This is a genomic window from Paenibacillus praedii, assembly GCF_049725345.1.
Classification (GTDB): Bacteria; Bacillota; Bacilli; order Paenibacillales; family Paenibacillaceae; genus Pristimantibacillus.
In genome coordinates this window covers 171,561-214,794 of record NZ_JBMWAM010000007.1, presented here as the reverse complement: position 1 = coordinate 214,794, position 43,234 = coordinate 171,561, and the positions used below count along the sequence as shown (strand labels likewise).

Here is a 43,234-nt window from a genome sequence, read left to right as displayed (position 1 = left end):
TCTATGCAGATGCACCTAATGAGAAATGGTTAACCGATGTAACGGAATTCAAGTACGGTAATGGGCAGAAGGCGTATTTAAGCGCCATTCTTGACCTTCATGACAACACGATTATCTCTCATGTACTTGGGCGATCCAATAACAATCCGCTGGTATTCCAGACGTTAAAATTAGCTTTGCAAGAAGCTCCAGGAAGCAAGCCTATGCTTCATAGCGACCGTGGTTACCAGTACACTTCTTTAGCCTTTAAAAAGATGTTGGACGAGAACCAAATGACCCAAAGCATGTCCCGTGTTGGACGATGCATCGATAATGGTCCAATGGAGTCCTTTTGGGGTACTTTGAAATGTGAGAAATATTATTTACACACCTATGATACCTTTGAGGAGCTCAAAAAGGATATTGACAACTACATCCACTTTTACAATTACGAACGATTGCAAAGTAAACTAAACAGCCTCAGTCCAATGGAATTCAGGACTAAGGCCGCATAACTGTTTTTTATTTTTTGTACTGTCTACTTGACGGGGTGCAGTTCATAACCCGCGGCAGTCTTTGCTATTTGATTTCAATTGTATTGGCTACTGCGTTTTCACCCTTGACCTGTACAAGCTGGCCAGTCTTCAGCAGCGAAAAGTCGCCGATAATCGTTGCGTTAGTAGATACATTATAAATAAAGACGACGGTTTGACCGTTTTCAACTCGAGAGATCGAGATCGTGGAAAGCTTCGCCTGCGCATTGAAGGCTAGCGAGCTTACGACTCCCAGCTCATTGAAGGCCGTTACGACAGAAGCCGATTTCGTTACATCGATAAAGACAACTTTATTCTGATAAGTGCGTACAAGCACCTCATCCCCAGCGCGAAGCGCGCTTACAGGAGACTTCTTATCATCGCGGAAAATGAATACGTTCGGATCAAGCGTAAGCGAAAGCTCCGTATTATCCGCTTTTACAACCGTTATTTTACCATCTGCTGATGCTTTCAGCTTACCAGTAATCGCCTGCGCGTCGTGATCCGGCATTTCCACATCGGTACGATCCAGAAGCGCCGCAAGCTCTGCGCGCGTTACAGGCTGATTAGGACGGAATGTTTTACCGCGTTTGTCCTCGTAGCCCGTAATGATACCTTTTTGAAGCGCAAGGGCTACATAACCGACAGCACCTGCAGGAATTTCTTTCGCATCCTTAAAGTCCAGCTTCGTATTATTAAGTGCCTTTGCTTCATCCTCAAGCTTCAAAGCTTTGATCAGTAGAATCGTAGACCATAGTCTTGTTGCATTCTCCTCCGGCTTTACTTCTGTATCCGTCTCGGAGAATAAGTCATTTTCCAGCGCGACCGCTACGTAACCGACAGCCCAAGGATATTTGCGCTCGATTTTGTCAGCATCTCTAAAATGCAGATCCGTACTCATCTCTGCCGCAGATTCAGCTTGCGCACGAAGTCCCATCAATCTTACTGCTGCTGTCAGTGTCTCGATTCGGCTAATTTTCTTGTTCGGCTGAAAGGTTCCGTCCTCATAGCCTGTAAATACGCCCTTGGAAGACAAACGCATAATGTATTCCATGGCCCACTTCAGGTCGTTCTCATCCTTAAACTTCCAGGTTACTTTATATTTATCATCGTCATCATCATCGTCCCAATCATCTCTGTCATTCCGATCCTGATATTTGCCTTTATCGCGATCGTCTCCGTGTCCTTTACCTTTGCCACCGTCTGCAAATGCCGCCGAGGTTGCTCCGCCTGCAAGCATTAGAAGCGCAAGCGAGGATATTGCAGTCTTTTTCCACATCGTTTGTTTCGTCAAGAAAGCCACTCTCCTTTTTTCGATTGCGGGATATGCCGCATGTTTTAACTCTCGCCCATATCGTTCGGGAGAGGCTATTCGATTTAAGAGGGTGGCCTTCAAAAAAAAATTATTTTATTTTTCTTTCTCTGCTTCGCGTTTGGCTTTCAGCCATTTTGGAGCGCCCTTGTTTTTGCCTTCCCGCTTCTGCTGCGCCTTCGAGGCAGCTTTCGTCTGCGCGGGCTTCGGCTTGGACTTAGTCGGCTGGGAAGCTTGGTTTGCTTGTGAAATTTTGGCGGCGCCGGCTGCAGACGCCTTCTCCAGCTGCTTTGCTTCGTTTATTGCGTTACCTCGCTTATTCTCTTCCGACGATTGTTTTACGCCAGCTCCTTCCTCACGTGTACGCCCGTCCGCCTTCTCTTCTCTCCGTAAGGCAAAAGGTCGAGTCGCTTCCCTTAGCTGTTCTGCTGTCAGCAGCTTGCCTCTAAACATCGTTCGTTCGGTAAGCTCGACTCCCAGCTGTTTGCGGAATTTCTCCATGATGAACAGCTCCTGCGGCGTCACGATGGATACGACCGTCCCATGACGCCCCATTCTTCCCGTACGTCCGGCCCTATGCACGTAATGATCCGAATCTGCAGCCGGATCAAGCTGAATAACAAGCGGCAGTCCTTCGATATCAAGACCTCTGGCGGCAACATCCGTTGCAAGAAGCAGCTGGCAGCGTCCATCACGGAAGCGGGCTAGCGTAGCTGCACGGCGCTGCTTGTCGGCATCGCCATATAGCGCTTCGACGGTAAAGCCTTCATAGCTTAACTTCGATTCCCAATTTGCGATATTATCCGTGTCATTTAGGAACAGCAAAGCAGAGGAAGGATTAAGCAAACGAATGAGCCGTCTTGCCGTATCCGTCTTATCACGCTTGTCGCTGACGATATAATAATTATCGATGGTCTCCGATACCCGGTGCTCAGGCGTAATTTGAATGCGTACAGGAGCTTTCATCCACCGCCCTTCGAATCTAGCCATCTGATCAGGATACGTGGCAGAGAAGAAAGCGATTTGCCGCTCACTCCCCATTGCATACAGAATAACCTCAACCTCTTTCGTAGAGCCCAGTTGAAATACTTGATCCGCCTCATCAATCACAACATTCGTAACATCATTCAATCTAAGCTTGCGCAGCTTCAACAGCTCATGAATTCTTCCTGGCGTCCCAATCACCAGCTGTGGTCGAAGCTTCAGCTTCTCTACCTGACGCTTTAGCGCCGCACCGCCGATTAGCTGCTGTACACGAATGTTAAGCGGCTCCCCATAGCTCTCTGCCACTCGCACGATTTGCATTGCGAGCTCTTGCGTCGGAGCCAAAATTACGGCCTGCACCGCATTTGAATAAGCGTTCAGTTTCTGGAGCAGCGGCAGCAAATAAGCTAATGTCTTGCCTGTGCCAGTCTGCGATCTTGCTGAGACATCACTGCCTCCGAGAAGAATTGGGATCGTCTCTGCCTGTACATCCGTCGGCTCGACAATTCCATTTGAGACCAGCTTATTTGCCAACGGCTCATTAATACCAATTTCATTCCAAGTGTACTTACTCATTCTTTATTCCTCTCTTGTATCCGCTATTTATTTTCGATTAAACAGCCCGCCAAGCAATCGATCGGCTGTACGCGGTAATAGCTGATAGAGCTTTATGCCTATAGATGCTGTCTTTGGCAAATCAAGCTCATCCTTCTTTCTTTCCATCACACGAATGACGGATTTCACAACATATTCCGGCTTCATCATGAACCAGCTCACATTTTTAACATAAGAGCCAGACGGGTCGGCAAGTGCAAAGAAAGGCGTATCAATAGGCCCGGGATTAACTGCGGAAACGTGAATTCCATGCTCCCTAAGCTCCATGCGCAGTGAATTGGTGAAACCGAGCACAGCGTGCTTCGTGGCCGTGTAAGCGGTGGATTTGGCAGAGCCTATCTTGCCCGCCATCGATGCAATATTGACAATATGTCCGCTGCCTTGCTTCAGCATGTGCGGGACAACCGCCTTCGTGCAGCGTACGATTCCCATGTAGTTCGTGTCCATCATCTCTTCAAAGTCTTCCACCGGCATAGCGGCAAAATGCTCAAACTTCCCGTAGCCGGCATTGTTCAGCAATATATCTATTTTGCCATATTCGGTAATAACAGCTTCCACCGTTTGCTTAACCTGTTCATGATCCGTAACGTCCATCTGATAGATCGAGCAGTTCCCCTTAATCGCAGATGCGATTTCCTTCAGCCTGTCGCTATTTCTCCCTGTCAGCACAGGGATCGCACCCTTTTGAGCTAAAGCTACAGCCGTTAAGGCCCCGATACCGCTTGATGCTCCAGAGATAAAAATAACTTTGCCCTTTAACATCCATCATCACCCATCTACAAGTTTACTTGATTGCTCTGACAGACGCAAAAAAAGCTCCCGAAGGAGCCATTTCTGTGCTAGGATGCGATTAATACTTGAATGTCGAGCTCTCCGATGCCGTCCATAATGAGCGGGATCGTTAACGCCTTCTGTGCAGTGAAGCCTGCAGATTGAGCAGACTGAACCACTTTCGGCGGCGTAATATCCACTCTGACGCCCTGATTGAACAGCATAGTACTGGCATTCCCGCTAATCATATTGCCAAGCTCAGAAATACCGCTTCGAACAATTTCATCAATTTCAGAAATAGGATAACCGCCCATCATTGCTGAAACCATTTTCAGAGCTACCTGTTCACTTAGTCCGAATACAATATCACCGTTCATTTGTCCATTGAGACCAATTTGAATCCAAATGTAATTCTCTACAAATTTGATATCTTTGAGACCTAGTTCTCCAGTCGCAGGACGTATTTGAATGAGCTGTTCAATTACGATTTTCGCGGATTCAAGAAACGGGTTAATATATTCTGCCTTCATAAAGAGGTTACGCTCCTTTTTCGTCACAAATCGCGCTTTGTCTTATTTGTTCTTCATTATACTTAATTTAGTAGGACAAGTATACTATAAAGAAAATATATGATTCTAAAGAACTATGTCTCTCATTTAACAAAAACTAGAAATCATTGCATTTTGCTTGCAAGTAGAGGATGGCATGCTTGGAAAGTAACAAGTGTTGAATGCTGGAAACGCAAATACGCGCTTCCAGCAAAGTGATTGTTCGATTGCTTACCCTGGCAGTCAAGGATATTCCTTTCGAGCTTTCATTATACCGCAGTATTTGTAAGGCTTCTGCGATAACGAAGCCGGATTAGCCGAAGGCGCTCGTAAAGCACATCCACAGGCTTGCTTAGCTGAGAGGCCTCCGTGGAACCATATACTTGCTGAAGCACTGGCTTCAAGTATTTATCTCCTACTAAAGATAACGCATCAAGCACTTGCTGCTGCTCCTCCTGCGGTACTTCGAACAGCTCTCTTGTAATTAGCGACTCAAAATCATAGCCCTCTTGCTCCAGCTGTTCGATCCGATCCAACAGCTCACGCCTCGACATTTCCAATTCAGTCTGCAGTTGCTCTAACGTTCCTCCCACCTGCACCGCTTCCAAAATCTTCTTCTTAGCCAACTGTCGGTCCATCTGAAGCTTGTATTTTGCCTCCTTCTGCTTGAACAGCCACTGTGTATAAGCTGTCGAATCCAGCTGCTCCGTCACCCATTGAAGAGGAAATGAAGTCGATCGGCTGACTTGTTCAGTCATTTCCAACACTTCCGCTCCATACGAGGCATGCTTGGTGTTGCCCCAGCCTGGAATTTGCGTTAGTTCGTCCGCCGTCTGCGGGACGAAGGCGCTGATCATCCACAGCATCCGGTTCGTTGCGATCAGATAAGCGGACCTCTTCTCAGCGATCGCTTTGGTACGCCGCCACTCTCGGAGCAGCTGGAACAGCTCTTGATTTGCATGCAGCTCACCGTAGCATTGCAGCATAGTTAAGAAGCTTCCCGCAGATGTCTGGCGATCATCCAACATCCCATCGATGATCGGTGTATATCCTTCACCCATCATCCTGGAAATACCGAGTCGGAATGCTGTTATCATCTCTTCCCATGATGTGCCCTCAAACCAGGTTTGCGGATTCCCTTCTGCTTCCTCGCCTTCCATCCATAATACAGCCCAGATGCCTTGACGCTCGCAAATGGATAGCTGGGCGCTTGTATAAGATTGTCCCTCTCCTTGCTTCTCGAACGTGTTCAGAAAAACGATTTGCATATTAGCCTCAATCCTCCAATAATTGTAGTATTCGCGAATGAAATTGAACGGCAAGGCGGCATTTGGCTTAAGGGCCAGCATGCCTGAAAACAAAAAAAGCACCTCCTCTGCCAGGGCAGAAGAGGTGCTTCCTCATACGTTCAATGATTCGATTAACTGCATGTTATCATAATGATTTCTTTATTACAAGCATTTTGTTATTGTATAATGATTGTAATTAAAGAAGTGGAGGCTATACAACATGCTGCTGCCTGATTTTGATTTTATGTCCGATACAACCGAACAAACGTCAACTCGATTCGTCACTTTCATCGCACCCAGCTTGAAACGGTTTGACCTCGCTGTCACAACTACAAATCGCTTCTATGGCAAGAAGCTGGTCACCGACCTGCAATCCGGAAAAACGGCGATCATCGGCCCGGATGACCTGGAGGAGGAAGGCTACCTCGAGTATACGTATAAGCTTACGGAGGAAGAAGCAGCTGAATTAGTCCAGTTTTTGTATTTTGTTGTCGGAACCGTGCATTTTACCGATTGATAAGGGCAAAATGAAAGGGTACTATACTACCATTTCAGGAGGAGCTTGCTGATGGATCGATTTATTGGAGAGGATCGAAAGCCTTATACAGATGTTTCAACTGTGGAATCGCAGCGCAATGACCTCATCCCGGAAGAGTTTCCGGAGGGGCCTTACGGCTCCGATCTGCGGACGGAATCACTGGGAAAAAGCAAGCCGTGGAGAATCGATCAGCGGCCATCCAATCGCTTCGACTATGAAAATCATCAACTGCATGCCGAAGGCTCACGGGACTATCCTGGAGATGACGACTACGAGGACAGCATTCCTGAGGTACAAGACGAGCCTTAAAACAGTGAAGCCCTTGGCAGCACGTCTGACGCGTGATGTGCCAAGGGCTATTTTTGTTCATTCATTCGTATCCTTATTTCACTTTGCCGCATTCGCGTCCACACATCGGGGCCTATGATGCCATTCAGGACTGCTATCAGATTGGGATGAGTAACTGCGCGAGTATATGCCGCGTCATAAAAATGCACGTCTTGAAACCCATTAAGAACAAGCTTTTTCAACTGCTCGGGCGGCAAAAAATCACCCAGCCAGGCATGGTTTTGATCCGCTTGCGCCTGGGCGGCCCGCTGTATGATTCGCTCCACTGCTGCTCTCATGGCATGCACCTCGTCAGAATTAAATACACCGCGAACGAGCAAATAACCATTCTCTTTGTAAAAATTCACGTCTGCATTGTTAATCATGCCCAATCTCCTTATCATATAATAAGAATGATTAATCGCGCGAAGCTATATATTCGCGACAATATAGAGGGACAGCTTAGCCTTGCCGAAGTAGAGCAATATATTAATATTTCCGAGCCGCACTTGTCTAGTTTATTCGCTCAAAGTATTCATGAATCTTTCTCGATGCTTGTCCGCCACGAACGGATTCGAGCAGCCGAGTAATGGCTGTCCCAAACCGTAGATCCTATCAAGGAAATCGCTGAGCGCTGCGGCTTATCATCCATCCATTACTTCACTCGGACATTTACCAAGGTGAAAGGAATTCCGCCTGCTGCATTCCGAGAAACAGCACACAAAAATCGCAGCAAGAATAATCCGCCGACTCGTCATCAAAGCTCATGAATCGTTAGCTCGCTTCTTACCATAAACCGGGCATTGACGCCTGCTTGGCCAATACCCTTGGAAATATAAAATGCACCGTACTCATTCGTATACAGGCCTTTGTATATTCCTCTCTCCGACAGAGGACCCTTTGACTTGAACAAAAAAAAGAAAGGCACGTTCAACTGCTTCCCATGCAGATGGCCGGCCATTAAATAATGATAAGGACGTTTGATCCGAAGGAGCACGTTTGGATCATGAGTGATGACAACGATCGGCTTCTCTTCGTCCACATACTTAAAAGCGGGACGAATTCTGCTATGCCCGGTGCAATCGTCATCAATACCTACCAGTTGGAAATCTGCAAGCTGAACAGATTCGTTACGAAGGACGCGGATATGATATACCTTAAAGATATCCAGCAAACGCTGCAGCCGAGGGAGCTCATAATCATGATTTCCCAGGACCGCATAGACGGGAATGCCGCAACCTGCAATTAGTTTGAAATACTGCGCTGCGCGCGGCAAAAAGCTTGCCTTATAGGTATAGTCTCCGGTCAGAAATATGTAATCCGGCTTGTAATCAATAATCACTTGCCTAATTTTTCGCGGGCTGATACGCAGCATATCAAAATGGAGATCGCTAATTTGCAATATACGCTTATTGAGGCCGATGGGATGATGTACACGTTCAATTTTCAGCCACATGGTAGGTAGAAAAAAGAACATGTAAATGAGAAAGATGAAGACGACTATAACAAGGAAACTCACAAACACACACCTTTCATCAATCTTTTTGCATTTACTCTATGATTCAGTATATTCAACAGAATAGCAATTCACAACCGAAGCGACTCTATTCAGACACCGTAAAAGGGCGTCCCTTTGGTCAGTTCAGACCTTTTGGAACACCCCTTTGTTGGTAACTATAGACTTGTCGAAAACATAAATCATACTAAAGTATTGTATGTCTTACCCTTATGATATGTATTCCATTTATATACTTTCATGAATTGAAGTTTTTGGTTATAATGAAAAGAATACTGCACATATGTGATATCGGAGGAACTCGTAATGATCGGAGAACGCATTCAGATGCTGCGCAAGAGAAAGGGGCTTTCGCTTACTGAACTATCCCAAAGGGCTGGTGTCGCGAAATCTTACCTTAGTTCCATTGAGAGAGGGCTCCAACAAAACCCGTCCATTCAATTCCTCGAAAAAATAGGAGAGGTATTAAATGTTGCTGTTGAAGATTTTCTAAATTACGATGAGTCTGATCGGACACCTGACCAGTTTGATCGCGAATGGGCTGAATTGGTTAGAGAAGCAATGGCCTCGGGCGTTAGCAAGGATCAATTCAAAGAATTTCTCGAATTCAACAAATGGAAAATAAAGCGCGATTAGCGCTTTTTAAATTTACACAGCTGTTTCCTGCATCTCATCGTTATCGCTTTCTTTAAGAATAAGAAGAACTTTACGTATATCTTCTTTGCTTAATCCTAATGTTCGCGCGCTCATGATTAATGCTACCCAGTCCATATCCAAATCTTGATTGTTCTCTGATCCCACCAGTACCATTATCCTAGTCCCCTTTCAAATTGGGACGGTTGCACCACTGACTCCATGCGTTTAAGGTGCCCAGATAATAAACGCATTTCAACGTCTCCCTATGCTCGTCACTGACTATCTCCTATGCATTATAACCTAGCGTATTTACGTAAGCTGTCGATTCGTGTCTTACATAAATGATTATTTATTATATTTTTTTGTCGATTTAATAAATTATTTTAAATTTAATTAGAATATGGGAAAAATTTTCTCAAGCGCTAGTATTTTCATTGTGATTTGTACAGCAATTCAATATCTGCCGTTTGATTTCTTCGATTAAGCTAACAACATCTATGTTTTCGACCGTTTCGCCTTTTTGACGAATGATGTTTGCAATCTCGTGCAGCATTTGTGCGGTAAGTTTGTCGGAAATGTTCATTTGACCCGAGCCTCGTATGTACCAGCCTCTGCTTCAGCCTCTTCTTCATATCCATTCGGATTATTCATTTGCCAACGCCAAGCATCTTCGCACATTTCTTCAATCCCTCTGAGAGCTACCCAATTGAGGTCAGTTCTCGCCTTAGAAGGATTGGCATAACAAATTCCCACATCTCCCGTCCTCCGCTCGGAAATCGTATAAGGAACGTTCATACCCGACGCCTGTTGAAAAGCAGAAACTATTTCCAATACAGTGTATCCCCTTCCAGTACCAAGGTTGTATGCTTCTACTCCCGTTGTCGAAAGTATTCTTTCAAGTGCGCTTAAATGTCCCATTGCCAGGTCAACGACATGGATATAGTCCCGCACCCCCGTCCCGTCCAGCGTAGAATAGTCATTGCCAAATATGCTGAGTTTCTCCAGCTTCCCCACTGCCACCTGTGTTATATAAGGCATCAGATTGTTCGGAATACCGTTAGGGTCCTCCCCGATCCGGCCGCTCTTGTGAGCGCCAACTGGGTTGAAATAACGCAGTAATGCAATACTCCAACGATTATCCGACAGATAAATGTCACGTAAAATTTCCTCAATCATAAGTTTCGTTCGACCATAGGGATTGGTGGCCTGCAATGAAAAATCCTCGGAAATCGGAACAGAATCCGGCATACCGTATACTGTTGCCGACGAACTGAATACCAAGTTCCGCAACCCGTATTTCTCCATCGTTTTGCACAGCAGGAATGTTCCACTAATATTATTGAAATAGTAATGCAGCGGCATTTTCGTAGACTGTCCAACTGATTTGAGTCCGGCAAAATGGATTACCGCATCGATCTGGTGCTCGGTAAATACCCTTTCTAGCCCTTCACGATCCAGAAGATCCACCTCATAAAACGCAAAGGCTCTTCCTGTAATTTCTTGAATCCGCTTCAGTGCATTCGGTTTACTGTTTGAAAAATTGTCGATAACAATCACCTCATAGCCTGCATTCAACAGCTCCACGCAGGTATGACTGCCTATATATCCGGCGCCGCCGGTTACGAGTATGGCCATTTAATTACCCTCCAGAAATAATTGGTTTTAATAAATGTAGTGTATACACTCTACGCCTAGGAAACTCCGTATAGATCCAGCCAATCATGTATACTATCCCTGATATCAAACCCCTGACTTGCTATTTTGTTAAGGATGGTGTTTTGATCGGGCTTCTTCATAAATAAGGCCATGTTTATTTGCTGAGACCAGGCTTCAAGACTTTCATCAAGACTAATAAAGCTCATTAAACCCACACCCATATCCGTAACTTTAGGAACAGTGTCCGCAGCCACACAAGGAGTACCTGAGCATTGCGCTTCTACGGTGACGATGCCAAAGCCTTCAAATACGGAAGGGAAAACAAACACATCAAAAGACTTCATGAGTTTAGGGATATCCACTCTTACTCCCAAAAATCGAATCCGATTAAATATTCCCATTCTTCTCGCTTCAGCTTCAATACTGCTCCTTAACGCACCATCCCCTACCAAAACTGCAATGACGTCCTTTTCTTCATCAATCATTTGCTTCAAAACCTTCAAGAGAAACGTATGGTTTTTGGATGGGGAGAACGTTCCGACATGCCCAATAATTTTCGATTCTGACGCTATGTTTAGTTCTTGTTTTATATCTAGTTGAACACTCGCTTCAATGTTAACGAACCGGCCGATTTCGATTCCATTTTTCATCACAAAGGTTTTCCCGCTATCGGTCAGCGATGAACCAAATAGAAACCGCGCAGCTTCCACACTGCAAGCGCAATAATCGGTAGCGGCATAGTGAATAACGGTTTGCAAAACTTTAAACATCATACTTGCCTTCAAGCCATTTCCTCTCCCCCAGTTATTGCTATGAGAATGGCAGATTCTCTTCTTTATTCCGGCCATTTTTCCGGCTAAAGCAGCAAACCCGCTTTGATAATCAGTGTGCGAATGAACAGCCACATAGTTTGTTTGGCTCATAATTTTTTTCAATTCATTCAAATACGCTATCGGACCTTGTTGACCAAAACTGTGAATTCGATATATCCTGCCGCCCAACGAAATGATTTCATCATCGTAATCGCATGATTCCATTCGATGTGAAACAAAATCAAACTGTACCTTCGATCGGTCTATATTTCTGTAGACATTCATAAGTAGTGTTTCCGCACCGCCACGGTTCATGGCGCTTACGACATGCAGTACTCTATGTATCATATGAGATCACCTTTACAAGATAATATTGATAAGCTCACTTGCTTGATCAGGGTATCAAACCCTTCCTCACATTCCACTTTTGACGACTTGCGTCTAAGGTTGAATTCAACCCACAGCATGACCGAGTGCCTCCATTGATAGCGGTAAGGAGATATCACCGAAGAATGTTATTCGTTATATAGAACAAAATGGTCAAAAAAAATCCTTCTTCTAGATTTTTTAAACTTATCATTTAAATAAGGAGTGCGCTGTCTACTTATTTTATATAATAGTTCTCAATAAAGAACATGTCAACAAATATTGCTCATTTCATGACATTTATGATGAATTCTTTTAATGGCAAAGCAAATTGTGACCGTATTGAACGCCACGATCTGAATGGACGCTTAAACCTTCTGAGTCTCCTGTCGGCCAAATAGCTTGTTTGCCAGGATTAAGCATTCATATCATGATCCTTGTTTTTCCCTCGCGATATTATACTTTGATGAGAATACTATCTTTTTAAAATCTGACATAAGAGTAAATATAATACTTTTTAGATATTGGAATTCATTGCTCTTATAAAAGACTACAACATAAATGAAATTTGGAATTAATAAGCAAAAAAGTCCTCTTACTAATAACGAGGTGAAAGTATCACCAACAACAAAGTAATTACAACAAATTGTCGTTATGCAGCAAGTGGAAATAGTTAATAACAAATAATATCCATAGTTCTTAAAATATGACCGAACTGGACGATTGAAAACATGTTTATACACAATACATGGTTGAGTCCAACAAACAGTTGCAATCGTACTTAACGCAGTTCCCATAAATATTCCTGATAATCCAAAATATTTCAAAAAAACTAATGATGCGATCAAATTTAATAAACCTTCAATTAATGGTATGTACTGATCCTGAGTAAATAATCCAGCTTTATTCTTAAATGTTCCAATTGCAGTACGCATTCCGAGTAAATAGAAATTTATTAGTATGAACACAAAAGTTAGTTTATCTAATAAGTATCCATCTCCCAGCCACCAACTAATAAAGGGTTCTAATAAATTAAATAAAAATATAATACTAAATGAATAAATCCAAAAATTAACGAAGTAAGATATTTTAAAAATTGAGTAGGATTTATCATTGCTTTCTGTGGCAATTAAATTTCCTACGCTGGATCCAATCCCACCCAAAATAGAATTAACTAATGCAGATAATTGCTGTGTGATCATTGTATAGTTTGAATAAAGCCCTACTGTTGCTACACCAATAAACGATGATATTAGGATATTATCTGTACTGAATACTAAAAAGCCACCTATATTATGAAGAAACATAGCCTTAACATTTTTAATAATATTATTTTTTGTATCTTTATCTATTGCATATTTTTGCTTCGTTTTAATATAAGGATATCTTTTATTAACAATTCGACCATTAACCATATTCTGAATCAAATATACTAAAAGCTCTAATATCAAGTAAAATACATAGTTCTCAGTCGTGATTAGCACGATAATTCTTGTAATCATTGTGATAACTTGAAATAAGAGATCAACCCTGGTCAATACATAACCTCTTTGATCAGCGGTTATAAGTGACCATTTATGAGCGTTTAAATAGGAGAGGATGCTCTTTGCTACAAATATAGAATATATAATTTCAATATGTGGTACTGGAACTTCATCTTTCATCAGATGATCTAGAAGAGGGTAGAGACAAACACTTATAATTAATGTAATTATTGCTAATATGCCATATGCTTTCTTATACAATTGGATTAAAGCAATTACTTTTTCTTTGTTATCTTCTGCCAAAGGCTTGTATAAGTTGTATACAATGCTTATTGCGATTCCACCTTCAACTAAAACTAACATTGATAAGACATTCGTCAATAAACCATTGATACCAAGATATGATGCCCCCAGACTGTCCAAAAATATTTTTCTGGCTATAAAACCAAGTAATACAATAATTATTTGGGAGATTATACTTATTGATATATTATTGATAGAATGTTTTGTTCTCATCATTCATCCACTTCAATCCCTGCTTATTTGTTATATGGAAATCTATCATCAACAAGAATAAAATCAAATATTAAATACTTTTGGCGTTGTTTCTTCACAATTAATTGTTGTTAAAGTTTTAATTAAACGATTTCGCTCAAATGGATTATCAATCATATATTTAATTTTCTCATACAATCCTTCATCGTTTTCTACAATGAATCCGTTATACCCATCCTTAATCTGCTCATTTGCACCTGTGAAATTTGTTGTTACAATAGGTTTAGATAGGCACTTAGCCTCTGCTAAAGTAAGGCAATATCCTTCGTGCCTGGACGTTTGAACATATATATCCGCGTTAGCTATAATTGGGTAAGGGTTTGGTGTTGATCCTAATAAAATAAAGTCATTGACTAAATTATACTGATGGATCAACCGTTCATATTCTTTCCTAGCACTACCTTCCCCAACACAATACCATCTCACTTGATATCCTTCTTGGAGCAGTTTATAAAGAACGTAAATTGCAATGTCTTGACCCTTCTCTTTGGAGAGCCTACCTACGGTTACGATTTTCATTCCTTTAAAGCCATCATATAGATTAATCGGTTCTTTAGACATATTGTGTATTATTTTAGACGATACGATATTATTAAACACATCCGTTTTATTTTTAATAGTCGGTATTTTTGCTATCAGATGATTTTTTGCTTCTTTTGAAACGACAAATATCTTATCAAATCTTTTATATAGTTTTTCATATAATTTTTGATTCATCATATGTTTATAAACATCAAAGTGTACCCATGATATTTTTTGGGTTGCGGTTACTTTATTTGCAATATAATAATCAATTATATCTGTTGGACCTTGATAGGATACTGCGACATCATAGGTATTTATATGATGAGGAACGCTTTTGAGAACATGTTGATAATAAACGAACCGATTATCTAGATACTTAGATATTAAATACGAACAAACAAACGATGGTATATTTATATATTGTTTCTTATTCATGTAGTTCTTTAATGTGCGCTTTGGTGATTCCATGATAATAGGCTTTACATCTTCAAACCAAGTAGTTTCCTCAATTCTTACCCATTCCGGAATGGAATCTAAAAAACCACCTTTTTTCTCCAGAAGAAGAATAGTTACGTCATATTTATCTTTTGGGATAATAGAAAGCAGGGACAGGAGCGATTTTTCAACGCCACCAATATTCATACTACTCAGCATGAATAATATTTTCGTCTTCCTCATTTATAATCCCCCTACCTGGTGTCGTATTCAGCAGCTTTCAAGACCTTATAAAGTTTATCCATCTCACTTTTTGTATCTGTGACAAGTTCTTTTTCCAGACAAGATCTTATTTTATTCCTTAAATTCTCATCATCTAACAATTCTTTGATTGCAATATATATCTGTTGGGTATCAAAGCCTACAATTAAACCCGTCTGTCTATGGGAAACCTGCTCCTTTGCTCCTGTAAAGTTAGTGCTAACTATGGGATTAGTAAAGCATCTTGCTTCTGAAAGTGTGATACAATATCCTTCATGGCGGGAGGGTTGAACATAAATATCACACTGCTTCATATGGGGATATGGATTTGCATTAGCTCCCATAAGTATGTAGTCATTTTCAAGACCATAATATTTAACAAGTTTTTCATATTCGCTCCTCGCGTTTCCTTCCCCTATGCAATACCACCTGATATTATATCCTTCTTCTTTAAGTCTTGCTAATACTGGAATGGTTAAATCCTGACCTTTTTCTTGACTTAACCTCCCAACAGTCAATATCCTTATTCCCTCAAAATTGTCTTCAAAACCAGCTCCCTCATCAGACATTTGAGTAATTAAATCAGGTGATAGGATATTAAGAAACTTCTCTGTCCGATCCTTTATATCAGGTATTCTTTGAATTAATTTATTTCTACCTTCTTCAGATACAACAAAAATTTTATCGAACTTTTTAAAAATCCTTGAGGCAAATTCACTATTGAATCCTATTTTCGAAACATCGAAATGTATCCATTGAATTTTCTTCTTAGCTTTAATTTTGTGCACAACAAAAAAACTTATGAATTCCATAGGCCCTGCATAAGCCACTGCTAAGTCATATTCTTCGTTTATAACAGGGAATTTTTTTATAATAAATTTAAAGAATAAACTTCTATCACTCTTAATTTTTGATAATAAATACACAAAGAGCAGATTAACTGCATTAATGATTTTCTTGTTTCTAACAAAATCTAAAGCTAAAACTTGTGGCGGTTTATTCAGCATATGTTTGATATCTTTATATCCCTTTAAGTATTCAACCCGCACTTCACTAGGGATATAGTCTAAAAATCCACCTTTTTCCTCGAGCATCAAAATGGTGATTTCATACCTCTCTTTAGGAATTTCCGATATCATGTTTAGCAAAGCTTTCTCAGTTCCGCCTACATTCATGTTAATTAACATAAATAATAATTTCTTCTTATTATTCATTGAGCTTACTCACTTTCTGCTATCCAATTAGTTGGTAAAACTTATCAAGCTCCTCGACATTGCCCTTTTTCTCAACCCGCAAGTAATTGATAATGGTTTCTCTTAGGCTTTTATTATTTATCATCATCATAATCCCGTCATACACAGCATCCCCGTTCATGTCTACCACCAGTCCGTTTCTTCCGTCTATCATTTGATTAAATACAGCATCAAATTTTGTAGTGATGACCGGAACATTCAACATACGCGCTTCTGCGATGGCAAGCCCAAAGCCTTCATATCTGGATGTCTGTACATAAATATCAGAATGTTTAATATAGGGATATGGATTTGATTTAACCCCTAATAAAATGAAATAATCTGATAAGCCATATTCTTTAATGAATTTTTCGATTTCTTCTTTTTGAGGACCTTTTCCTAATACATACCATTTAAACTTTATTCCTGTATCCTTCAGCTTTCTACATGCGGCTAGTGCCATATCGTACCCCTTTTCACGATTCAATCTCCCAATTGTTAAAATTCGGATGCCATCAAATTGATCGTCAAAACTTTCTCCAATATCAGCCATCTTTAAAATAAGTTCCGAATTATTAATATCATAAATAACTCTCATTTTATCTGTATATTCGGGAAATGTTTCAATAAAGATCTCTTTGGACGAATCAGAAACCGCTACGATTTGGTTATATTGGTCATAAAACTTCTTTTGAAATTCCCTATCTTTATTTTCTAGCCTGAAGCTTGTATTGACCCAAGCAATTTTTTTCATTGCTTTTACTTTTTCAGCTACATAAAAAGTCGGAACTCCTTGAGCGTAACTGATCGCTATATCGTATGTCTTGTAATTACTCTCTATAGCCTGAGAAACACTTTGCCAAAATATTCTCGCTTTCTGTGGATCACTATACTTTTTCATACGTATACTTATGGAATATTTGGCCCTGGAGCGCAGCCAATTAAAATCAAGTTTCTTCAATGAATAGACTATTGCTTCTTTTATGTTTAACTTTGAAAACTTTATATACTTTAGAGGAGGTAAAACATGAACCTCCTTCGGTACAAACTCTTCTAGTTCCCCCCCATGTCCAAATAACATTAAGTCTACTGAAAATTTAGAGTAGTCTATCATGGATAACAACGTCACTAAACTTTTCTCAGCCCCTGCAACATCTAATGAATCTATTACAAATATTAGATTTTTTTTCATCTTCACACTGTAACCTCACTTATCGGTTTATTAGCGATTTCTCGACCCAATTTACATATTGATAAATCACACTTCACTTCAATACATAGATTTTTATTCAGATTTCCTTTTTTATAATTATTACAAATATACCCCATTTTATCTTTACATCCATGGTTTTTCATTATAAACAGGAACAATAATACTGATTGCCGGTTTCATATTTTCATCTCGTCCTTATAATGATATTTTTGTTTCACCATTGTGGATGAGACGTCCTGTGTGTATGGAAAGTATACGATCTCAACACCTGCTTGATTAAACTGCTTCTCTCTTATCACGGTGTGTCTGTTGATCAACTTTATCTACACATTTAAGCGATTGTACAATTGCCATTCTTTCCGTTTCGGGAATAACCGGCCATTTATTTTTTTATTTCATCACAAGCTCTTCTGTACTAACGCCTACAATTAAAAAACCACATTGCTCTTTCGCATTCTTTAAGATGTTAAGGACCGATTCGGATATTTTTCAACCATATAAATAGGAACCACGACACTGGCTTTTGGTATCATTGTCCTACCAGCCTAACTAATTAATTTATAGAGCTTTTCTAATTCATTACCATTGTCATAATCCTTTATTGCACAGTTGTTGGACAAACTCTTTCTTAATTCATGATCCGAATATAACCGTTCTAATCCATCCACAATTCCTTCAACCGATAGGTCTGTAATATATCCGTCCACTCCATTAGTTACTTGACTCTTTGCTGTTGAATAATTCGTTATGATCACCGGCTTTGCCAAAATCTGCGCTTCTACCACAGTAACAGCCTTTCCCTCATACCGGGATGGTTGAACATATAGATCGGCTTCCTTCATATAAGGATAGGGATTCTTTTGCTTTCCTAATAAAATAAAGTCATTCTCCAACCTGTATTCTTTTATTAAATTTTTAATCATCGTTTCATCTCCGCCGTAGCCGACTACATACCAAGCCACATCTTTATAACCCCTGTCTTTTAATATCCTTAATGCTCTGACCGCATTATCGATTCCCTTGGCATGAGATAGCCTTGCCACTGAAAGCAGCTTAAATCGATTATCATTTCTCATCGGATTATCCATTTTCTCATCAGCCATTGCTCTAACAAAGTGATGGGAGGTTAAATTTTCAACTACAATAACTTTACGTTCTAAAAGCGGATATTTTTTTATAAATGCAAACTTGCATTCTTCGGATACAGCTACAATATGGTCGAATTCATTCCACATTTGTACATCCAGCTTCAGATCTGTATCTACTACCGAAAAATCAGTGTGAATCCAAGCAATCTTGGTTTTTGCTTTCACTTTATATGCAACAAAGTAATGCGGCCATAAATAACTGATCGCCACATCGTACTGTTTGTCTAATCCGGGCAGGAATGGCAATGAGTATTTCCACATGTACTGCATCTGTTTATAGCCGGATTCGCTAGAAGTATGAAAATACGCCTTATACTTCGCTAATAACCTTGCAATCCCAATCGAGAACTCACCGTTTTTTAACGTTTGTCTGATTGGTAATCTAAAGGTTTTATACACTTTTGATTCTGCTAACAACCGGGGTCCATCGGGGAGCAAATGCATTAAATCACCAGTATGGCTATATAACATGAGGTCCACTTGATAATTATCGTAATCGAAGTGTTCCAACATATTGATCAAGCTTCGTTCCACTCCGCCAATTTCCATATCAAATGAGGAAATTAAAATATTATTCATATAATTCCTATAACCTCCGTTTTTCAGCTAATGATTAACAGGTATTACAAATTAATAATTAAAGTTCATTATAAAGAACATAATTCTAAAAAAATAGATCACTCAAATCTATTTTAGTTCTATATATAGAACATGTCAATGCTTAAGCTTAGCAAGTCGAACCCAGATCATTCATTTTTTACGAGATACCTCATATGTTTCATAGTATATTTTCCTTTTTCAAAACTTGTTTTTTCATTTTTCTCCAAACCCATAAAATTGGACGCAAAGGGAAATAAAGAAAATGAAAACGTTTAGGCAACGTTAATGTAGCCGCATCCTCCGGATAGGGATAAAGAAAACTCATAATAAATAACATTTTTTGTTGATGTGACATTAATGAAAATAAATGACGTTTATGATATATTGCCACATCCTCCGGAATAGGCTCATTATGCAAATTCACCATTTGATGAATGTAAAAAATCGCATCTTTTGCCAGGCGCATTGGGCGCATTTTTACTGCTATCGATTTCATTTCTTCCGTCAAAGGTGTTTGAAAGAGCTGTGAGGTTAAAATAAGTGCCTGTGCTCCAATATGAAGGAGTTGATATTTCTTAAGAAGGTGACGAAGACTTGAAATATTAAGATTTTGCTTGGAAATTTGATCTATATCCGCTAGCCAGCGAAGTCGTGACCAGCCATGACGAGCACCATGTGAGACGAGAAACAGGAATAAATCCTCTCTCCCTAAATAAGAGACAGGATTACTTGTGATCTTGCTAATCCTTCTCCTTTCCCACAATTCATTAAATCCGGGTTCCTTCCCAGGACCCGGATTTAATCTCCAATGCACCTCGATTTTAATCCCTTTTTTGAGGTGGAAAAAGGTAATATGATGATGCCTCCATTTCCAGTCATTCAATATGGCTTGTATGTACTCATCTTTTACATACCCTAATTTTATTAACAGTTCCTCCACAACGTCCAAATCCTGAATTGGAATCAGTATGTCTAAGTCTCCAGAGGTACGAAGTGAAATGTCTCCATAAAGATCAGAACCAAGAACCGGTCCTTTTAGCACCAAAGAACGGATGTTAGACTTAGAGAACAGTGTGCATAGGTGCTCCATTTCTGCGCTAAATTTTAGCATTTGAAAAGTGTTTTTTTGATAATCATGATGTAGTGATTGAATAATGTTCTGGGGTATCCAGCTTTCATCTATTTCCTGAAGTTTTCTATATAGAACGGGGTAAATCCGATGATGCCTTGCTAGCTTCAGAAATAAACTCCAATCCATGTCTTTTACATATTCACTGTTGTTTGAAGGTAAGCCTTCTCCATTTTTAGTGCTCATTAATGAAAGTAACAAGGTTAATTCTTTAGGAAAGTGCGACACATCTATTTGGAAATCCTTATCCACTTTAATCCACTCCACTTTCCTTAATCTCTTATATAATTTGCAAATTTTCCAACTACTGAAAATCGTTCCATACCTTCCTCTCCCGTAATATAGAACGAACCGCTGCGAAGCCAAGCATGAGCGATCATTTTTCCTGATTCGTCCTTGGCTGTTCCCAGATATAGCGTACTTTCGATCTGACGCCTTTCAAGCATTTTCAAAGCAGCAATAGCTCTTACAAGGCATTTACTTTCCCAAAACGTATGCCGGCTTATAATTTGAATCGCATGATGTACATTCATTAATTCGGCTTTCTTCCCAGCATACGGGGCATTTGTCGTTTCCTCCATTTGAGCACCTAAAGAAGGCGCAACCTTAGAAAATGGTGCTAAAACAAGAACGCGTGCCCATCCTAAATAAAAAAAAGCCTCTAGAAATAACAGCACGGTTTTCAATTCTAACGAGCATAACTTTCTCACCTTATTTATCATTTCCATTTTCTTCTCCGGATTCAATTAATATATTCTTCTTTTAGCCATGTGGCCAGACGACAGACTGTTGTTCCAACAGATGACCCAGCAAGCTTCTCTTTTCATTCACAAGTTGTTTAAATATCCCTGTCTGAACAATTGTTCCTTGATCAATGACAATGACTTGGTCGGCATTCCGTATCGTGGAGAGCCTATGGGCAATGACAATAATCGTCATCTTGCCTTTAAGCTGATCCAGCGCTTCCTGAATTTTTGATTCATTTTCGTTGTCCAGTGCACTGGTTGCTTCATCCAATACTAGAATAGAAGGTTTCCTCAAAATAGCCCGGGCCAGCACCAGCCTTTGGCGTTCTCCTCCTGACAATCGGATCCCACGATCACCGATTAAGGTATCGAGACCTTCCGGAAGCCTGCTAACGAATGCGGTAGATGCGGAAAACTCAAGCGCCTCCCAAATTTCATCATCACTTGCATCCGTTTTAACTAATAACAAATTTTCCCTTATGCTTGTATTGAAGAGAAAAGGATCCTGTGGAACATAGCTGATGGAGTGCCTAAATGCCAATAAATTTTCCTTTGTCAATGGAACGCCATCGATCAGAACCTGCCCTTCTTCCGGTAGAATAAGCCCCATTAATATATCAATCAGAGTACTTTTCCCTGCTCCCGAGCGTCCTACAATGGCGGTCATGCGATTCGAAGAGATTTGTAGATTAATGTCTCGGAGAGCATATTGAGATTCTTGTCGGTTGTAGCGAAAAGAAACATTGCTGCATTCGAGTACTTTCTCTATTACTAAAGGCTTGATGTTTTTATAGGATGGATCGCTAATATTAAATTCCATAGCTTCCTTGCTTTCATTGTGAAGGAGCATTAAAGATTTAAAAGCAGGAATCGCAGAGGCTACGCTCTCCATATTAGATTGAATACCGTTAAATTTAGGCCACAACCGGGAGAAAATTACGATAATCAAAATCAACTGCTCGAACTGGGCATGAAATATTCTAACCGACACGAAAATGAAAATAGCGATAAATATACCGGCTGCAATCTGATACACAAATTGAGAGGAGGTTTTTACCTTGATTTGCTGGAGCTGTTCCTGCTGTATTTTTTGTTCCAGAGAAATGATCCAATTCATACGGGATTGTTCCAAGGTATTGCTTTTAATCTCTTTAATTCCGTTCAATTGATCCGTTATACCTGCAAGATATGATTTGGCCAAATCCATTGACTGCTGTCCTAAAGATTTTGATTTATGAACAAACTTTTTGGAAAGCAAAGCGATGGCCAACGCGCAAGCCAGCACGAATACCGCTAACTTCGCAGATAACCAAAACGCAAGACCGATCTGAATCAAGGTGAAAATAATAGAGGTAACCATCAGTAATATGGTGTTCATTCCTCCACTGACGCGAGCGATTTCCGCTGTCAACGTATTGATAAAGTCGGACTTTCTTCTTCTTATATGAAAGTCCCAGTTAGCAAGTAATAAAGTGCCAAATGTATCTACTCTCAAATGGTGCATAAATGATTGATGTATACTAGCGTTACGAATTGTAACAGTCCGTTTTAAGAGACCTTGGCCAAGCACAATCAGAACATATAAACCTAAAATAGAGGTCAATCCCCATAATGGCGGGATCTCCCGGATAAATTTAAACATTCCGGAGAGAGGGATTGCGGCCTCGTTCATATCGAAAATGCCGCTCATGCTAAGCATTGGAAGTAATAAGAGAATTCCGATCCCCTCTAACAGACTGATACATATCATTCCTAAGAGATTCATATAGAGGATATTCCCAGTATTGGAGTATAACCGCTTTGTAAAGTATAAAATAGCTTTCAAGTTATATCCCCCTATGTACTTTCTAATCCATCGCCATTTGCAATTCCTTCTTTATTAATGGAAATCAGGCCTTCCTTCGATAATTGTTCCAAAAATAAAAACACGTGCTCCTCACATATCGATTTTTCTACATCGTATTCGGCCATCAGTTGATGAATCAGCTGTTCAACCGTTATGGGCGTGTGAATACTTTCCCATATAAAACCACCAATTGAACCTAAATTGTAATATTTACCATTATGTATACTTAACATAACCTTTTCCTCACCCATATCGCTTACAATGTTGCCGCTTCCTTGAACAACCCAGTGATTCGATGAAATCATTTCATTAGTAATCATGATTATCAACATCCTTATTTATAGTAGTTAATATTAACGATACCAGATCTGGTGTGGTAAAATCAGAAACGGGCCTTTGCAAACGGAAAACATTCATTTGATTTGCAAGCATTGCCGTCATTTCAAAATGCCATGCAGTTAGGTCCATGCGATTCACTAGGAAGTTTCGAAAAGTGTGCTGATATAATACAGGCAAGCTTTCAAGTCTGGAAATTTTCTGTATGTAAATCTTATCCTTTTCCGTTTTGACTAATTCGAATACTCCTGCGAGCGGTAACGGGCTGGAGAGAAAATTTGAAGTAACCAAAACAGAAAATTTGGTTTCTCTTTGAACTAAAGGCCGGTACTGGGTTGAATCCATTCCAAGGTGATCCATACTTTCTTGCCAAAGCTTTTGTTGAGGATAAGATGGTATCACATACGGAATCTGTTGATCTCCAGAAAGCGAGACGGCGATTACATCGTCGCTTAATAAAGGAAAGCCTCTTCCTAGAAGAGCCGAGGCAAGCGTCGATTTTCCAGCACCTGACTCGCCAACAAAAGCATAGGCCTTTCCATCAATGGCAACTGCGCTGCCGTGTAACGGAAGCATTTTTCTTTGCAGCAATAATGCTCCCATGCAAGACCCGAGTATATATAGCCGAATTTCATCCATATCAGACTCAATCGCGGGTGAAATGATGATTTTCTTTCCTTCTTGTATACAAAAGGTTGCAACATTTGGAACTTGGAAAATGATCGTATTTCCTTTAACTGTATAGGTCCCATTCTTAGCTTCTAATTGTGTCCACAAGTCGGATAAATCAGAAACCTCTATTACAATATCCGGAGCTCCATTAAATCCACTTATTTGAAGTAATTCCGGTAAACTAATCTCACTTTCCACTTTGAATCCGAAAGCTTGATAAATCTTTTTTTTCGCGGTACTTATCATATTCCCCACTCCAAGCTCATCGTCTCTAAATTTTAAAAAACTAGCCCTCATACTGAAAATGTATAAGGGCCTTTACACAGGAAACATAAATGGTAAGTATTTTGATATCTGGAACCTAGCTAGGTCCCATAAGTTGTTCAGTACCATTTTCGTCAATGAAATCAGTTACTTGATCCGGAAATCCTGCCATAGTCATTTTCACATCAAGTACTTCCAATTCTGGTTTTTCCCATGTTTTGCTCATCTTATCACCTCCCTTCAAGCATAACTTTTTATAAACCGGTTAAGAATTAAGCTGCGCATTAAAATATTATAATCCGCATCAAAAGGAGTTTCCGGTCGAGTGTCCCCTTGAATTTTGGTGATAGATTCCTTGATTACAGGTATGTTTAAAAACCTGGAAATTTCGGAATCATCGCTGATTTGCTGGAGCTCAGCAATAAATGAATTCCATGCCGGAACCATCCGGTGAATACCGTCAGCTCCCTGAACACCACGTATCTTTTGATTTAACCTTACGTTATCCGGGAGTAAATTTTCGGTTGATCTTCGGATCAGTGCCCGATCCATTCCATTTTGGACATATTGCTCTTCTGGGACGGATAAACAAAACTTGATCACCCGTAAGTCATTGGTCGGGTCACGATTCCATAAAGAGTAACGCAGAGATGCTTTCGTTCCGTATGTGCCATTCAAATTCCAAACGAAGGTTTGCTCGAAATGCTTTTTTCTAGCTAGGTAGATATTTTTAGGAGTTGAAAAACCAGTTGTATCGATTCCATGTTTTTGCAGCTTCATGTAAACATCCGTTTTCTGAGCAAACTCAGGATTGATGAGCTTTGGGAAAAGGTAGTGACTCTGTGGAGTCTTGATTCGAGTTAGGAAAGGATAGGCTTTTTGTGTGACGGTCTTCATAAATATTGATTTTCTTACCCCATTGTTGTTACTGTACATAATCATTTCCTGATAAAGTCGAATCCATTTCATCTTTTTTAATAACATCGCGTAGTGAGACAACGCCGATCCCCAAGAGATCGTATTATTTCCTCTTGCTCCGGTCAAAAGCACGCCTACTCCCTGCTGGTGTGCTTTCTCATTTATCCCTTTAATCCAGAATGAATTGAGGAATATTTTATAAGGCATCTCCAGCATATCCAGCCAATCATCAACTTCTGTCAGCGGGCTTTTTCCCTTAAAATCTAAATAATCATCGGATATATTTCCAACATGCTTGACAGTGGATTGGATATAATCCCTCTCGTTAGCTATTTTACTTTTGGGTGTCCAGTCAATATAATCATCTACTGGAATATAGCTGTAAGTATATAATCTCTTATTTTCCATATGCAATTGTCTTGCTGCCAAGCTGACAACGGAGCCTGAATCCAGTCCCCCACTCAAAAACGCGCCGACAGGCCGGTGGGTACGAAGCCGTGCATTAACTGCGTTTTGAAACACATCCAGGAATGCCTCTTCATACTCTTTATTTGACTTTAGTTTTAAGCGTTCTTCCTTGGTTATCGTACAGTATCTTGAGAACACAATTTTGCCATCGAATACTGAAATAGAATGCGAAGGGGGCACTTGTTCTATTTCGTTAAATACTGTAGAAGTACCATCTACCGTTTCAATTACTCCTGGGTTTGCCAAATACTCGGCAATCCACTGTTCGTTTAGACGTTTGGCTACGTATGGTAAGCTTAATAATGGCTGGATGATTGTACAGAAGGCAAACCGATTCTGATTTTTATAAAAATATAGCGTACGGCTTCCAGAAAAATCTCTCGCACCAAATAACATCCGTTTCTTCTCATCCCATATCATGAACGCAAAATCGCCGACTAAATATTTCGGGGCCTCTTCACCCCATTTATCATAAGCCAGCAAGATCAGCTTGCTGTCCGGCATCCGTTGTCTGAGGCCATGCTCAACATGAAGTCTATCAAACAATTCTTTGCGGTTGTCGATGATCGCGTCAGCGGTAATGGCCAACCTTCTTTCAGAATCATAATAAGGATTCCGTTCATCAACTGATTCCGGTGTAATCCATTGTGCATGGTTGCTAAGAAAAATTTGATCATGATGCCATGTCTGGACATCATCGACAGAGAACTTATACAAGGGTTCCATTAAACTCATGCTGTCTTCCAGATTAATCGGCTCTGCATTAAGATGATAGATTCCAGCTAAGGCACTCATGATTCCCTCCCAATTGATACTGTCCAACAATGGCTATTTTGTTCTATTTAAAAGACATTTAAAAAAATCTAAAATTCGTAATATATTACGTCATACATCGATGATTACTCTAAATTCAATTGTTTCTTCATCAACCGTAGTTCTTTATAAAGAACAAAATTAGAATACCATTACGCTTAATTGTTGTCAATTAATTTTGTTCGAATGCTTTCTCCTTTCAGCTTTCAAGTTTCTTATCTCTCCAATTATATATAAAACTTGCTATAAAAACTATTTTTTGACAAGTTGTGAGCAAGGAGAATAAATAGCGTTTGTGATATTCATTAACCTCATCAGAAATTGGTGATGTGTGTAAATTTACTGATCTATAAACATAAAACATCGCATCTTCTGCTAACCAATATGCTTTTCTGTCTGATAGGAGCGGCTTCATTTCTTCACGAAGCGGAAAAGACAGTAATCTAGCCGCTAGCAGCAACGCCTGCCCTCCAGTATGTAAACACATATGCTTTTTCAATAACCGCGCAAGCTTAACCCAATCGATGGATTGGTTGGCAATTTGTTTTATATCCAGCAGCCAACGAAGCCTTGACCAACCACGACGCGATCCATGAGAGACGAGAAACAGAAACAAATCTTCTCGGCTAAGATAATAAATGGGACGATTAATTAATGAGCTCTTCCTCTTTCTCTCCCATAGCTCATTGAAGCTGGGCTCTTTAGAAGGCACTGGAATCAGTCTCCAATACAACTCGACCTTAATACCCTTACCTGGATGAAGGAAGGTAGTATGATATTGTCTCCATTTCCAATCATTTAGGCTCGAGACCGTATAATCGTTCTTCTCGTACCCCAGAGTTAGAAGCAGCTTCTCGGCTTGCTCCAGCTGCTGAAACGTAATTAGAAGATCTAAATCATAGGAGGTGCGAAGCGATACATCGCCGTACAAGTCGGCTGCTATGACCGGACCTTTCAAGAACAACGAACGAATCCCATTATCGGAGAACGCTTTGGCCAGCTGCTCCATTTCACCGCTCAACCCAAGCATCTGCAGCGTATTGCGGTAATAATCCCGATTGAACATATGAGTTACAAAAGTCGGTATAACTTCAGTTTTCAACTCCTGAAGCCTGCGATGAAGCAAAGGGAATACACGATGATGTCTAGCCAGTTTTATAAACCGATCCCAATCTGTTCCTTTAATCAACTCCTGCAAATCAAGCATGATATCCATGCTGTCATCCTTCGCGAGTAACACGAGTATGAGCTTCAGCTCATCTAACATTTCTTCCTCATTATGAAATTTTCCGTAATTACCCATGAAATTCTCCTTCAACCTATTCAACCAATAACGAACAAAATTATATTTTTGTTCTATAATAAGAACACCTCTACAGACTATCACCTTATATAATTTATGTCAATTCCTATTACGAAAGTTAACGCTTTCTTTAGATAAAATGATTTCGTTCTGCTAGAATGAAAGAGATCAAAGATTGGACTTCACTCAGTAAGGGGAGATTATAATTGCTGCAGAACATTATCGTATACGGTGCCGGCGGCCATGCGAAAGCTGTAATTGACACCTTAGAAAAAGACGCCCGCTATTCAATCATTGGCTTGCTTGATGACTATAAGCCGGCAGGTTCTCATTATTACGGCTATGAGATTTTAGGAGATGAAACCTGGCTTGCTGCTCATAAGGCAAAGGTTAGCGGTGGTATCGTAGCAGTCGGGGACAACTGGAAGAGATCGCAAATTACGGCTAGTATTCGCGCTATATATCCCGAATTCCGTTTTGTTACCGCCATTCACCCGTCAGCCTCTCTTGCCAGAGGCGCTGATATCGGCGCAGGTACCGTCATTATGGCTGGTGCGGTCGTTAACAGCGATGCAGCAATCGGCGAGCATTGTGTTCTATATACTCATGCTTCCGTCGACCACGACTGTTCCGTTGGCAGCTATGTTACCTTCGCTCCAAAAGCAGCCACTGGCGGCAATGTGAAAATTGACGATTATTCCGTCATCTCCATGGGCGCGGCTGTCATTCATGGCATAACGATTGGCGAGCATACGGTAATTGGCGCCGGATCGACTGTCTTATCCCATATTCCTTCTTATGCAATCGCTTATGGGACACCTACCAAAGTCATCAGAAATCGACAAATAGGAGAAAGCTATCTTTAATGTCTTATTAGGCCGATTGAGCACTTTCGTTCGCAAGTTCATCAAATAAACTATTCATGCAGTCGATAACCCGGACCTGATCGAGTGCCGTCATGCTTGAGCCTGACGGCAAGCAAATTCCGCTCTTGAAAAAACGCTCGCATACAGGTTCCCCATCCGTGTGGGAGTAGAATCGATTATTTTCAAATAAAGGCTGCATATGAAGCGGCTTCCAGAGCGGTCTCGCTTCAATATTAGCAGCTGTTAATGCATCAAGCAGCATTGAGATCGCGACACCTGTCTCCTGCTCATCAATCGTCATTGCCGTAAGCCAGCGATTAGACCGCGTTCCATCTAGTTCCGGCATAAAGCCAATGCCTCTCCGGTTTAAAAAAGCTTGTTCATAATTTTCGAATATCGCTCTTCTTGCTGCAACCCTATCCTCCAAAACCTCTAATTGCGCTCTGCCGACGCCAGCTAACAGATTACTCATGCGATAGTTGTATCCTATGCTGCTATGCTGATAATGCGGTGCAAAATCTCTTGCTTGCGTAGCAAGAAAACGAGCTTTTTGCAACAGTTCCGCATCGTCCGATATGAGCATGCCGCCTCCCGATGTCGTAATGATTTTGTTCCCGTTAAACGAATAAATACCGAACTTGCCGAAGGAGCCGCTTTGCTTGCCTTTATAAGTAGAGCCCAGCGATTCCGCTGCATCCTCGATTACAGGAACCTCATATTGCTCGCACAGTTCAATAATTTCGTCCATCTTCGCTACTTGCCCGTAGAGATGAACGACAATAACCGCTTTTGGCAGCTTCCCTTGACGATTCGAATCCTCAAAAGCCCGCTGGAGCGCCTCAGGCGACATATTCCACGTATCCGGCTCGGAATCAATGAAGATGGGCTCCGCCCCGCAATAACGGATCGGATTAGCGCTCGCTACAAAGGTGAAGCTTGAGCAAAACACGGTATCCCCTGCCCCTACGCCAAGCAATTGCAGGGATAGGTGTATAGCTGCTGTCCCTGAACTAACCGCAACCGCGTCGGCTGCGCCCGTATAGGCTGCCATTTGTTTCTCGAACGCATCTATATTCGGTCCCAGCGGAGCAATCCAATTAGATTCAAACGCATCATCAATATAGTTGCGCTCCTTTCCACTCATATGAGGAGGGGATAAATAAATTCGTTTCAATTCAATTGCTGACACGTCGCCACACATCCTTTTTCATCTCGTTATTTTAAAAAATAAGAAGCCATCTCCCAAACACTGCCCCTGCTCGAAAAATGGCTTTATCCTTCACTAGGGGTAGTCGTTCCTTGAAACACCGGCATCGTCACATGATTGACATTCGATATGCCCTCGGATCGAATGACCTTCTTCACTGTAAACAATATAATTTTGAAATCTAACGCCAAGCTTTGATTATTCACATACCACACATCGCGCTCAAATCTCTCTTCCCACGAGACCGCGTTGCGGCCGTGAATTTGAGCCCAGCCGGTGATGCCTGGGCGTACAAGATGCCGCTTCGCTTGCTCTTCGTTATACAGCGGCAAATATTCCATAAGCAAAGGGCGTGGCCCCACTAGGCTGAGCTCCCCTTTGATGACATTAATCAGCTGTAGAAGCTCATCCAGGCTAAGTTTGCGCATAAGAATACCGAAAGCCGTCAATCTCATGTGATCAGGCAGCAATAGCCCCATGCTGTCCTTCTCCGATGTCATCGTTCTAAATTTATATACATAAAAAGGAATGCCATGCAGGCCTGGACGCTGCTGCTTAAATACGATCGGCGAGCCGAGCTTAATCCGAACCAATATCGCGGTTAACGCAATAATAGGCGACAATGCAATGAACAAAATACTAGAAATAATCAAATCAAACAATCGTTTCATCATTAGAAGGTACTCCTGTAATTCAATTTATAAAATCGTTAGTTGGATGATAGCAGTTGCCTCATTTTCGAGATCATTTTTGGACCGACGACACGACTTACGACTCTCTTTTGTTCTACTCTTAGACGAACATGTGTAGGAAGCCAGGATGGGCAAAGCGATAGATGGTATGACTGTTATTGGTTATGAAATTACCTCCGTTAATATAGTCATACGGGCTAAAATACGTTCGCGGATAAAAGGCTTAGAAATTTTTCATCTTCAAATCCAGAAAAAGCTTCATGATGAAGGAATGAATGGAGCGGCTTGATCACCTCGACATACGTATCCAAATAAATGCCGCCATGCTTATAAAGCGCATATAAACGAACATAGTCACTTACGAACGCATATTTCCGGGACTTATAAGCTTCCTTCACATAGCGATTGGAGGAAATATCAAAGTTGTCCTCATTCCACTCCATCACTTGCTAGTCCCCTAATTGCTTTTGCCAGCTTCGTATGCATATGACGATTTTCCGTGGCTTCTCTCCCCGCCCGAACCAGCAATAATGCAGAATGCGAGGAATTTTTTCAGTTGTGCTCACTTTGCTACCTCCTTTACGATGGCCATATTAAATATTTGCTCGAATATCGAATATCCAATGTGATGACACTTTCAAAATAAAAAAATAGCAGATAAAAAACTAAAATAGCAAAATAAACGAATTTCTGATCCTTCTCACGAAACACTTTCACAATCCAGCCAATCAATATGAATTGATACAGATTAAAATAAATCGTCATTCTAGCAAAAATCCAGTTTTGAGTCGAGATGATCATCATTACAATACCGATGACGGAAATGTTTATTAATATATCGCTTTTCGGAAATAAAACTCTAAGCTTTTCCCTACCGAAAAAGGCGACAATAAGCGGGAGGGCATAAACAAATACTCGAATAATACTCGCTCCACCCTCTTCAAATTGCTGATAATGGGCGTACTGAGTGCCTTGAATGGCCGAGAATAACAGATCAGAAAATTGGTTGAAGCCTACAACAATCAAAATGGCAACTAATAATAAAGAGAACGTAGCGCCTGTCCATGCCTTTCGCCGAACGATGAAATAAAGAGGAAGCATGACGAGCGCGCTTTGGTGAAAGATAGCCGCGAAAAGGACAATCGGCATATATATTTTCCACTTGCCTTCAAGCAGAGCCTTTGTAGCCGCAAAAACAATGGCTGCTGCAAGAAACTGTCTAAGTCCATTCATCGAAACGATGAACGCTCCTGATGTAATGTAAACATACATGCTTAATTCGAACATTCTTGAATACTTATACATCACGATTGCAATAATCATATTCGTCGCCAAAGCAGTCGTGATGAGCAGAATCTGTGGATCCTCCGTGATTTGCTTGAGCAGCATTTGCAAAATGCTAAAGCCCATATCCTTTTCTTGGGCAATGATATCCCACTCAAAGTTATTAACCTCATAACCATGCATATAAAAGAAGGTGTCCCCGATATTATTTCGCAATCCCGATACCAGGATGAGCGAAGTCGCCGCCGCAGCGGCCAAAATTTTGTTTGGCTGAATGGGTGATGGTCCGACTGACGCAGGCACCGAAAAATATCTGGCAACGAGAGCAAACATAAAAACGACCGCTAAGTTAAGCCACAGGATAGTCATTTGTCGTTCCTTTCGGGACGTATGCATTCCTCGTCTTCATCGTAATGTATCCATAAAGGAGCAGCCCTGGAATGAATGCCGAAATAATCAATGCCTTGGAAGGCACTTCCTGCAGCCATTGCTTGTTCCTGGACAATAGGCTACTCGATACATAATGAATCGCCTGCCGGTATTTGAACACGCTGCTTCCGGTCGGCAGCTGCATAAGCGATTTGCGGTAAAAGGCAAAGCCTTGCGGATTTTTCCGATACTGCATCAGCATATTTCGCGAAGAGCCATCCGGCAAATATTCAACGTGACATAGTACTTTATTCAGAAGTAGCAGCTTATATTGCTGATTTAGCAAATGATACTTGTAATCTAGGCCAACATATTTCTCTCCTTCAAAGAGCGGATAAGGATAAAGCTTGCTCAACGATGTGCGATAAACCAGCTTCTTATCGCCGGTAACCCCATGCTTATGATACAAATCAAATAAGGTCGAGCTTGCTAGCTGCTCCGGAAACTTTGACCCTACGATACTTCCATCGGAATACGCGTCTAGCCCGGCAAAGCCGCAAACCTTATCACTGCCGTGCTGGCTCCAGAAGGCTACAATATGCTCTACCGCATCGTCAGGCATATAATCATCGGAATCGATGCATACGTTGAGCTCCGTTTCCATTTCCTCATACGCAGTGTTATGAGCGCTATGCATCCCTTGATTTTGTTGACGGATGTACCTGATAGGTACGCGCTGCTCGCTTATCCAGCCAGCAACCAGCTCCTCGGTTCCATCGCTCGAGCCATCATCGATGATCAGCCACTGAAAATCCTTGCACGTCTGTCGCTGCAGGCTGTCATATACTTGATACAGGCAATAAGCCCGATTATACGTGGGCGTAAACACGGTTAAAGTCTTCATTGTTCACCTCGAATTGGGATAAATAAAATTCCGTCGCCAACTGCGCTGTTTGCCGTATGTCATAACCTTTGCGTGCTAATGCGCCGGAAGGGATTATTCGCGATGGCTTCCTTGCCCCTTCAATGATTTGATTTACGCCGCTTTCTTGATCCTTTAGCGAGAAGAAATGAACTAAGCCGATACCCATATCTACTTCTGTCGTAATATGATCGGATATGATGCTTGGCAATCCCGCTGCTTGCGCTTCTATAAGCGTGACCGGAAGCCCCTCATGATGAGACGGAAATACAAACACGTCAACAGCCTGAAGGAGTTGAGCAATATCGCTCCTTATACCAAGGAACCTCACTTTATCCGCTAATTGAAGCTCATTGACCTTCTGTTCAATAGCGGGCCGGAGCGGGCCGTCGCCAACAAGCAATAGCATACTGTCGGCTACCCTGTGCTGCAGTTGATTAAACATGTCGATGAGCAGGGTATGATTTTTTTGCGGAGCGAACCGTCCTACATGACCGATAACAAGCATATCTTCCGAAACGCCAAGGTCTGTACGCATCTTCGAACGGATGTTTGGGGAAAAAGCAAATTGCTCACAAGAGATACCGTTTTGCATAATAAGCGCTGACTTCTCCCTGCCGGCGAATAACCACCGGGCCGCCGCGTTTGAGCAAGCCACGTAATGCGTTGCCGAGGTGTGTATACACGTCCCGGCATACCATTTATAAAGGCGAGCGGCGATTCCGCCTTCGCTTCTGGTATTGTGGCTATGCGCTATTCGAATGGGAATACTTGCCTTGCGAGCCGCTCGCAGCACGAAGCCACTCATTTTATCCATGTGCGAATGAATCACCTGATAAGAGGCATGATCCTGAAAAAACTGATTCAACGCTTGCATATAGCCTTTGTGTCCGACCGCAGTAATGTGCGGAATTCGATGAATTTTGCCGCCAAGACCTTTAATCTCCTCATCGAACACGCCTTCCTTGCAGGTGAGAAAATCGAACTGAACCTTAGAACGGTCAATATGGCGGTATAAATTCATAAGGAACGTCTCAGCGCCGCCGCGATTCATATTCACGACAGCATGTAATATTCTTATAGGACTACCCACTGCAATCTCTCCATTTCGTCTTGCCGCTGCTTCATCAATGGCTTATAAATGTCATTTAACTCTTGCACAACTTGAGTTAATGAATATTTTTTGATAATATCCGCGCTCACAGCACCCATTCGATGTCTTAGCTCTCCATTACGACTAAGCGCTAGAAGCATGCTAGCAAATTCCGTTACTTGATCAGGAGCAAGCAAATATCCATTCTTTCCCTCAACTACCAGCTCCGTATGCCCCCTATTACGTGTCGCCACGATTGGCAGACCGCAGGCCATCGCCTCCATAATGTTGACAGGCAGCCCTTCGCGCAGGCTGGATGCAACGGCGACATCGCACATCGGCAGCAGTCGGTCGATATCCTTCCGATAACCGAGAAAATTCACCATGGCAGAAATACCAAGCTGCTCCGCCAGCTCACGGCATTCAGCCAAAAGAGGGCCTTGACCGGCGAGCAGCAGCCTCGCGTGCGGGACTTGGTCCTTCATTTCAGCTAGCGCGTGAAGGAGCAGTTTATGATTTTTGTTTTTGTTAAATTCGGCCGCGTAGAACATAAGAAAATCATCAGTCCGATAGTCAAGTTCCTGACGTAATCGCCATTTTTCAATTTGTGGAATAGGATTATAATGATTTAGATTCACGCCTACTCCATGCACATGCGCAATACGTTTTGCTTTAAAGCCTCTCGCAACTGCAAGATTATAATCTTCTTCATTAATCGTAACCAAACAGTCGGTCAAGCCCGAAAGCCTCTTCTCGATGGGATAATAAAGAAGCCAATTCACAACCGAGGCTCCTTTGCAAAAGTGAAAGCCATGCGCCGTATAGACTACTTTTGTTCCGTTTTTTCTGGCTCCCTGGGCTGCAAAACGCGCGATCACCCCTCCCACTGGCGTATGGCAATGAATAATTTGGTAGTTTTGGTCTTCGATTATTTCTTTCAGCTCACGGTAGGCCTTCACGTTGTTTAAGCGCAAGGGTGACCGCTCAATCGGTAAATTAAATTTCCTGTCAACGAAAGGAAGGTCCATATCGCCCTTCGCGGCGACATGAACCTCCCAGCCCTGCTGCTGAAACCATTCCATCACTGGCAGATGGAACGCCTTGAAGTGGTAATCAACGGTCGCGCAAAATAATATTTTATTTGGCATGTATACCACCTTATATCATTTTTATTTGCGTGCTCCTTCTCTCTCCAGCATCTGCGACAGGTAATCCAGCAGCTCGTAGCGCAAGTCATTACGCTGCAGGGCAAATTCAATTGTCGTCTGGATAAAGCCCATTTTCTCGCCTACATCATACCGTTTCCCTTCAAACTCATACGCATAGACCGCCTCGGACAAATTTAAAGCCGCGATCGCATCCGTAAGCTGAATTTCTCCGCCAGCACCAGGCGATATGCTTCCCAGTATGTCGAATATGGCTGGACTCAAAATATAACGTCCCATGATTGCCATGTTTGACGGTGCTTCCTCTTGCGGCGGCTTTTCTACCAGATGCTTAACTTGATGGAATGATGGCTCCATCAAAGTTCCATCTACAATGCCGTAGCGAGAGACCGTCTCCTCCTCTACTCGCTGAACACCGATAACGGAGGTACGGTACTGTTCGTATTTCTCCATCATTTGTTTAATACAAGGCTTCTCCGCCGAAATAATATCATCACCTAGCAGCACGGCGAAAGGCTCATTGCCTATAAACTTCCGAGCACACCAGATCGCGTGACCCAGACCCCTTGGCTCCTTTTGCCGAATATAATGAATATCCACCATATCAGATGATTTGCGAACCTCGCTCAATAGCTCGAATTTATGTTTGGCCATCAATATTTGCTCGAGCTCGACCGAATTATCGAAGTGATCCTCGATGGCCCGTTTGTGCTTGCCGGTAACGATAATGATGTCCTCAATACCAGATTCAATCGCTTCCTCCACTATGTATTGAATGGTTGGCTTATCTACGATGGGAAGCATTTCCTTCGGCATCGCTTTTGTTGCAGGCAAAAATCGTGTCCCTAGTCCTGCTGCCGGAATAATTGCTTTTCTTACCTTCATCGATTTTAATCTCTCCTTCTATTTATCCCGTTACCGACACATAGTCCGGCAAAACAACAACATGATTTGCAAGATCAAGCAGACGAACCCGCAATTCCGCTTTGTTCATGCCACTAAAATCCCGGATAATCTCTTCAATTTCCTCATAATAAATTTCCGAGGATTTACCGATGTAGATTTTCGGATAAACCTGCTGCTCGTTGATTTCATTTTCCTTCAGCATTTCTTCAAACAGCTTCTCTCCTGGGCGGATGCCGGTATATTGAATACCGATTTCCTCTACTGAATAACCGGACATCCGGATAACATTTTGCGCCAGATCGCTAATCTTCACGGGTTCTCCCATATCCAGGACGAAGATTTCGCCGCCCCTTGCAAGCGCACCTGCTTGAATGACCAGCCTCGATGCTTCTGGTATCGTCATAAAATACCGAACCATATCGGGATGTGTAACCGTAACGGGGCCGCCCTTCTCGATCTGCTTCTTGAACAGCGGAATAACGCTGCCCCGGCTGCCAAGCACATTGCCGAATCGAACGGCGACAAATTTTGTGGAGCTGTTGCAATCCATATGCTGAATAACCATTTCTGCAATACGCTTCGTAGCTCCCATAACACTTGTCGGATTGACCGCTTTATCCGTTGAGATCATAACGAAGGTTTCAACACGGCATGCACTAGCTGCCTTCGCTGCATTCAGCGTCCCAAGCACATTATTTTTGAAGGCCTCCTCCGGATTTCTCTCCATTAAAGGCACATGCTTATGAGCAGCTGCATGGTACACAACCTGCGGACGATGCGTTTGCATAACAGACAGCATTTTGGCTGCGTCCTGCAGGTCAGCAATCTCCGTAATAAATTGAATCTTGGTATGTCCATAAAGCTCCTTTAGCTCCAGCTCGATGGAATATATGCTGTTCTCACCGTGACCGAGCAAAATAAGCTTTTCCGGTAAAAATTTCGAAATTTGCCGGCATACCTCCGAACCGATCGAGCCGCCTGCTCCCGTAACCATGACAACCTTCTGTGTCACATAGCCCGAAATACTGTCAATATCAAGCTCTACTGGCTCCCGGCCAAGTAAATCCTCCACCTGCACGTCGCGAAAATGATTAACGGATATTTTCCCTGTAGCCAGATCCTCCAGCATCGGAATGATTTGCGTCTTCGCCTTCGTCTTCGCGCACTCGGTAAAGATTGTATTCAACTGCTTCTTATTAAGGGAAGGAATGGCGATAACAATGTTATCGATTTTATGCTCTCGAGCAATCCTCTCTAAGCTCGAGATACCGCCGATTACCGGAATGCCCATAATATCTAAATTGTGTTTGTTGCTGTCATCGTCAACGAATGCGACAGGCAGCAGCTCCGTGTCGCTGTTGTTTAGAAGCTGCCTGACCAGCATCGTACCAGCAGAGCCGGCGCCAAGAATTAACGTGCGCTTGCGCAGACCGCTATTTTTGCTGTAACGTCCTCGAAATATGCGCCAGCAAAGTCTGGAGCCGCCAATTAGCAGCATATGAATCATCCAGGTTACGGCGAGCAACCGAAAATAAACATCCTGAACGAAAATTTGCTGAATGACCCCAGCTGACATAATCGACAAGGAAACCGCCTTCGATATGATCAGCAGTTCTCCAACACTCGCATATTCCCATGCCTTCTTATAGAGCTTGTAATAGAAGGAGAAGAAATGATGACTTACTAGTAAAGTAATCGAGCTAATCACGATAGGAATAGTGAACACATCAAGAGAAGCATCCAATAAAAACCTGCTAAAAAAAATAGCCGTTAATACAATAAACGAATCAATTAAAATCAATAATGATAACCGTTGCCGAAATGTCAAAGTCGGTTCACCCTCTCCAGAAATTACATCAAAAAAATGCGAGCACTCCAGTGACACTTCATTAGAGTGTTTAACTAGAAGGTCTTCATCAAAACCTTTTAGTTGAAAACTCTAATGCTAAGACCAGGGCATTTAACCCCCCCTCACACCGCACCCTTGACGACTGGCGTCTAAGGCTTCCTTCCGCCCACAGCACGGTCGAGTGCCTCCATTGATAACGGTGAGGAGACATTACCGAACGAACGCATCCATTTTGAAAACGAAGTTGTACTTTATAAAGAACAGTCATTCATAAAAAAAGCGCTCCGATTAAACTCATCAAACGCTTTTCTGATTGAGTATGACGCCAAGAATATTTGCTTTCGCAAACAGCAATGCTCGTTTAGCTTCCTTGGCCTGTTCCTGTTGCGTTTTGCCGTGCCTCAGCAGCAGGATCACCCCATCGCACTTGCTAACGAGCGCACTCGTATCAGGCACGCCCAGCACAGGAGGACAGTCGAGCAAAATGATATCGTAATGCAACACCGCATATTCCAACACATCAACCATCAGCTGAGAATCCAGCAGCTCCGTCGTGTTGTAATAACGAAGCCCGCTCGGCAGAATATCCAGACCTTCAACCTCGCTGGTATAGATTGCTTCACGTATATCAAGCTGCTGTCCCAGCACATTCGAGAGGCCCGGAGACGTCTGCACGTTGAAAATTTGATGTAAAATCGGATTGCGGAAATTAGCATCGATAATCAATACCCGATCTCCACGCTGCGCCATGCAAATCGCTAAATTAACAGTAGCTGTTGACTTGCCTTCACCCTCTGAAGGGGAGGTCACAAGCAAGGTACGCACTTTTTTGCCGTTAGCGGCATACTGGATATTGTTCCTTATCGTTCGATACTGCTCTGAAATAAAGCCATGAGAATGATTTAAGGCTAACAGGCTTTTATTCACGAATGACTTCGGCGCTGTTTTTCGTTCACGAACCAATGGTCTCACCTCGCGCTAGGATGCTTTTTTGCTTTTTCGTTTGTTTGACATAATCTCTTCTTTTCATTTTTGATACTTGACCGAGCATCGTTAAACCCAGCAACTCTTCAATTTCGCGCTCCGTCCTGATCGAATCATCGAGAGAATCCAAGAGAAAGATGAGGCCAATACTAAAAATAAGACCAGCCAAAAATGCGGCGAAAACGATCGTATTGCCTTTTTCATTAATCGGAAATGGATTTTCCTCAGCCGTAGTTAATACTCTAATACCTGTAACGCCTAGTGTTTCGGCAGCAACCTGCCTATAAACTTCAACGCCGGTATTGGCGATATCGGCGGCTAACCTCGGATCCGTATCAATGACCGATACGACCGTCACAAGCGATCCATCTACAGAGTCTACTCTGATTTGACTTCGCAGCTGAGCGGCGGAGCTTTCTAGTCCAAGCTCCTCTATGACCCGATTTAATACGATCGGCTCCCGAAACAGCACTCTTACCGTACCAAGCGTTTCCTGACTCGCAGCGATGATCAATCGTGAAGAAGCAGAATACAGCGGTGATTCGGGCCTTGCATTATACATGCCTGCTAATACCGTCAAGACAATTGTTAAGAGGGCGATCAGCCAAAGACGTTTTCGGATTACCAGGTATATCGCCTTGATGTTTATTTCTCTCACTTTTTCTTTCTCGCTGCGCACTGTCTGCATGTCTTCTTGTTTACCATCCATTTGCACACCCACTAACGTTGTTTGTTATATAGAACATTAACACAATAATAGTTCTTAATATAGAACATGTCAATACAAGTTTTCATTTTTTCAAAACCTTTAATCATCAAATTTAAAAATAATAATATTAGATGTTTTCTTCTTTTCATTTAATGCACCACTCGTATCCTGCGAATTTCCCTTCCACATTTTCGAACGAATCAAATCTTTTAAAGCTTGAAAATCCCCTTTGCTCATTCCCTCGTCAACGGCATTTTTAATAATAGAACGCCATTCCTCGTCTAAAATTTCATCCTCATGGATTTTAGGCAAATGCTCTTCTCCAAGCAAATATTCAATGTTTGAATCCAAAGGAGCCGCGATTTTAGCCATCACCTGAAGAGAGGGGTTGTTCTGCATATTCCGTTCAATGTAGCTCAAATAGGACTTGGATACGCCTGCAAGATCAGCAAGTTTCGTTATCGAATAGCCCTTTTTTTCCCGTAGCCTTTTGATCCGTTCCCCAATCATAATATTCTCCTTCAATCAGAATAGATCCATTCATGAAACAAAGTGTCTCATCCGCATACTCGACGTTATAAGAAACAATAATCTTATTTTAGTTCTTTAAAAAGAACAGGTCAACACTATTTCTTAAACTTTCATTAAAATCAGACTTTTCGACTATTTTATTTCACGCTATTACGCCGCAAAAAAAGAGCCCTCCATTTAACATTAGGGGGCTCCTTCAATATGTCTAACTAATTAGGGTTAACAAGCTTTTAAACTCCAGCTCGTCAAACTTTCGCAATACGTTATCGCGGTCATAAGACCAACTGCAGCCATCAAGCGCGGCGGAAACCGGTACATCACAACGAATGGTTGCCAATTGGCGCGATAAATGAAGCATATCGAGGTCCGCTTCGATTTTTGCGCGAATCGTTTTGGATACCGCATCGAGATTAGCGAGCAGTCCTTCGATCGAGCCATGCTCTAGGATGAGCTTATGAGCCGTTTTCTCGCCAATGCCCTTCACGCCGGGGTAGTTGTCGCTCGTATCTCCCATTAATCCTTTTAAATCAATGATTTGAGCTGGCGTTAGCTGACGCTCCTCCATTAAGCTCACTGGCGTATACACCATATAATTGCCGATACCCTTCTTCATGATCGCAACCGTTACGCGGTCATCAACGAGCTGAAGCATATCATGATCGCCGGTCACGATGAAGATTTCAGCTTGATCTTTAAGCATCGCCGCCAGCGTGCCGATGCAATCATCGGCTTCGAAACCTACGATGCCGATATTCGGCACATCGAAGCTGGCCACGACCTCCTTAACCAAATCGAATTGGGGAATTAAATCCTCTGGTGCAGCTGGACGATTCCCTTTATAGCCCCCATACTGCTCCGTACGAAAGGTCGTGCTCCCCATATCCCAGCAGCATGCCACATGAGTAGGATTGAAGGTTTTGATTGCGTCCATGAAGTAGCGTACAAAGCCGTGCACCGCATTCACTGGAACGCCTGTGCTCGTCCTCCTGATGCTGCCGCCGAAGGATGTCGCGAAATAGGCCCGGAATAAAATAGCCATACCGTCTACCAATAGTAAACGCTGTTCATTCATTACGACTAGCTCCTCTCATCATCTTTCCTTCTTATTCTATCATTTATTGCCGCGAATGAAGCTTCCAATTCTTCTCGCCGCTTCCTTTAGCCGCTCTTCGCTTTCTACAAGCGCAATCCGAACATAGCCTTCACCTTCTGATCCGAACGCTTCACCCGGCACAACGACAACGCCGGTAGCCTTAAGCATTTCCTGGGAAATTCGGCGCGAATTCCAAGACTCGTTCAGTGACCACTGCATAGGGGGCAGCGGCGCCCATACGAACATCGTCGCTTTCGGCGCAGCAACCGGCCAGCCTTCTTCGCGGAGCGCCTTGATGAACGCATCCCGTCGCTGCTCATACAGCTTGCCTGCTTTTGGCGTCGACGAATTCGACATCGCTTCCTGAAGCGCAACGATTCCCGCTTCCTGAACAGGATCGAATATGCCGTAATCGATATTCGCCTTCAGCTCTCGGAGTGCACCAACAGCTTCACGATTTCCCGCCAAGAAGCCGATCCGGCAGCCTGCCATATTAAAGCTTTTGGACAACGAATGAAATTCAACGGCCTGCTCTGCTGCGCCATGTATTTGCAAAATACTCGGCGGCTCGCAGCCGTCAAAGCCCATCTCAGAATAAGCCAAATCATGCACAACCAGCACCTCATGTCGACGAGCCTTGTCCAGCAGCCGCTCGAAGAATGCTAAATCAACGACCGCTGATATTGGATTGTTCGGATAATTCAGCAATATGAACGTCGCACGATCCCATTCCTCATCCGAAATAGCTTCCAAATCCGGCATAAACCCATTTTCTTCACGCAGCGGCATAAGTACAGCTTCTACTCCAGCCAATGCTAATGATGCAGCATAGATTGGATAGCCGGGATCAGGAAGCAGCGCCATATCGCCCGGATCGCAGAGCGCCATTGCCAAATGCGCCAGCCCATCCTGCGAGCCGAGCAGAGTAACGATCTGACTCGCCGGGTCAAGCGTCACACCGAAGCGGTGCTGCATCCAAGCCGCAGCGCTTTGACGGAACGGAAGTCCGCTCTTTGTAGCCGGGTACGCGTACATATCATCGCGAAGCGCCGCTTCGCTGAGCGCCTGTCTGACCGCAGGCGTCGGGGGTTGGTCCGGACTGCCGATGCCAAGATCGATAATGTCGATTCCGCTTGCTGCGGCTGCCATTTTCCATGAGGCTACTTCGGCAAAAATCGAGGAGCCCAGCAGCGACAGCCGCTCTGACCTCCATTTCATTTGCGACATCGGTTGATCACCCTTTTCCGTTATTCCACGCTTGCTCGTACTGCTCTTCCTTGAAGCCTACAGTCACCTTCGTGCCGTCCGTCACAATCGGACGCTTAATGAGCATACCGTTCGATGCGAGCAGCTCATATTTTTCATCCTCGGTCATCCCAGCCAGCTTGTCCTTCAGGCCAAGCTCCTTGTACACCTCGCCTGAAGTATTAAAAAACTTTTTCAGCTCCAAGCCGCTGTTTGCTACAAGCTCCTTCAGCTCGGCGGCTGTAGGCGTTTCCTCTACGATATGGCGAGATACTAGTTCATTTCCTTTACTTTGCAATGATTTAACGGCAGCTCTACAGGTGCCGCATTTCGGATATTGAATAATTGTTAATGGTTTTTGTGTAATCACAGCTATATTTCCTCCCTAATTCCCTACTCTATACTGTTCCAACTCTCAAGCTTGCAAAAGTTTTTGCTCTAATAAGGCAAGTTCAGGCGGCAGCGGCGCTTTCCATTCCATCCATTCA

The 43,234-nt window shown here is 42.4% G+C and carries 45 protein-coding genes, 1 pseudogene and 1 riboswitch (1 of these 47 running past the window's edge); of the genes and pseudogenes, 6 read left to right on the top strand and 40 right to left on the bottom strand.

What is annotated here, in order from left to right; translation table 11 throughout:
• Positions 1–494 (top strand): IS3 family transposase (locus ACO9K6_RS09465; RefSeq protein ID WP_424767300.1); only part of this gene is annotated, 494 nt, incomplete at its 5' end.
• Between the two features lie 64 nt (positions 495–558).
• Here ACO9K6_RS09465 and ACO9K6_RS09460 read toward each other — a convergent pair.
• The 5 genes from ACO9K6_RS09460 to ACO9K6_RS09440 form a co-directional block, all read right to left on the bottom strand.
• On the bottom strand, positions 559–1,815 hold the full coding sequence (locus ACO9K6_RS09460) for an S-layer homology domain-containing protein (protein ID WP_463357671.1): 1,257 nt from the start codon (positions 1,813–1,815) through the stop codon (positions 559–561).
• Positions 1,816–1,920: 105 nt separating this feature from the next.
• Positions 1,921–3,384, bottom strand: a complete 1,464-nt coding sequence (locus ACO9K6_RS09455; RefSeq protein WP_424767298.1) for a DEAD/DEAH box helicase — start codon at positions 3,382–3,384, stop codon at positions 1,921–1,923.
• 27 nt (positions 3,385–3,411) lie between these two features.
• Positions 3,412–4,185: an SDR family NAD(P)-dependent oxidoreductase gene (locus tag ACO9K6_RS09450; RefSeq protein WP_424767297.1), complete on the bottom strand. Its 774-nt coding sequence runs from the start codon at positions 4,183–4,185 to the stop codon at positions 3,412–3,414.
• A gap of 77 nt (positions 4,186–4,262) precedes the next feature.
• Positions 4,263–4,724 (bottom strand): chemotaxis protein CheX, encoded by a 462-nt coding sequence (locus ACO9K6_RS09445; RefSeq protein WP_424767296.1) that lies wholly within the window; start codon positions 4,722–4,724, stop codon positions 4,263–4,265.
• Positions 4,725–5,011: 287 nt separating this feature from the next.
• Complete coding sequence (locus ACO9K6_RS09440; protein ID WP_424767295.1) at positions 5,012–6,103, bottom strand: HRDC domain-containing protein; 1,092 nt, start codon at positions 6,101–6,103, stop codon at positions 5,012–5,014.
• A 148-nt stretch (positions 6,104–6,251) separates the two neighbouring features.
• On the opposite strand from ACO9K6_RS09440, the gene ACO9K6_RS09435 reads away from it, so the two are divergent.
• On the top strand, positions 6,252–6,548 hold the full coding sequence (locus ACO9K6_RS09435) for a DUF3055 domain-containing protein (RefSeq protein WP_424767294.1): 297 nt from the start codon (positions 6,252–6,254) through the stop codon (positions 6,546–6,548).
• A gap of 51 nt (positions 6,549–6,599) precedes the next feature.
• Positions 6,600–6,878 (top strand): hypothetical protein, encoded by a 279-nt coding sequence (locus ACO9K6_RS09430; RefSeq protein ID WP_424767293.1) that lies wholly within the window; start codon positions 6,600–6,602, stop codon positions 6,876–6,878.
• 47 nt (positions 6,879–6,925) lie between these two features.
• On the opposite strand, the gene ACO9K6_RS09425 is transcribed toward ACO9K6_RS09430, so the two are convergent.
• Positions 6,926–7,282 (bottom strand): phytanoyl-CoA dioxygenase family protein, encoded by a 357-nt coding sequence (locus ACO9K6_RS09425; RefSeq protein ID WP_424767292.1) that lies wholly within the window; start codon positions 7,280–7,282, stop codon positions 6,926–6,928.
• Positions 7,283–7,489: 207 nt separating this feature from the next.
• Between ACO9K6_RS09425 and ACO9K6_RS09420 the strand changes: the two genes are divergently transcribed.
• A complete protein-coding gene (locus ACO9K6_RS09420) occupies positions 7,490–7,666 on the top strand; it encodes a helix-turn-helix domain-containing protein (protein WP_424767314.1) in 177 nt (58 codons plus the stop codon).
• On the opposite strand, the gene ACO9K6_RS09415 is transcribed toward ACO9K6_RS09420, so the two are convergent.
• Positions 7,654–8,415 (bottom strand): metallophosphoesterase, encoded by a 762-nt coding sequence (locus tag ACO9K6_RS09415; protein WP_424767291.1) that lies wholly within the window; start codon positions 8,413–8,415, stop codon positions 7,654–7,656. The genes ACO9K6_RS09420 and ACO9K6_RS09415 overlap by 13 nt on opposite strands.
• 303 nt (positions 8,416–8,718) lie before the next feature.
• Between ACO9K6_RS09415 and ACO9K6_RS09410 the strand changes: the two genes are divergently transcribed.
• Positions 8,719–9,048, top strand: coding sequence for a helix-turn-helix domain-containing protein (locus ACO9K6_RS09410; RefSeq protein WP_424767290.1), 330 nt, complete (start codon positions 8,719–8,721; stop codon positions 9,046–9,048).
• A gap of 12 nt (positions 9,049–9,060) precedes the next feature.
• Here ACO9K6_RS09410 and ACO9K6_RS09405 read toward each other — a convergent pair whose 3' ends face one another.
• The 17 genes from ACO9K6_RS09405 to ACO9K6_RS09325 form a co-directional block, all read right to left on the bottom strand.
• Complete coding sequence (locus tag ACO9K6_RS09405; RefSeq protein ID WP_424767289.1) at positions 9,061–9,222, bottom strand: anti-repressor SinI family protein; 162 nt, start codon at positions 9,220–9,222, stop codon at positions 9,061–9,063.
• A gap of 14 nt (positions 9,223–9,236) precedes the next feature.
• Positions 9,237–9,318, bottom strand: a riboswitch (cyclic di-GMP riboswitch).
• A gap of 145 nt (positions 9,319–9,463) precedes the next feature.
• Positions 9,464–9,631 (bottom strand): hypothetical protein, encoded by a 168-nt coding sequence (locus ACO9K6_RS09400; RefSeq protein ID WP_424767288.1) that lies wholly within the window; start codon positions 9,629–9,631, stop codon positions 9,464–9,466.
• Positions 9,628–10,683 carry a UDP-glucose 4-epimerase GalE gene (galE, locus tag ACO9K6_RS09395; protein ID WP_424767287.1) on the bottom strand — a complete coding sequence of 352 codons (1,056 nt, stop codon included), beginning with the start codon at positions 10,681–10,683 and terminating at the stop codon, positions 9,628–9,630. The genes ACO9K6_RS09400 and galE overlap by 4 nt, the downstream gene beginning before the upstream one ends.
• 56 nt (positions 10,684–10,739) lie before the next feature.
• A complete protein-coding gene (locus tag ACO9K6_RS09390) occupies positions 10,740–11,864 on the bottom strand; it encodes a glycosyltransferase family 1 protein (protein WP_424767286.1) in 1,125 nt (374 codons plus the stop codon).
• Between the two features lie 446 nt (positions 11,865–12,310).
• Positions 12,311–13,882 (bottom strand): lipopolysaccharide biosynthesis protein, encoded by a 1,572-nt coding sequence (locus ACO9K6_RS09385; RefSeq protein WP_424767285.1) that lies wholly within the window; start codon positions 13,880–13,882, stop codon positions 12,311–12,313.
• 63 nt (positions 13,883–13,945) lie between these two features.
• Positions 13,946–15,124: a glycosyltransferase gene (locus tag ACO9K6_RS09380; protein ID WP_424767284.1), complete on the bottom strand. Its 1,179-nt coding sequence runs from the start codon at positions 15,122–15,124 to the stop codon at positions 13,946–13,948.
• Between the two features lie 11 nt (positions 15,125–15,135).
• On the bottom strand, positions 15,136–16,356 hold the full coding sequence (locus ACO9K6_RS09375) for a glycosyltransferase (protein WP_424767283.1): 1,221 nt from the start codon (positions 16,354–16,356) through the stop codon (positions 15,136–15,138).
• Between the two features lie 19 nt (positions 16,357–16,375).
• Complete coding sequence (locus ACO9K6_RS09370) at positions 16,376–17,566, bottom strand: glycosyltransferase (protein WP_424767313.1); 1,191 nt, start codon at positions 17,564–17,566, stop codon at positions 16,376–16,378.
• A gap of 566 nt (positions 17,567–18,132) precedes the next feature.
• A complete protein-coding gene (locus ACO9K6_RS09365) occupies positions 18,133–19,314 on the bottom strand; it encodes a glycosyltransferase (RefSeq protein ID WP_424767282.1) in 1,182 nt (393 codons plus the stop codon).
• Positions 19,315–19,513: 199 nt separating this feature from the next.
• A complete protein-coding gene (locus ACO9K6_RS09360) occupies positions 19,514–20,716 on the bottom strand; it encodes a nucleotidyltransferase domain-containing protein (protein WP_424767312.1) in 1,203 nt (400 codons plus the stop codon).
• Between the two features lie 20 nt (positions 20,717–20,736).
• A complete protein-coding gene (locus ACO9K6_RS09355) occupies positions 20,737–21,192 on the bottom strand; it encodes a lasso peptide biosynthesis B2 protein (RefSeq protein WP_424767311.1) in 456 nt (151 codons plus the stop codon).
• A 34-nt stretch (positions 21,193–21,226) separates the two neighbouring features.
• Positions 21,227–22,975, bottom strand: a complete 1,749-nt coding sequence (locus ACO9K6_RS09350) for an ABC transporter ATP-binding protein (RefSeq protein ID WP_424767310.1) — start codon at positions 22,973–22,975, stop codon at positions 21,227–21,229.
• A gap of 71 nt (positions 22,976–23,046) precedes the next feature.
• Complete coding sequence (locus ACO9K6_RS09345; protein WP_424767309.1) at positions 23,047–23,379, bottom strand: lasso peptide biosynthesis PqqD family chaperone; 333 nt, start codon at positions 23,377–23,379, stop codon at positions 23,047–23,049.
• Positions 23,366–24,310, bottom strand: coding sequence for an HPr kinase/phosphorylase (locus ACO9K6_RS09340; RefSeq protein WP_424767281.1), 945 nt, complete (start codon positions 24,308–24,310; stop codon positions 23,366–23,368). The genes ACO9K6_RS09345 and ACO9K6_RS09340 overlap by 14 nt, the downstream gene beginning before the upstream one ends.
• A 115-nt stretch (positions 24,311–24,425) precedes the next feature.
• Positions 24,426–24,554: a paeninodin family lasso peptide gene (locus ACO9K6_RS09335; protein ID WP_424767280.1), complete on the bottom strand. Its 129-nt coding sequence runs from the start codon at positions 24,552–24,554 to the stop codon at positions 24,426–24,428.
• Between the two features lie 14 nt (positions 24,555–24,568).
• Positions 24,569–26,509: a lasso peptide isopeptide bond-forming cyclase gene (locus ACO9K6_RS09330; RefSeq protein ID WP_424767279.1), complete on the bottom strand. Its 1,941-nt coding sequence runs from the start codon at positions 26,507–26,509 to the stop codon at positions 24,569–24,571.
• 217 nt (positions 26,510–26,726) lie between these two features.
• On the bottom strand, positions 26,727–27,830 hold the full coding sequence (locus ACO9K6_RS09325) for a nucleotidyltransferase domain-containing protein (RefSeq protein ID WP_424767278.1): 1,104 nt from the start codon (positions 27,828–27,830) through the stop codon (positions 26,727–26,729).
• A gap of 206 nt (positions 27,831–28,036) precedes the next feature.
• Here ACO9K6_RS09325 and ACO9K6_RS09320 point away from each other — a divergent pair, with 206 nt between their 5' ends.
• Positions 28,037–28,696 carry an acetyltransferase gene (locus ACO9K6_RS09320; RefSeq protein WP_424767277.1) on the top strand — a complete coding sequence of 220 codons (660 nt, stop codon included), beginning with the start codon at positions 28,037–28,039 and terminating at the stop codon, positions 28,694–28,696.
• Between the two features lie 7 nt (positions 28,697–28,703).
• On the opposite strand, the gene ACO9K6_RS09315 is transcribed toward ACO9K6_RS09320, so the two are convergent.
• From ACO9K6_RS09315 to ACO9K6_RS09240, 16 genes and pseudogenes are all read right to left on the bottom strand, one after another.
• The gene (locus ACO9K6_RS09315; protein ID WP_424767308.1) at positions 28,704–29,840 is read right to left on the bottom strand and encodes an aminotransferase class I/II-fold pyridoxal phosphate-dependent enzyme; all 1,137 of its coding nucleotides are present in this window, start codon (positions 29,838–29,840) and stop codon (positions 28,704–28,706) included.
• A gap of 128 nt (positions 29,841–29,968) precedes the next feature.
• Entirely contained in the window at positions 29,969–30,574 is a 606-nt protein-coding gene (locus ACO9K6_RS09310; protein ID WP_424767307.1) for a sugar transferase, read from the bottom strand.
• Positions 30,575–30,612: 38 nt separating this feature from the next.
• A pseudogene (locus tag ACO9K6_RS09305) lies at positions 30,613–31,161 on the bottom strand (glycosyltransferase family 32 protein).
• A 13-nt stretch (positions 31,162–31,174) separates the two neighbouring features.
• Positions 31,175–32,248 carry an EpsG family protein gene (locus ACO9K6_RS09300; RefSeq protein ID WP_424767276.1) on the bottom strand — a complete coding sequence of 358 codons (1,074 nt, stop codon included), beginning with the start codon at positions 32,246–32,248 and terminating at the stop codon, positions 31,175–31,177.
• Positions 32,229–33,152, bottom strand: coding sequence for a glycosyltransferase family 2 protein (locus tag ACO9K6_RS09295; protein WP_424767275.1), 924 nt, complete (start codon positions 33,150–33,152; stop codon positions 32,229–32,231). The genes ACO9K6_RS09300 and ACO9K6_RS09295 overlap by 20 nt, the downstream gene beginning before the upstream one ends.
• Complete coding sequence (locus ACO9K6_RS09290) at positions 33,118–34,263, bottom strand: glycosyltransferase family 1 protein (protein WP_424767274.1); 1,146 nt, start codon at positions 34,261–34,263, stop codon at positions 33,118–33,120. The genes ACO9K6_RS09295 and ACO9K6_RS09290 overlap by 35 nt, the downstream gene beginning before the upstream one ends.
• Positions 34,248–35,411 carry a glycosyltransferase family 4 protein gene (locus tag ACO9K6_RS09285; protein ID WP_424767273.1) on the bottom strand — a complete coding sequence of 388 codons (1,164 nt, stop codon included), beginning with the start codon at positions 35,409–35,411 and terminating at the stop codon, positions 34,248–34,250. Before ACO9K6_RS09285 ends, ACO9K6_RS09290 begins: the two co-directional genes overlap by 16 nt.
• 21 nt (positions 35,412–35,432) lie before the next feature.
• Positions 35,433–36,314: a UTP--glucose-1-phosphate uridylyltransferase GalU gene (gene galU / locus ACO9K6_RS09280; RefSeq protein ID WP_424767272.1), complete on the bottom strand. Its 882-nt coding sequence runs from the start codon at positions 36,312–36,314 to the stop codon at positions 35,433–35,435.
• Positions 36,315–36,336: 22 nt separating this feature from the next.
• Positions 36,337–38,163, bottom strand: coding sequence for a polysaccharide biosynthesis protein (locus ACO9K6_RS09275; RefSeq protein WP_424767271.1), 1,827 nt, complete (start codon positions 38,161–38,163; stop codon positions 36,337–36,339).
• Between the two features lie 318 nt (positions 38,164–38,481).
• Positions 38,482–39,147, bottom strand: coding sequence for a CpsD/CapB family tyrosine-protein kinase (locus tag ACO9K6_RS09270; RefSeq protein WP_424767270.1), 666 nt, complete (start codon positions 39,145–39,147; stop codon positions 38,482–38,484).
• Positions 39,137–39,877, bottom strand: a complete 741-nt coding sequence (locus ACO9K6_RS09265) for a YveK family protein (RefSeq protein WP_424767269.1) — start codon at positions 39,875–39,877, stop codon at positions 39,137–39,139. Before ACO9K6_RS09265 ends, ACO9K6_RS09270 begins: the two co-directional genes overlap by 11 nt.
• A gap of 99 nt (positions 39,878–39,976) precedes the next feature.
• Entirely contained in the window at positions 39,977–40,387 is a 411-nt protein-coding gene (locus ACO9K6_RS09260; protein ID WP_424767268.1) for a helix-turn-helix domain-containing protein, read from the bottom strand.
• A 226-nt stretch (positions 40,388–40,613) separates the two neighbouring features.
• On the bottom strand, positions 40,614–41,480 hold the full coding sequence (locus tag ACO9K6_RS09255) for a 5'-3' exonuclease (protein WP_424767267.1): 867 nt from the start codon (positions 41,478–41,480) through the stop codon (positions 40,614–40,616).
• A gap of 39 nt (positions 41,481–41,519) precedes the next feature.
• On the bottom strand, positions 41,520–42,728 hold the full coding sequence (locus tag ACO9K6_RS09250; RefSeq protein WP_424767266.1) for an aminotransferase class I/II-fold pyridoxal phosphate-dependent enzyme: 1,209 nt from the start codon (positions 42,726–42,728) through the stop codon (positions 41,520–41,522).
• A gap of 7 nt (positions 42,729–42,735) precedes the next feature.
• On the bottom strand, positions 42,736–43,116 hold the full coding sequence (locus ACO9K6_RS09245) for an arsenate reductase family protein (protein WP_424767265.1): 381 nt from the start codon (positions 43,114–43,116) through the stop codon (positions 42,736–42,738).
• 45 nt (positions 43,117–43,161) lie between these two features.
• Positions 43,162–43,234, bottom strand: the 3' end of a protein-coding gene (locus ACO9K6_RS09240; protein ID WP_424767264.1) for an RluA family pseudouridine synthase. 893 nt of this gene lie beyond the right edge of the window; 73 of the gene's 966 nt are visible here — the last part of the coding sequence; its start codon lies off the right edge, out of view; it ends in the stop codon at positions 43,162–43,164.

Bases quoted from the DNA above. Each gene is read 5' to 3' on its own strand.
- ACO9K6_RS09455 (WP_424767298.1), bottom strand. From the start codon at position 3,384: ATGAGTAAGTACACTTGGAATGAAATTGGTATTAATGAGCCGTTGGCA.
- ACO9K6_RS09450 (WP_424767297.1), bottom strand. From the start codon at position 4,185: ATGTTAAAGGGCAAAGTTATTTTTATCTCTGGAGCATCAAGCGGTATC.
- ACO9K6_RS09445 (WP_424767296.1), bottom strand. From the start codon at position 4,724: ATGAAGGCAGAATATATTAACCCGTTTCTTGAATCCGCGAAAATCGTA.
- ACO9K6_RS09435 (WP_424767294.1), top strand. From the start codon at position 6,252: ATGCTGCTGCCTGATTTTGATTTTATGTCCGATACAACCGAACAAACG.
- ACO9K6_RS09430 (WP_424767293.1), top strand. From the start codon at position 6,600: ATGGATCGATTTATTGGAGAGGATCGAAAGCCTTATACAGATGTTTCA.
- ACO9K6_RS09425 (WP_424767292.1), bottom strand. From the start codon at position 7,282: ATGATTAACAATGCAGACGTGAATTTTTACAAAGAGAATGGTTATTTG.
- ACO9K6_RS09410 (WP_424767290.1), top strand. From the start codon at position 8,719: ATGATCGGAGAACGCATTCAGATGCTGCGCAAGAGAAAGGGGCTTTCG.
- ACO9K6_RS09405 (WP_424767289.1), bottom strand. From the start codon at position 9,222: ATGGTACTGGTGGGATCAGAGAACAATCAAGATTTGGATATGGACTGG.
- ACO9K6_RS09400 (WP_424767288.1), bottom strand. From the start codon at position 9,631: ATGAACATTTCCGACAAACTTACCGCACAAATGCTGCACGAGATTGCA.
- galE (WP_424767287.1), bottom strand. From the start codon at position 10,683: ATGGCCATACTCGTAACCGGCGGCGCCGGATATATAGGCAGTCATACC.
- ACO9K6_RS09390 (WP_424767286.1), bottom strand. From the start codon at position 11,864: ATGATACATAGAGTACTGCATGTCGTAAGCGCCATGAACCGTGGCGGT.
- ACO9K6_RS09385 (WP_424767285.1), bottom strand. From the start codon at position 13,882: ATGAGAACAAAACATTCTATCAATAATATATCAATAAGTATAATCTCC.
- ACO9K6_RS09380 (WP_424767284.1), bottom strand. From the start codon at position 15,124: ATGAGGAAGACGAAAATATTATTCATGCTGAGTAGTATGAATATTGGT.
- ACO9K6_RS09375 (WP_424767283.1), bottom strand. From the start codon at position 16,356: ATGAATAATAAGAAGAAATTATTATTTATGTTAATTAACATGAATGTA.
- ACO9K6_RS09370 (WP_424767313.1), bottom strand. From the start codon at position 17,566: ATGAAAAAAAATCTAATATTTGTAATAGATTCATTAGATGTTGCAGGG.
- ACO9K6_RS09365 (WP_424767282.1), bottom strand. From the start codon at position 19,314: ATGAATAATATTTTAATTTCCTCATTTGATATGGAAATTGGCGGAGTG.
- ACO9K6_RS09355 (WP_424767311.1), bottom strand. From the start codon at position 21,192: ATGGAAATGATAAATAAGGTGAGAAAGTTATGCTCGTTAGAATTGAAA.
- ACO9K6_RS09350 (WP_424767310.1), bottom strand. From the start codon at position 22,975: ATGAATCTCTTAGGAATGATATGTATCAGTCTGTTAGAGGGGATCGGA.
- ACO9K6_RS09340 (WP_424767281.1), bottom strand. From the start codon at position 24,310: ATGATAAGTACCGCGAAAAAAAAGATTTATCAAGCTTTCGGATTCAAA.
- ACO9K6_RS09335 (WP_424767280.1), bottom strand. From the start codon at position 24,554: ATGAGCAAAACATGGGAAAAACCAGAATTGGAAGTACTTGATGTGAAA.
- ACO9K6_RS09330 (WP_424767279.1), bottom strand. From the start codon at position 26,509: ATGAGTGCCTTAGCTGGAATCTATCATCTTAATGCAGAGCCGATTAAT.
- ACO9K6_RS09325 (WP_424767278.1), bottom strand. From the start codon at position 27,830: ATGGGTAATTACGGAAAATTTCATAATGAGGAAGAAATGTTAGATGAG.
- ACO9K6_RS09315 (WP_424767308.1), bottom strand. From the start codon at position 29,840: ATGAGTGGAAAGGAGCGCAACTATATTGATGATGCGTTTGAATCTAAT.
- ACO9K6_RS09310 (WP_424767307.1), bottom strand. From the start codon at position 30,574: ATGAAACGATTGTTTGATTTGATTATTTCTAGTATTTTGTTCATTGCA.
- ACO9K6_RS09300 (WP_424767276.1), bottom strand. From the start codon at position 32,248: ATGACTATCCTGTGGCTTAACTTAGCGGTCGTTTTTATGTTTGCTCTC.
- ACO9K6_RS09295 (WP_424767275.1), bottom strand. From the start codon at position 33,152: ATGAAGACTTTAACCGTGTTTACGCCCACGTATAATCGGGCTTATTGC.
- ACO9K6_RS09285 (WP_424767273.1), bottom strand. From the start codon at position 35,411: ATGCCAAATAAAATATTATTTTGCGCGACCGTTGATTACCACTTCAAG.
- galU (WP_424767272.1), bottom strand. From the start codon at position 36,314: ATGAAGGTAAGAAAAGCAATTATTCCGGCAGCAGGACTAGGGACACGA.
- ACO9K6_RS09265 (WP_424767269.1), bottom strand. From the start codon at position 39,877: ATGGATGGTAAACAAGAAGACATGCAGACAGTGCGCAGCGAGAAAGAA.
- ACO9K6_RS09260 (WP_424767268.1), bottom strand. From the start codon at position 40,387: ATGATTGGGGAACGGATCAAAAGGCTACGGGAAAAAAAGGGCTATTCG.
- ACO9K6_RS09255 (WP_424767267.1), bottom strand. From the start codon at position 41,480: ATGAATGAACAGCGTTTACTATTGGTAGACGGTATGGCTATTTTATTC.
- ACO9K6_RS09250 (WP_424767266.1), bottom strand. From the start codon at position 42,728: ATGTCGCAAATGAAATGGAGGTCAGAGCGGCTGTCGCTGCTGGGCTCC.